This is a genomic window from Azonexus sp., from assembly GCF_041909095.1.
Classification (GTDB): domain Bacteria; phylum Pseudomonadota; class Gammaproteobacteria; order Burkholderiales; family Rhodocyclaceae; genus Azonexus.
Genome location: NZ_JAYREB010000006.1, coordinates 1 through 57,671, shown reverse-complemented (window position 1 = coordinate 57,671; position 57,671 = coordinate 1). Strand labels below are relative to the sequence as shown.

The following is a 57,671-nucleotide window of genomic DNA, read 5'->3' as shown; positions in this document are numbered from 1 at the left end:
CCGAAGGTGTCGTGGTAGAAGCCGTCGAGGACGTGCTTCTCCTTGGCACTCGTGCCCAGACGCTCGAAGAACTGATGCTGCGGCGCGTGATGGACGACCCAGTCGGCGCCGGAGACGAGGAGCTGGGTCGGCACGGTGATCGCCTGCGCGTCGGCGACGACGCGGTCGGCCGCCTCGTAGAGGGCGAGCAGGATGTTGACCGAGATCGGCCGCGAAATCTGCGGGTCGCTGTCGTAGGACGCCTGGCGCGCCGGATCGTGGGTCAGGAACTTCGACTTGACGTAGCTGTTGACGAAGAAATTGCCGCGCAGCGCGCGCAGCAGGCGCAGTCCGGGGCGGGCGAAGGGAACGTAGAGCTTGACCTTGAAGGCCGGCGAGGCGAGCACCAGGCAGCGCACGCGCGGCGCGTAGTCGTGGGCCCAGGTGCTGATCAGCACGGCGCCGACGCTCTGCGCCAGCACCGCCATGTCTTGCTCGGCCACGCCCCAGGTGTCGCGGATGTGTTCGATGAAGGTCTGCACGTCGCGCACCGATTGCCCGAAGCTCGGCGAATCACCGCGTGGCCCAGGCGAGTTGCCGTGGCCGCGGGCGTCCCAGGCGTAGAAGTCGAAATCGGGCAGGTCGAGTTCGTCGACCAGGTGCGCCATGCGCCCACCGTGTTCGTGGCCGCGGTGGAAGAGGACGACGGCGCCGCGACGTTGCGGCGCGACGGCGGGCCAGCGGCGGTAGAAGAGGGCGCTGCCGTCGCTGCAGGGGAAGTGGTGGTTTTCGGCGATTCGGGTCATGAGGTGATGGCGGCGATGCCGCTGCGGATGCGGTTGACGATGTTCAGCGCGATGCCGGCGGCAGCCAGCGGCATCAGCCAGAAAACGGCTGCCGGCAGGCTGCCGGCGAGGCCGAGCCAGAAGCCCAGGCAGCCGAACAGGAAGGCGCGGTCGCTCTTGCCGAGCGGGCCGTCGTACTGGCGCGGCGCGCCGACCATGGGGCCGAGCGCGCCGGCCATTTCGGAGAGTGCGGCAAGGAAGACGACGGCGCCGATGCTCGCCCAGCCGAACGGCGGGATGAGGACGAAAGGCAGGTAGAGCGCGGCGTCGGAGACGACGTCGCTCAGTTCGTTGAGGTAGGCGCCGAGCGGCGATTGCTGGCCGAACTCGCGGGCCAGCATGCCGTCCAGCGCGTTGAGCGCCATGCGCAGGAACATCCAGGCCGGCAGCAGCAGGAAGAGCTGCGGCGCGCTCGCACCGAACAGATAAAGAACGCCGCCGAGCAGCAGCGACAGCAGCATCGCCGCCACGGTCACGGCGTTGGCGGTGACGCCGAGTTTCGCCAGGTGGGTGGCGAGCGGGCGCAGCAGGTTCTGGAAGGCGGGTTTGAGCTGGTAAATCGAGATCATCGGAAGAGGTCCGGCTAGTGCGCCGGGATTGTACGTCAAAGGCATAGAACATTGGTTTATTGATAATCGGCCGTACTTCACCGCCAGCTGGGCATTGGTTAAGCTGCCGCTTTTGCCCGGATTTTTGCCCATGTCGCAGCCCGAACTTTTCTCCCGCCTGCAGCCGCTTGCCGTCTGGCGGCATTTCGCCACGCTCTGCGCGACGCCGCGCGCTTCCAAGGCCGAAGCCGCGCTGCGCGACCGGCTGCTGGCCTGGGCTGGCGAAAGATCGCTGGCGGCCAAGGTGGATCGCGCCGGCAACCTGATCCTGAAGAAGCCGGCGACGCCCGGCTGCGAAAACGTGCCGACTGTCGTCCTGCAGGCGCACCTGGACATGGTCTGCCAGAAGAACGCCGACAGCGCTCACGATTTTTCCCGCGACCCCATCGTCCCCGAACTGCGCGACGGCTGGCTGGTCGCCGGGCAGACGACGCTGGGCGCCGACAACGGCATCGGCGTGGCGCTGATCCTCGCTGCGCTGGAAGACGAAACGCTGCGCCACGGCCCGCTGGAGGCGCTGCTCACCGTCGACGAAGAGGCCGGCATGGGCGGCGCCCGCGGCCTCGAACCTGGGCAGATCGACGCGTCCTTGATGCTCAACCTCGATACCGAGGCCTGGGGTGAGTTCTACCTCGGTTGCGCCGGCGGGCTTGACGTCGATGTCCGGCGCGATGGCGAAGCGGAAGCGCTGCCGGCCGGCTGGACGGTGCGCCGGATTGCGCTGCGCGGCCTGCGCGGCGGTCATTCCGGCGTCGATATCCACGAGGAACGCGGCAACGCGATCAAGCTGCTGGTCGGCGTGCTGCACGACCTGGCCGGCGTCATGCCTTACCGGCTGGTCTCGCTGCACGGCGGTTCGGCGCGCAACGCGCTGCCGCGCGAAGCCTTCGCCGTGCTCGCCTTGCCTGACGCCGCTGGGCTCGATGCCTGGCTGGCGACGCAGCAGAGCGCGCTGCGCGAACTGCTGCGCGGCGTCGACGATGGTGTTGCTTTGAGTGCGGAAACGGCGGCAGCGGATTCCGTGATGGCCGGCGCGGAACAATTCACCTGGCTCGCCTCGCTGCACGCCGCGCCGCACGGCGTCAAACGCGTCAGCCGGCAGGTGGCGGGCGTTGTCGAAACCTCGAACAACCTCGGCATCGTCGAGCTGACGCCGGCTGCCGGCTACTGCAATTTCATGGTCCGCTCGCTGGTCGACCGCGCCGCCGACGCGCTCGCCGACGAGATCGTCAGCCTGTTCGCGCTGTCCGGCACCGCCGCCGAAAAATCCGGCCAGTACCCGGGCTGGCAGCCGAACCCGGATTCGGCGCTGCTGCGTACCTGCCAGACGGTGTTCAGGCGCGATTTCGGTGGCGAATCGAAGGTCCAGGTGATCCACGCCGGCCTCGAATGCGGGCTGATCGGCGCCCAATACCCGGGCCTCGACATCGTCTCCTTCGGGCCCACCATCCACGGCGCGCACGCGCCGGGCGAGCGGGTCGAGGTGGCGTCGGTGGCGCGCTGCTGGCAGTTGCTGCGGGCGATCCTCGGCGAAATCGCCGGCGCTTGAGCTCCGCTCGCCGGGCGCGGCCGGTTCAGCGGCCGCGGATCGCCTCGCGCCGGGCGAAGCCGAGCTTGGCCGAGCGTTCCATCTTCTGCGTGAAGGCCGGGAAGTCGAGGCCGAGGCGGGCGCGCAATTCCTTGGCGTGGTTGTGCAGCCAGCGCCAGCGCGGTTCGAAGTACTTTTCCTTGAACGCGTAGAGGATGTGGTTGCCGTCGTCGGGCACCGAGATGACGATCACCCGGTCGTCGAAAACGTGCATCACCTCGCCGATCAGCCCGGCGTAGGTCTCCTTGTCGCCGGCCAGGTTGACCACCAGCACGCCGTCACCGGAGAGTTTGGCGAAGGCGCTTTCGAAGAACTGGCGGTTGGCCAGTTCCGGCGCGTAGCCGCTGCGGTCGAAGGCGTCGACCAGCAGCGCGTCGATGCCCTTGTCGGCCTGCGCGATGAACTCGGCGCCGTCGCCCTCGACGATCTGCAGGCGTTCGTCGTCCGCCGGCACGAAGAAGGCGTCGCGCAGCGCGATCACGTCAGGGTCGAGTTCGACGGCGGTGATGTGCACGCCGGGCAGTCGGCGGTGGCAGAACTTGACGATCGAGCCGCCGCCCAGCCCGATCATCACGATGCGTTTCGGGCGCGGGTGGAAAAGCAGGAAGCCCATCATCTTCTGCGTGTAGCGCAGCGCCAGGTCGTGCGGTGTCTTCAGCGCCATCTCGCTTTGCATCAGGCGGACGTTGAAGTAGAGATAGCGCGACTTGCCGTCGTCGATGACGAAAGGCTTCGGGTAGCTTTCGTCGAGCAACTGGGCGCGGAGTTCGCCGGCCCGCGCCCAGGCAGGCTCGAGCATCATGACCGTGCCGGTTTCGATCTCGAACGGGCTGGGGATTTCGTAGAGTTTCAAACCCGCGTCTTAGTCCGGCAAGTCCGCCGCGTTGAGCATGAACACGTATTCGTCGCCGGCGGCGGTGTCGAGCCAGGTGAAGGGCAGGTCGGGGAAAGCGGCTTCGAGCGCGGCGCGGTTGTGGCCGATCTCGACGACGAGGATGCCGTCTTCGCTCAGGTGCTGTTTCGCTTCGGCAAGGATGATGCGCGTGAAGTCGAGGCCGTCGTCGCCGGAGCCGAGCGCCATTTCCGGCTCGTGCAGGTATTCCGGCGGCAGCGCATCGACGGCTTCAGCATTGACGTAGGGCGGGTTGGAGATGATCAGGTCGTAGCGTTTCCCCGCAAGCTTGGCGAAAGCGTTGGAATGGACCGGATGCACGCGCTCGCCCAGATGGTAGTCGGCGATGTTGCGTTCGGCGACGGCGAGCGCGTCTGTCGACAGGTCGACGGCATCAACCTGGGCGTTGGGGAAATTCAGCGCCAGCTTGATCGCCAGGCAGCCGGAGCCGGTGCACAGGTCGAGCGCATTTTCCACCGCCCACGGGTCGGCGACCCACGGCGCCAGTTGTTCGTCGAGCAGTTCGGCGATGAAGGAACGCGGCACGATGACGCGCTCGTCGACGTAGAAACGGTCCTCGCCCAGCCAGGCCTCGTTGGTCAGGTAGGCGGCGGGCAGGCGGTCCTGGCAGCGGCGGCTGTAGAGGTCGAGCAGGCGGACCCGCTCGTCCGGCAGCAGGCGCGCGTCAAGGAAGGGTTCGAGGCGGTCGAGCGGCAGGTGCAGCGTGTGCAGCGTCAGGTAAACCGCTTCGTCCCAGGCGTTGTCGCTGCCGTGGCCGAAGAATAGCTGGGCGGCGTTGAAGCGGCTGACCGCGTAGCGGATGAAGTCGCGGACGGTGATCAGTTCGTGCTGGGCGTGGGCGGTCATGCGAGGAGGATTTTTTCCAGGATGCGGCGGTAGATCGCCGAGAGTTGCGCCGGGGCGTCGACGGCGATGCATTCGTCGATCTTGTGGCTGGTCGCGTTGGACGGTCCGATTTCCAGCAACTGGCCGCAGATCGGCGCGATGAAGCGGCCGTCCGAGGTGCCGCCGGTGGTCGACAATTCGGTTTCGATGCCGCAAACGGCGCGGATCGCTTCGACCGCCGCGTCAGCCAGCGGGCCGCGGCCGGTGAGGAAGGGGCGGGCGCCGAGCGTCCACTTGATTTCGTATTCCAGCCCGTGTTGGTCGAGAATCGCGCACAGGCGCTGCTGCAGGCCTTCCGGCGTGCTGGCGGTGGAGAAGCGGAAGTTGAACTTGATCTCCAGTTGGCCGGGGATGACGTTGGTCGCGCCGGTGCCGCCGTGGATGTTGGAAATCTGCCAGGTCGTCGGCGGGAAGTATTCGTTGCCCTGATCCCACTCGGTCGCCGCCAGTTCGGCGATGGCCGGCGCCGCCTGGTGGATCGGGTTGCGGCCCTTTTCCGGGTAGGCGATGTGGCACTGGATGCCCTTGACGTTGAGCACGCCGGAGAGCGAGCCGCGACGCCCGTTCTTGATCATGTCGCCGAGCGTGTTGACCGAGGTCGGCTCGCCGATGATGCAGTAGTCGAGTTGTTCGCCACGCGCCTGCAGGGTTTCGGTGACGGCGACGGTGCCGTCGTTGGCGTCGCCTTCCTCGTCCGAGGTGAGCAGAAAGGCGAGCGAACCGGGATGCTCCGGGTGCGCCGCGACGAAGGCCTCGACGGCGGTGACGGCGGCGGCGACGCCGGTCTTCATGTCGGCGGCGCCGCGGCCATAGAGCTTGCCGTCACGGATTTCCGGGGCGAACGGTGGGCTGGTCCATTTTTCAAGCGGGCCGGTCGGTACGACGTCGGTGTGGCCTGCGAAGACGAACAGCGGCGCGCTAGTGCCACGGCGCGCCCAGAGGTTACGGGTGCCGTTGCGGTTCAGCCATTCGAGGGTGAAGCCGATGGCACCGAGATGGGCGCCGAGAATGTCCATGCAGCCGGCGTCGTCGGGCGTGACGGACGGGCACGCCATGATCCGGCGTGCCAGTTCGAGGGTGGGATCGGTCATCAGTGGGTTTCGTCTTCGTCAGCGAGACTGAGCTGGAATTCCTTGAACGAGGTACCGCCTTCGTTGGTGCTGTCGAATTCGAGGCTGATGTCGGGCTTCTTCTCTTCCTTGCCGGAGTTGTTATTGAACTCGGAGTTGTTGATCAGCCACGACAGGTTGGTCGGCGAATCGGCGTTGGCCAGGGCTTCGTCGAGGGTGATCGTGCCTTCGTGATAAAGGCGGAAGAGATCCTGCTCGAAGGTCTGCGATCCCGGTGCCAGCGTCTGCTCCATCGCGTCCTTGATGCCCTGGACTTCGCCGCGCTCGATCAGTTCGCTGATGTGGCGCGTGTTGAGCATGATTTCGCAGGTCGGCAGACGCTTGCCTTCCGGGCTGCGCACCAGGCGTTGCGAGACGATGGCGCGCAGGGAGACCGAGAGGTCGAGGAAGAGTGCCGGCCGGTTTTCCAGCGGGAAGAAGCTGATGATGCGGTTCAGTGCATGGTAGGAGTTGTTGGCGTGCAGTGTTGCCAGACAGAGGTGGCCGGTCTGGGCGTAGGAGATCGCCGCCTGCATGGTGTCACGGTCGCGGATTTCGCCGATCAGGATGCAGTCCGGTGCCTGGCGCATTGCGTTCTTCAGCGCAGAGCCCCAGTCGTGCGTGTCCATGCCGATTTCGCGCTGGTTGACGATCGACTTCTTGTGCTTGAACAGGAATTCGATCGGGTCCTCGACGGTCAGGATGTGGCCGGCGCGCGTCGAGTTGCGATGGTCGAGCATCGAGGCGATGGTCGTCGATTTGCCGGAGCCGGTGGCGCCGACGATCAGGATCAGGCCGCGCTTCTCCATGATCAGCTCGCCGAGCAGGGGCGGCATGCCGAGCGTGTCGAGCGCCGGGATGTTGCCGAGGATGAAGCGGACGACGATGCCGATCGAACCGCGCTGGCGGAACAGGTTGATGCGGAAATTGCCGACCTGCGGCACACCGAACGAGAGGTTCATCTCGTTGGTGGCCTCGAAGGTCTTGGCCTGATCCTCGTTCATCAGTTCATAGGCGATCTTCTCGATCATGTCGGGCAGCATGATCTGCTGGTTGACCGGCATGGTCGTACCCTGAATCTTGATGTGGATCGGCGTGCCGGCGGAAATGAAGATATCCGATGCCTGTTTTTCCGACATCAGCTGGAACAGTTTGTCGAGGATCATGGCAAGACCTCTTTCGCGAAAGGGTAGTTAGGCGCGCAACAGTTCGTTGATACTGGTCTTCGAGCGCGTCTGGGCGTCGACCTTCTTGACGATGATAGCCGCATACAGGCTGTAACGGCCATTATCCTTGGGCAGCGAGCCGGAAATCACGACCGAACCCGGCGGGATGCGGCCGTAGGTGATTTCGCCGGTTTCGCGGTCGTAGATCGGCGTGCTCTGGCCGATGTACACGCCCATCGAGATCACCGAGTTCTCGCCGACGACGACGCCTTCGACGACTTCCGAACGGGCGCCGATGAAGCAGTTGTCTTCGATGATGACCGGGCCGGCCTGGATTGGTTCGAGCACGCCGCCGATGCCGACGCCGCCGGAGAGGTGCACGTTCTTGCCGATCTGCGCGCAGCTACCCACCGTGGCCCAGGTGTCGACCATGGTGCCTTCATCGACGAAGGCGCCGATATTGACGAAGGAGGGCATCAGCACGACGTTCTTCGCGATGTGCGAACCCTTGCGCGCGAAGGCGCCGGGCACGACGCGGAAGCCGCCGGCCTTGAACTGTTCCTCGCTCCAGCCCTGGAACTTGGTGTCGACCTTGTCGTAGAAGCGCACGTCGCCGGCTTCCTGGACGCGGTTGTCGCGGGTGCGGAAGGAGAGCAGCACGGCCTTCTTGGCCCACTGGTTGACCACCCATTCGCCACCCACCTTTTCGGCGACGCGCAGCTTGCCGCTGTCCAGTTCATTGATAACGGCTTCGATGATAGCGATGGCTTCTGCAGACTGAGTAGTCAACTCGGCGCGCTTTTCCCAGAGTTCATCGATGCTGAATTGAAGTGCGATGCTCATTTGGCGGGTCTCTCTTGGTTACAGTTGTTGTGTGAATTGAACGATGCGGCGGCTGGCTTCCAGGCATTCCTCCAGGCCGGCGACCAGGGCGATGCGGACGAAGCCGGCACCCGGGTTGACGCCCTGGGAGTCACGGGCAAGGAAGCTGCCGGGCAGTACTACGACATTATAGTGTTCGAGCAGGCCGCGGGCGAATTCGGGATCGGCAATCGGCGTTTTTGCCCACAGGTAAAAACTTGCGTCCGGCATGCCGGTACCGAGCGCCGTAGCGATCAGCGGCGTGCAGGCGGCGAATTTCTCGCGGTACTGGTTGCGGTTCTCGAGCACGTGCGCCTCGTCGTTCCAGGCGGCGACCGAGGCGGCCTGCACCGGAGGTGCCATGGCGCAGCCGTGGTAGGTGCGGTAGAGCAGGAAAGCCTTGAGCAGTTTCGCGTCGCCGGCGACGAAACCGGAACGCATGCCCGGCACGTTAGAGCGCTTCGACAGGCTGGAGAACATCACCAGCCGGTCGAAATTGCGGCCGAGCAGTTTCGCCGCCTGCAGGCCGCCGATCGGCGGGTTGGCTTCGTCGAAATAAATTTCCGAATAGCATTCGTCGGAGGCGATGACGAAACCGTACTTGTCGGACAACGCGAACAGCGTCTTCCAGTCGTCAAGCGACAGCACCTTGCCGGTCGGGTTGCCCGGCGAACAGACGTAGAACAGTTGCACGCGCGCCCATTCTTCCGGCGTCAATTGCGCGTAGTCGAAGGCGAAGCCGTTTTCCGGCAGGTTGTTCAGGAAGCGCGGCTCGGCGCCGGCCAGGTAGGCCGCGCCTTCGTAGATCTGGTAGAACGGGTTGGGGCTGACGACGATCGGCTTGCCCTGGCTGGGGTCGATCAGGGCCTGGGCGAAGGAAAACAGCGCTTCGCGCGAGCCGTTGACCGGCAGGATTTCGCTTTCCGGATCGACCGTGATGCCGTAGCGCCGGGCACACCAGTTGCCGATCGCCTGACGCAGCGCCGGGATGCCCTGCGTCGTCGGGTAGTTGGCCAGGCCGCGCAGATTGGCATGCAGCGCGTCCATGATGAACTGTGGCGTCGCATGCTGCGGTTCGCCGATCGACAGCTTGATTTCACGGTACTGCGGATTGGGCGTGATGCCGGCGAACAAGGCGCGCAGCTTTTCAAAGGGGTAGGGCTGGAGTTGGGCGAGATGGGGATGCACGGGATGGGTTTTCGTGACTGCCAAAAGCGGCAATTATCGCTGAAATCGGCCAGGCTGGGACGTGCTCGCGCGCCGACAGCACGGCCGGATGACGGTGCTATCATACGGCCCCCGATGTGGCGGGCCATCCTGGCCACCGTTGAACGCGCATGCGCCTGACCAAACTCAAACTCGCCGGCTTCAAATCCTTCGTCGATCCCACTCAGGTTTCCTTACCTGGGCAGCTGGTCGGCGTCGTCGGGCCGAACGGTTGCGGCAAGTCCAACATCATGGACGCGGTGCGCTGGGTGTTGGGCGAATCGAAAGCTTCCGAACTGCGCGGCGAGTCGATGATGGACGTCATCTTCAACGGCTCGACCAACCGCAAGCCGGTGTCGCGTGCTTCCGTCGAACTGATCTTCGACAACTCGCTCGGTCGCGCCCTGGGCCAGTGGTCGCAGTACGCCGAGCTGTCGGTCAAGCGGGTGCTGACGCGCAGCGGCCAGTCGGATTACTTCATCAACAACCTGAAGGTCCGGCGCAAGGACATCACCGATCTTTTCCTTGGCACCGGGCTGGGGCCGCGCGCCTACGCCATCATCGGCCAGGGCATGATCTCGCGCATCATCGAGGCCAAGCCCGACGACCTGCGCGTCTTCCTCGAAGAAGCCGCCGGCGTCACCCGCTACAAGGAACGGCGCAAGGAAACGAACGGCCGGCTTGAGGATACGCGCGAAAACCTGCTGCGCGTCGAGGACATCCGCGAGGAACTCGGCCACCAGATCGCCAGGCTCGAATCGCAGGCCGAAGTGGCGCGGCGTTACCACGCGCTCAACGAACAACTGGTGCAGAAGCAGCAACTGCTGTGGTTGCTGAAGAAGCGCGAAGCCGAGGCCGAGCGCCAGCGGCTGGCGCTCGACGTCGAGCGGGCGAGCACCGAACTTGAGGCGCAGAGCGCCGCGCTGCGCGAGACCGAGGCCCGCGCCGAGGAAACCCGGGAAGCCCATTTCGCCGCCGGCGACGCGCTGCACAACGCGCAAAGCTCGATGTACGCGGCCAACGCCGAAGTCGCCCGGCTCGAAGCGGAAATCCGCCACCGCCGCGAATCGCGCAGCCAGCTCGAAGCGCGTCTGGTGCAACTGGAGGATGAGCTGGCCCGGTGGACGCAGAACGCCGAAAAACTCGCCGAGGACCGCGAGAAATGGGAAGAGCAGCAGGAAATCACCCGGCTGCGTGTCGAGGAAGCCGAGGAGCGCCTGCACGCCCAGATGAACCTGGCGCCGCAGGTCGAGGAGGACCACGCGCAGGCGCTCGACGAACTGCAGCGCCTCAAGACACGGACCGCCAACGGCGAGCAGAAGCTGGAAGTTGAGCTGACCAACAAGGCGCACGCCCAGCGCTCGCTGCAGGCCATCATCCAGCGCCGCGAGCGGCTGCGCGACGAAACCTTTGGCGAGGCGCCGGACGAACTCGAAGTCGCCGAGAAGGAAGAAGAACTCGAACTGCTGCGTGAGGAACTCGCCGGCGACCAGGAGCACCTGCAGCAACTGCAGGAGGAAATCCCGCAACTGGACGCCAGGCGCAAGGCGGTGCATGGCGAACTGCAGCGCCTCGAGCGCGAGCTCGCCGCCGGTCAGGCGCGCCGCGCCGCGCTCGAACAGATGCAGGCGAAGACCGCCGGCAGCGGCAAGCTGCCGGAATGGCTGGCTCGCCATGGGCTGGCCGAGGCAGCGGCGCTGTGGCAGCAGATCCATGTCGAGGCCGGCTGGGAAGAAGCGGTCGAGGCGGTGCTGCGCGAGCGGTTGTCGGCGATCGCCGGCGACGACCCGGCGAAGCTCGACGACTGGCTGCATGACCGGCCGCAGGCGCGGCTCTCGGTGATTCTCGGCGACGTCGCGGGCGAGCAGCCGGGCGCGGCAAACACCTTGCTTGCCCAGGTGCGCTGCGACGATTCGCGCATCCGCGCGGCGCTCGCCGACTGGCTGGGCAACGTCGCCACCGCGGAAACGCTGGCCGAGGCGCTGGCGCTGCGTGAGACGCTGGTGCCCGGGGCCGTCGTCGTCACCCGCGGTGGTGACCTGCTGACGCGCAGCAGCCTGACCTTCTTTGCGCCCGACCAGGGCGAGCACGGCCTGCTCGAACGCCAGCGCGAGATCGAAGCGCTCGCTGAGGGCATCGCGCTCGCCGAAGAGAAAGGTGAAACCCTGCGCGAGCAGGCGGCGCTGTTCGACGAGCAGTACGCCGACAAGCAGGAAGAAATCGACGAAACGCGCCAGTACGTCACCGACCGCCAGCAGCGCGTACACCACGTGCAACTGGAAGTGCTCAAGCTGACGCAGGCGCTGGCCCGCTACAACGAGCAGAAGGAACGCATCGCCGAGCAACTGGCCGAACTGGCCGAGGAAGAAGAGGGCGAGCGCGAGCGCGAAATGGCCGCCGACGAGCGGATCGAGGAAATCCGCGACGGCCTCAACCGCATCCGCGTCCTGGTCGCCGGCGCCCAGGCCCGGCTCGACGAGTGCGAACGCGCCGTGCGCGCCGAGCGCGAGAAGAACGCCGATTTCGACCGGGCACTGCGCGAGGCGCAGTTCTCGGCGCGCGAGGCCGAGAGCAAGCTGCAGGACATCTTCGCCCAGCAGGCGGTCGCCCAGCGCGAACTGAGCCGCATCGAGCGCGACCGCGCCGCCTGCGCCGAGCAGGTCGAAGCGGCGCCGGCCGACGTCATGGAAGAACAGTTGCAGCAGGCGCTGGCCGCCCGCCAACTGGCCGAGCAGGAACTGGCGGCCAAGCGCGACGCACTGGAAGCGGCGACCAACGCGCTGCGCGCGCTGGAAGAGCAGCGGCTGAAGATCGAGCAGGGGCTGGAGCCGCTGCGCGCGAAGATCGGCGACCTCAAGCTGAAGGAGCAGGCGGCGTCGCTCAATGCCGAGCAGTTCGCCATGCAATTGCTCGAAGCCGGCGCCGACGAGGCGGCGCTGCTGCCGCTGCTGGAAACCTTGGGCAATGCGGCACGGCCGTCGTCGCTGCAGGGCGAAATCACGCGCCTGGGCAACGCCATCGCCGAACTCGGCGCAGTTAACCTGGCGGCGTTGCAGGAGCTGGAGACAGCCAGCGAGCGCAAGGGCTACCTCGACATGCAGGCGGCCGACCTGACCGAGGCGATGGAAACGCTGGAAAGCGCCATCCGTCGCATCGACCGCGAAACCCGCGACCTGCTGCAGAGCACCTTCGACACGGTCAACAGCCATTTCGGCCAGTTGTTCCCGGAACTCTTCGGCGGTGGCCGCGCCGAACTGGTGATGACCGGCGAGGAAATCCTCGATGCCGGCGTCCAGGTGATCGCCCAGCCGCCGGGCAAGAAGAACTCGACCATCCACCTGCTCTCGGGTGGCGAGAAGGCCTTGACCGCGATTGCGCTGGTCTTCTCGATGTTCCAGTTGAACCCGGCGCCGTTCTGCCTGCTCGACGAAGTCGATGCGCCGCTCGACGACTCCAACACCGAGCGTTTCTGCAGCATGGTCAAGAAAATGTCAGGGGCAACGCAGTTCCTGTTCATTTCCCATAATAAAATCGCGATGGAAATGGCCGAGCAGCTGGTCGGCGTCACCATGCAGGAAAGCGGCGTCTCGCGCGTGGTGGAAGTGGATATCGAAGAAGCCTTGAAAATGAGGGATGCATGACCGAACTCCAACTGGGAATGATCGGCCTGAGCGCGACCGTCGTGGTCGGCGTGTACGCTTACAACAAATGGCAGGAATACCGGCACCGCAAGGTCGCCGAAGCGATGCTCCAGCCCGGCCAGGACGATGTCCTGCTCAATGGCGGTGCCCGTCCGGCCCGCCGCGAACGGCAGCCGGAGCGGGCGCCGGAAAAACCGGTGGAACGCATGGAACCGGCCTGTTCCGCTCCCGTAGCCCAGGAGCCGAGCCTGCACGAGCTGCCGGTGATCGACGACCCGGAACCGGTCATTGCGCCCGAGGATATGTCCGACAATTCGCCGGTGCAGGTGTTTGCGCCAGTGGCGGAAAGCGATTTGCCGCCGGTCTTTGCCGAGCCTGAGGATGAACCCGTCCCGGCGGCCCCGGTCGTTCAAAACCTTGCTGCGCCGGCGCCTGCCGAACGCGCGCCGGTGGAGATTCCGCATGTCGCCTTGCCGCCGGAACTCCTTGATCCGCGCATTGAACTGATCGTCGCCATGGAACTGGTCGAGCCGGTGTCGTCGCGGCAGATTCTGCTTTCGCAGCGTGACGTGCTGCGTCGTCTTGGCAAGCCCGTGCATTGGGTCGGCTTCGACGAAAGCCGGCGCAAGTGGCTGCCGCTGCACAGCGACGAAGACATCGCGGTGCGTCGCCTGCGCATCGGGCTGCCCCTGGTCAACCGGCTGGGGCCGGTGGCGGAGGGTGACCTCGCGCTGTTCAACGGCGCCATGCAGGCGCTCGCCGACGAACTGATGGCGGTGGCCGATCTGCCGTCGTCGCGCCCGCTCGACCAGGCGGCGGAGATCGATCGCTTCTGCGCTGCCGTCGACCTCGAGATCGGCCTCAATCTGGTCAGCCGCGGCATTCCCTTCCCGGGCACCAAGATCCGTGCCCTGGCCGAAGCCGCCGGCATGACGCTGGGCGTCGATGGCCTGTTCACCCGCTACGACGATGCCGGCCGCCCGCAGTTCAGCCTGCAGAACTACGAGAACACCCTGTTCTCCGGCGACAGCCTGCGCACCCTGACGACGCATGGCATCACCTTCCTGCTCGACGTGCCGCGCGTCGAGCACGGCGAAGCGGTGTTCGTGCAGATGGTCGCCCTGGCGCAGCGCTTTGCCGAGGTGCTGCAGGGCATGCTGGTCGACGACAACCGCAACCCGCTCGGCGAAAGCCAGCTCGATCACATCCGCCGCGAATTCATCGGCAAGCCGCAGGCGACGATGCGTTCCTTCGGCCTGGCTGCCGGCTCGCCGCAAGCCCTGCGCCTGTTCTCGTGATGCCGGCGCCGGAAATCACGGCGCGTGCCGCCTGGCTGCGCGCCGAACTGGAACGCCATAACCACGCCTACTACGTCCTCGACGCGCCGAGCATCCCGGACGCCGATTACGACGCACTGTTCCGCGAACTGCAGGCGCTGGAAGCCGAACATCCGGCGCTGGCGAGCGCCGATTCGCCGACCCGGCGCGTCGGTGGCAAGCCGCTGGCGCAGTTCGCGCCGGTGGTGCACGACGTCGCCATGCTGTCGATCCAGACCGAAACGGACACCGGTCCGAGCGGTGCGCTGAACTTTGACGCCCGCGTCCGCCGCGAGCTGGAACTGCCGGCTGCCGCCCCGGCGGTCGAGTACGCCGCTGAATTGAAGTTCGACGGTCTGGCGGTCAGCCTGCGCTACGAGAACGGCGTACTGGTGCGCGGCGCGACGCGTGGCGACGGCGCCACCGGCGAGGACGTCACCCAGAACCTGCGCACCATCGGCCAGATCCCGCTGCGTTTGCGGGGCGAGGCGCCGCCCTTGCTGGAAGTGCGCGGCGAGGTCTACATGCGCCGCGACGATCTCGAGAAATACAACACGGCAGCTGCGGCGCGCGGCGAAAAGACCCTGGTCAATCCGCGCAACGCCGCCGCCGGCAGCGTCCGCCAGCTCGACCCGGCGATCGCCGCCGGCCGGCCACTGAAGTTCTTCGCCTACGGCATCGGCGCGGTTGCCGGCTGGGATGAACCGCCAACCCATAGCGGCCTGCTCGACGCGCTTGCCACCTTTGGCCTGCCGGTCTGCGAACATCGCGCCGTGCTCGCCGGCGGCGAGGCACTGGCCGACTTCCATCGGCAAATTGCCGAATTGCGCGAGCGCCTGCCGTTCGACATCGACGGCGTGGTGTACAAGGTCAACGACCGCGAACTGCAGCGCCGCCTCGGCTTCCGCTCGCGCGAGCCGCGCTGGGCGGTGGCGCACAAGTATCCGCCGCAGGAGGCATCGACGGTGCTCGAGGCGATCGACATCCAGGTCGGCCGCACCGGCGCGCTGACGCCGGTGGCGCGTCTGCAGCCGGTGTTCGTTGGCGGCGTCACGGTGACCAACGCGACGCTGCACAACGCCGACGAGATCGAGCGCAAGGGCGGCATCTGCGTCGGCGACACGGTGATCGTGCGCCGTGCCGGCGACGTCATTCCGCAAATCGTTGGCATCGTCGCCGAACGGCGGCCGGTCGATGCCCGGCCCTTCGTCATGCCCGATGCCTGCCCGGTGTGCGGCGCGCACACGGTGCGCGAGCCGGGCGAAGCGGCGACCCGCTGTTCCGGCGGTTTTTCGTGCAGCGCCCAGCGCACCCAGGCGATCCTGCATTTCGCCGGCCGCCGCATGATGGACATCGAAGGCCTCGGCGACCGCTATGTCGAGCGTCTGGTCGAGTTTGGCTACATCCACGGCGTCGCCGACCTGTACCAGCTGACGCTGGGCGACCTGCTCGAGATGAAGCGGCGCGCCGACGAGAAGGACGGCGAGGCAAATCTCGGCAGCGAGCCGGATGCGCTGAAGGCTGGCCAGACGCCGACGCGCTGGGCCGAGAACCTGCTCGCCGGTATCGCCGCCAGCAAGACGCCGAAACTGGCGCGGCTGCTGTTCGCTCTGGGTATCCGTCACGTTGGCGAGAGTACCGCCAAGACCCTGGCCGACTGGCTGGGCAGTCTGGAACGCGTGCGCCGCGCGCCGGCGCCGTTGCTCGCCGTGCTGCCCGACATCGGTGCGACGGTGGCGGCGGCGATCGCCGATTTCTTCGCCGAGCAGCGCAACCTCGACGCCGTCGATGCCTTGCTCGGCGCTGGCGTCGCCCCGGCCGATGAGCATCCGCCGCATCCCGGCCTGGCCGAACGCCTGGCCTGGGCCGATATCTACACCGCGCTGGCGGTGCCCAAGCTGACCGCCAAGCGCGCCGGGCAACTGGCCACCGTCGCCGACGGCGCGGCGCTCGCCGACGGCAGCGTCGATGCCGCCGCGCTGTCGGTCGCCGGCCTGCCCGGCGAGGTGATCAGCGCCTTGTTCGCCTGGCTTGGCGAAAGCGGCAGGCGCGGCCTGCTCGCCGCCGTCGCCCGCCGTCGCCAGGAACTGCTCGACGCTTTGCCACAGGGCGCCGCGGCCGCCGTGCCGGCGCCGCTGGCGGGCAAGACCTTGGTGCTGACCGGCACCCTGCCGACCTTGAAACGCGACGACGCGAAGGCGATGATCGAAGCGGCCGGCGGCAAGGTTGCCGGGTCGGTGTCGAAAAAGACCGATTACGTCGTCGCCGGCGAGGAAGCCGGCAGCAAGCTCGACAAGGCGCGTGAACTGGGCGTCGCGGTGCTCGACGAGGCGGCTCTGCTCGAATTGCTGAACAAGGAAGAGTCATGAAGAAAATCGGAAAAGCCGTCTTTGGCTGCGGCCGCCATGCCAAAGCTTGCCTTAACGCCGGCTGTGCCGGCTTGGCCTGCGCTGAAAACGGTTTTCATGGGAGTATGAAATGAAGAAAGTCAGGAAAGCCGTTTTTCCGGTGGCTGGCCTGGGAACGCGTTTCCTGCCGGCGACCAAGGCCAGTCCCAAGGAAATGCTGCCGATCGTCGACAAACCGCTGATCCAGTACGCGGTCGAGGAAGCGGTCGCCGCCGGCATCACCGACATGATTTTCGTCACCGGCCGCTCGAAGCGGGCGATCGAGGATCATTTCGACAAGGCTTACGAACTGGAAACCGAACTGGAGATGCGCGGCAAGACGCAGATGCTGGCCTTCGTGCGCAACATGATCCCGAAGGACATCAACTGCATCTACATCCGCCAGCAGGAAGCGCTTGGTCTGGGGCACGCGGTGCTATGTGCGCGTCCGGTGATCGGCAAGGAGCCGTTCGCGGTGGTGCTGGCCGACGATCTGCTCGACGGCAGGACGCCGGTGCTCAAGCAGATGGTCGATGCCCATGACTATTACCGTTGTTCGGTGCTTGGCGTCCAGGATGTGCCGCGCGCCGATACCGCCAGTTACGGCATCGTCGATGCGCGCCCGGTGGCAGATCGCACCGAGCAGGTCAATGCCATCGTCGAGAAGCCGAAGCCCGACGTCGCGCCGTCCACGCTGGCCGTGGTCGGGCGTTACATCCTGACGCCGCGCATCTTCGATCATCTGGCACGGGCAAACCCGGGCGCCGGCGGCGAAATCCAGTTGACCGACGCCATTGCCTCGTTGCTCGACGAGGAGCAGGTCTTGGCCTACCGTTACGACGGCGTGCGCTACGATTGCGGCTCCAAACTGGGTTACCTGAAGGCGACGGTCGCTTTCGGCCGGCGCCACCCCGAGGTCGGCGCGGAATTCGCAGCCTATCTCGACGGCGAGCCGGGATGAGCGGCGCCAAGCTCGACAGTTTTCTCGACTACTGGGAAAACGAGGGCGAAGCGCTCGCCCGGCACGGCGACTACGACTGGATGGCGGCGCTGACACCGGGCCGGCGGGTGCTGGAAATCGGTTGCGGGCCGGGGTTTTCGACGCTGGCGCTGGCGCAGCGTGGCCTGCAGGTACTGGTCGTCGATGCCCAGCCTGGGTGCCTGGCGCTGGCCCGGCAACGCGTCGGCACACTGCCGCTGGCCGTGCTGGAGGCGGAAGTGACGGCGCTGAGCGCCGAACAGCGGGCGGTGATCGTCGACTTCGCGCCAGAGACCGTCGTCTGCTGGTTGATGGGCGCGCCGGCGGACGTCACCGGGGCGAGTGCCGGCGACGGCGGCAAGGCGGTCGTCGCCTACCGCGAGCGCGTGCATCGGGCGGTCGCCGAACTGGCGGCCGACCTGCCTTCGGTAAGCGCGCTGCATCTCGTCGACCGGACGGCGATTCCCTGGCAGGCCAAGGATATCGGCCGCGCCACGCTGCTCGGGTATCATCGCCAGAAAACATTGGCCGGCCTGCCTTTCCAGGCACAGCGCGAAGATGCGCTGTACCGCAAGCTGCAGGCTGCGGCCCCTTCCTTCAAACCGCATGCCGCCCTCAAGGGCGCCGTGCCCGTGCTGGCTTCGCTGCTGGCTTACCGGAGTTCCTGACATGCTGGCCATCATCGGCGGCAGCGGCCTGACGACGCTGTCCAATCTCGACGTTTCGCACCGCGAAGTGGTGCGCACCCCTTACGGCGAAGCTTCCGGCGCGCTGGTCTTTGGCCAGATCTGCGGCCGGCCAGCGGTCTTCCTGCCGCGCCACGGCTACGGCCACACCATTCCGCCGCACATGGTCAATTACCGCGCCAACCTGTGGGCCCTGCATCACCACCAGGTCAGCGGCATCATTTCCGTGGCCTCGGTCGGTAGCATCCGTCCCGACCTGCAGCCGGGCGACATCGTCCTGCCCGACCAGATCATCGACTACACCTGGGGCCGCAAATCCACCTTCTTCGACGGCGTCGGTGGCCCGGTGACGCACATCGACTTCACCGAACCCTACGATGCGGCACTCGCCCGGCGCATCGCCGACGCGGCGGCAGCCCTGGGTATCGCCATTGCCCTCGGCGGCGTCTACGCGGCGACGCAGGGGCCGCGTCTCGAGAGCGCGGCCGAGATCAACCGCCTGGAGCGCGACGGCGCTGACGTCGTCGGCATGACCGGGATGCCGGAAGCGGCGCTGGCCCGCGAACTGGGCGTTCCCTATGCGGCGATCAACGTCGTCGCCAACCACGCCGCCGGGCGCGGCAGCAGCGCCAACGGCATCCGTTTCGACAGCCTGGAGCATGTGCTGCAGGAGGCGATGGGCCGGGTCAAGGCGATCATCCAGGGGGTGGTCGGCTGCGAGGCGGCGTGCCCGCCGCTCGGCATGTCGGTGTGAGGCCCGCCGGGCTCACACCTTCAGGCGTTCCATCAGTTCGGTTTCGAGCCGGATGCGGCGCTTGGTGTCGGAGAGATCGCCGCCGCTGATCAGGAAGACGTCCTCGGCGCGCTCGCCGAGGGTGACGATCTTTGCCGTGTGCAGGTTGGCGCCGTGTTCGGCGAGCGTGCTGGCGACCGTGTATAGCAGACCGGGGCGGTCGGCAGCGGTCAGCGAGAGGATGAAGTGCTTGCCCTTCTCGTCGCCGCTGATGCTGACTTCCGGCTTGATCGGGAAGTGCCGGACCTGGCGCGAGAGGCGGCCGGCCGAGGGGATTTCCGGCGGCAGTTCGCGGGTCAGGCGGTCTTCCAGTTCGTGCTCGATGTAGTTGAGCATTTCCCGGTTGTGGTCGCGCCGCTCGACGTCGAGCAGGATGAAGCTGTCGAGCGCGTAGCCGTGCTCGGTGGTGTGGATCTTGGCGTCGACGATGCTGTACCCGGCGCGGGCGAAGAAGCCAACCAGGCGGGCGAACAGGTCGCGCTGGTCGCGGGTGTACACCATCACCTGCAGGCCGACGCCGTCCTGCCAGAGGCGGGCGCGGACGACCGGCCGGTTGTTGTGGATGCGGTAATGCAGCGAGCGCGTGTGCCAGGCGATTTCCTCGGCCGAGTGGCGCAGGAAATAGACAGTGTCGAGCTGCTTCCAGAGGCGCTCATGGACGGTGTCGGAGAGGGCGAAGAAACGCAGCAGGCGCATCGCTTCGGCCTGGCGGTCAGCGATGATGCCATGGCTGACCGGGGTTTCGTCCTGCGCCAGGTAGTGCAGCGTCAATTGGTAGAGGTCGGCGAGCAGCTTGCCTTTCCACTGGTTCCAGACCTTCGGGCTGGTGCCGCGGATATCGGCGTGGGTCAGCAGGTAGAGCGCCTGCAGGTGGCGTACATCGCCGACCAGCGCGGCAAAGCGGCCGATCACCTCGGGGTCGCTGAGGTCTTCCTTCTGGGCGATCTGCGACATGACCAGATGATGGCGGACCAGCCAGACCACCAGTTCGGTCTCGCTTTCCGTCAGGCCGTGGTTGTCGCAGAATTCGCGCGCATCGACGGTGCCTTTCTCCGAATGGTCGCCGCCGCGTCCCTTGGCGATATCGTGGAAGAGCGCGGCGATGTAGAGCAGCCAGGGTTGTTCGAATTCGTTGATGGTGCGCGAACAGAGCGGGTATTCGTGGGCGAACTCGCTCATCGTGAACCGGCGCAGGTTGCGCAAGACCTGCAGGATGTGCTGGTCGACGGTATAGACGTGGAACAGGTCGTGCTGCATCTGGCCGACGATGCGCCCGAAATTCGGCAGGTAGGCACCGAGGATGTCGAGCTGGTTCATGCGCCGGAATTCGTGGATGACGCCGCGCTCGGCCTGCAGCAGAGCGAGGAACATGGCGCGGTTGGCCGGGTCGGCGCGGAAGCCGTCGTCGATCCGCTCGCGCGCCAGCCACAGGGCGCGCAGGGTCGGGGCCGTCATGCCCTGCAGTTCGGAGTTCTCCTGCATGATGCGGAAGGCGTCGAAGATCAGGCCGGGCTGGCGCTCGAACAGCTTGTCATCACAAACGTCGAGCAGGTTGCCGACGATCTGGAAATTGGCGTCGTAAGCTTGCGGACGCTGCAGGTTTTCCGGGGCGAGCGCCGCGCCCATGTTCTGCAGGACGATGGTGTTGAGCAGCATCAGTCCCTTGGCGTTGCGGTAGTAGGCCTGCATCAGCTGTTCCGAGGCGCGCTTCGACTCGCTGTCCTGATAACCGTAACGGGCGGCGAGCGTGGACTGGTAGTCGAACAGCAGGCGGTCCTCGCGGCGGCGGGCGATGAAGTGCAGGCGGATGCGCAGGTGGCGCAGGAGGTCCTCGAACTGTTTGCCGAAGGCGACGCCTTCCTGCGACATGACGCCGCCCTTGCCCAGTTCGTCCCAGGTGTTGCCGAAACCGGCGGCCTTGGCGATCCAGAAGATCACCTGCAGGTCGCGCAGCCCGCCCGGCGATTCCTTGAGATTGGGCTCCAGGCTGTACGGCGTTTCGTTATGCCGCAGGTAGCGGTCCTGCTGTTCGAGCCGCTTGGCTTCGAAAAAGCCGAGCGGGTCGAGGTTGCCGAACAGGCGCTTGCGGAAGGTGGTGAACAGCTTGTCGTTGCCGGTCAGCAGGCGAGCTTCGAGCAGCGCGGTCTGGACGGTGATGTCGCGTGCCGCCTCGTTCAGGCATTCCGGAATGGTGCGTACGCTGTGGCCGATTTCCAGGCCGATGTCCCAGAAACTGCCGACCAGGCGCTCCAGTTTTTCCGCCGTGCTCGCGCTCGGCGCCTGCGGCAGCAGGATCAGCAGGTCGATGTCGGACGCCGGGTAAAGTTCGCCCCGGCCATAGCCACCGACGGCGGCGAGAGCGATCGAGCCGGGGAAGGCGAAGCTGTCCCAGAGGCGGCGCAGAATCTCGTCGACATCGGCGCAACGCTGCCTGAGCAGTGCCTCGGCATCGTTGTCGGATTCATAGGCGGCTTGCAGTGCGGCCTGGCGAGCCCTGACCTCGGTGCGCAGCGCCGCGATGTCGAGGCTCATCAGGCGATCCAGTCGGGTTTCGGCCGGCAGCCGGCCGACAGGGTGAGGATTTCGTAGCCGCTGTCGGTGACCAGCAGGGTGTGTTCCCATTGTGCCGACAGGCTGCGATCCTTGGTGACGATGGTCCAGCCGTCGGGCATCTCGCGGATCGCCGCCTTGCCGGCGTTGATCATCGGTTCGATGGTGAAGGTCATGCCGGGCTCCAGAACGATGCCGGTACCGGCCTTGCCGTAGTGCACCACCTGCGGGTCTTCGTGGAACTTGCTGCCGATGCCGTGGCCGCAGAACTCGCGGACCACCGAATAACCGTTTTTTTCGGCGTGTTTCTGGATGATTGCGCCGATGTCGCCGAGGCGGGCGCCGGGGCGGACCACCGAAATGCCCAGCCACATGCATTCAAAGGTGATTTCGCACAGGCGTCTGGCTTGGATCGAGCCGTCGCCGACGATGAACATGCGGCTGGTGTCGCCGTGGTAGCCGTCCTTGATCGTCGTGATGTCGAGATTGACGATATCGCCATTCTTCAGCACGCGGTCGCTGGGCACGCCGTGGCAGACCTGCTGGTTGATCGAGGTGCAAATCGACTTCGGGTAAGGGTCGTAGCCGGCCGGCGCGTAATTGAGCGGCGCCGGAATGCAGCCCTGGACATTGACCATGTAGTCGTGGCAGAGGCGGTCGAGCTCCTCGGTGGTGACGCCAGGCTTGACGAAAGCGTCGATGTAGTCGAGGACTTCTGCGGCCAGTCGGCCGGCGACGCGCATTTTTTCGATTTCCTCGGGCGTCTTCAGGGTGATGCTCATGGCTTTTCTGGGAGCTGGGGTAAAGGCGGAAGGATAAATGATGGTCCCTGTTTCGCAAAGCTGGCGCACTGGCAATGGCATACTTCCCGCTGTCGATGGAGGGAGTGGCGGATGAGCATCTTGTTGCTGGGCAAGGATGGTCAGTTGGGTTGGGAACTGCAACGCGCACTGGCGCCACTGGCGCCGCTGATCGCCTGCGGGCGCGGCGACTGCGATCTCGGCGATGCGGCGGCGTTGCGGGCATTGGTCGCCGCCACCCGGCCGGCGGTGATCGTCAATGCCGCGGCCTACACGGCGGTGGACAAGGCCGAAGCTGACGCCACCACGGCGCACGCGATCAATGCCGAGGCGCCGCGCGTCCTCGCCGAATGTGCTGTGGCAAGCGGCGCCCTGCTGATTCACTATTCGACCGATTACGTATATGACGGCAAAAAGTCCGCTCCGTATGTCGAAACCGATGCCGTGGCCCCGCAGAGCGTTTACGGGCGCAGCAAGCTGGCCGGTGAGGAAGGAATTCGCGCCAGCGGCGCCCGTTCATTGGTTTTTCGCACGAGTTGGGTCTTCGGCGAGCATGGCGGCAATTTCGTCCGCACCATCCTGCGCCTGGCGCGCGAGCGCGACAGCTTGTCGGTGGTCGACGACCAGATCGGTTCGCCGACGCCGGCGGCGCTGATTGCCGATGTCACGGCAGCGGCCCTGCTGCGCCTGGATCTCGGCCGCCGTCTGGGCGACGGCGAGACTCGCCTCTATCACCTGGCGGCGGCGAATCCGCTGAGCTGGTGCGGGTTTGCGCGGCGCATCGTCGAGCTGGCGGGCGGTCGTGCCGGTGGTCTGCGTTGCGCTGCGGATGCCATCCGCGCCATCAGCAGCGCCGAATACCCGACGCCGGTGCGGCGCCCGGCCAACTCCCGTCTCGACTGCAGCCGGCTGGCAGGCGATTTCGATCTGCATCTGCCGGACTGGCAACCCTATCTGCAACGGATGCTGGCGCAGATCGCTGCCAGATGACAATGGTGGCGTGACCGGCTTTTGGTTAGGCGAATTCGCTGCTATAATCCTGCGGTTTTTCCGGGTCTGTGGCCCGGAGAAAACGGCGGCGCGCACGGTGTGCGTCGTCAAATCCTCACATCCGCCGATTAAGGGTGTTCGTCAAATTCGAATAATGACGGGCGTTTGCGGCGGGTGGCGGTTCAACCCTTAAAGGAGTTTTGCAATGTCCGTTACCATGCGTGAAATGCTGGAAGCCGGTGTCCACTTCGGCCACCAGACCCGTTTCTGGTGCCCCAAGATGGCTCCGTACATCTTCGGCGCCCGCAACAAGATTCATATCGTCAACCTCGAAAAGACCCTGGCCAAGTACAACGAAGCCATGGCTTTCGTGAAGAAGCTGTCGGCCAACCGCGGCAACATCCTGTTTGTCGGTACCAAGCGTCAGGCCCGCGAAATCATCGCCGAAGAAGCGGCGCGCGCCGGCGCCCCGTGCGTTGATCAGCGCTGGCTGGGCGGCATGCTGACCAACTTCAAGACGGTCAAGACCTCGATCAAGCGCCTGAAGGACATGGAACTGGCCGTCGAAGCCGGCGACCTGGAAAAGATGTCGAAGAAGGAAGCGCTGACCTTCCGTCGCGAACTGGAAAAGCTGCAGAAGTCGATCGGTGGCATCAAGGAGATGGGCGGCCTGCCGGATGCCATCTTCGTCATCGACGTCGGCTACCACAAGATCGCCATCACCGAAGCCGAAAAGCTCGGCATCCCGGTCATCGGCGTGGTCGATACCAATCACTCCCCGGAAGGCGTCTCCTACGTCATCCCGGGTAACGACGACTCTTCCCGCGCCATCCAGCTCTACGCCCGTGGCGTTGCCGACGCGATCCTCGAAGGTCGCAGCCTGGCGATCCAGGAAGTGGTTGCCGGCGGCGACGACGAATTCGTCGAAGTCGAAGAAGCTGCCGAATAAATATCGGTGTAACGGCGGAGCCTCAGGCTCCGCCTGTCTCATAAGCTCAGGAGAAACAAGTATGGCGGCAATTACCGCAAGCATGGTCGCGGAACTGCGCGGCAAGACCGACGCCCCGATGATGGAATGCAAGAAGGCGCTGACCGAAGCCGACGGCGACATGGTCAAGGCTGAAGAAATCCTCCGCGTCAAGCTGGGCAACAAGGCCTCCAAGGCGGCGGCCCGCATCGCCGCGGAAGGCATCGTCGCGGTCAGCATCGCCGCTGACGGCAAGACCGGCGCCATCGTCGAAGTCAATTCGGAAACCGACTTCGTCGCCAAGAACGACGACTTCATCGCGCTCGCCAATGGCTGCGCCGTGCTGGTCGCCGAGCAGAACCCGGCCGATGTCGCCGCCCTGTCGGCGCTGCCGATGGGCGAGGGTAGCGTCGAATCGACCCGCGCTGCGCTGGTCGGCAAGATCGGCGAGAACATGACGATCCGCCGTTTCGTCCGCTGCGCCGCGCAAGGCAAGCTGGTTTCCTACATCCACGGTGGTGCCAAGGTTGGCGTGCTGGTCGATCTGGTTGGCGGCGACGAGCAACTCGGCAAGGACATCGCGATGCACATCGCCGCGTCCAAGCCGAAGTCGCTCGACGCCTCGGGCGTTTCCGCCGAACTGCTGGAAACCGAGCGCCGCGTTGCCATCGAGAAGGCGCGCGAAGCCGGGAAGCCGGAAGCGATGCTCGAGAAGATCGCCGAAGGTACGGTCCAGAAGTACCTGAAGGACGTGACCCTGCTCGGCCAGGTCTTCGTCAAGGCCGAAGACGGCAAGCAGACGATCGAACAACTGCTGAAGCAGAAGGGCGCTTCGGTCGCCAGCTTCACGCTGTTCATGGTCGGCGAGGGCATCGAGAAGAAGGTTGACGATTTCGCTGCCGAAGTCGCTGCCCAGGCCGCTGCCGCGGCTGCCAAGAAGTAATCTTCCGTAAGGAAAAGTCGATGACCACACCCAAATACAAGCGCATCCTCCTCAAGCTCTCCGGCGAGGCCCTGATGGGCAGCGACGCCTACGGTATCAATCCGAAGGTGATCGGCGAAATCTGCGGCGAGATCAAGGCGGTCGCTGACCTGGGTGTGGAAATCGGCGTCGTGATCGGCGGTGGCAACATCTTCCGCGGCATGGCCGGTACGGCCACCGGGATGGATAGGGCCACCGCGGATTACATGGGCATGCTGGCCACGGTGATGAACGCCATGGCGCTGTCCGACGCGATGCGTCAATGTGGCCTGAACGCCCGCGTGCAGTCGGCCCTGAATATCGAGCAGGTGGTTGAGCCTTACATCCGTGGCAAGGCCATCCGCTATCTCGAAGAAGGTAAGGTCGTGATTTTTGGTGCCGGTACCGGCAACCCCTTCTTTACCACCGATACCGCTGCCGCGCTGCGCGGGTCGGAAATCGGCGCCGAGATCGTCCTCAAGGCGACCAAGGTCGACGGCATCTACACCGCCGATCCGAAAAAGGATGCTTCGGCGACGCGCTACGACAAGATCAGCTTCAACGATGCGATCTCGCAAAATCTTGCGGTCATGGATGCCACGGCTTTCGCTCTGTGCCGCGACCAGAAACTGCCGATCAACGTCTTCTCCATTTTCAAGACTGGCGCACTCAAGCGCGTGGTCTGCGGTGAAAATGAGGGGACGCTGGTCTACTGCTGAGGGATAGAGAGATGATTGCCGAACTCAAGAAAACCGCCGAGTCGAAGATGCAGAAGTCGCTTGAGGCGCTCAAGAACGACCTGCTCAAGATTCGCACCGGCCGTGCCCACACCGGCCTGCTCGACCACGTCATGGTTGATTACTACGGTTCGCCGGTGCCGGTGAATCAGGTCGCCAACATCACCCTGGTCGATGCCCGTACCCTCGGCGTCCAGCCCTGGGAAAAGAACATGCTGCAGAAGGTCGAGAAGGCGATTCGCGATTCCGACCTCGGCCTCAATCCGGCCTCGCAGGGCGAGCTGATCCGCGTGCCGATGCCGGCGCTGACCGAAGAGCGGCGCAAGGAAATGATCAAGGTCGTCAAGCACGAAGGCGAGGGCGCCAAGGTGGCGATCCGCAACCTGCGTCGCGATGCCAATACCCATCTCAAGGACGCGCTGAAAAAGGGGGAAATCCCCGAGGACGCCGAGCGCAAGGCGCAGGATGATGTCCAGAAGCTGACTGACAAATACATCGCCGAAGTCGACAAGATGCTCGCCACCAAAGAGGCCGAGCTGATGCAGGTCTGAGACCCGCCCGGGATGGCGTTGTTTTCCAGTTCGACGCGGGATCTGCCGCAAAGCACCGTCGTGCCAAGGCACCTCGCGGTGATCATGGATGGTAACGGGCGCTGGGCCAAGAAGCGTTTCCTGCCCCGCGTCGCCGGCCACGTCAAGGGCGTGGAAGCCCTGCGCGAAGTGGTTCGTCACTGTCTGGGCAGGGGAATTCGCTATCTGACGGTATTTGCCTTTTCTTCGGAAAACTGGCGCCGGCCCCAGGATGAAGTCAGCCTGCTGATGCAGTTGTTCGTCAAGGCGCTGCAGCAGGAAGTTGATAGCATGAACCGCAACAACGTCCGCTTGCGCATCGTCGGCGAGTTGTCCCGGTTCGATCCCCTGTTGCAGTCCCTGGTCGTTGAGGCCGAAGCAAAAACGGCGACGAATACTGCGCTCGATCTGACGATCGCCGCCAACTATGGCGGGCGTTGGGACATCATGCAGGCGCTCAACCGCCTGGCCGTTGCCGACCCGTCGCGTGCCGGCGCCTGGGCTGAGGCCGATCTGGAGCCGCACCTGGCGATGCATTTCGCGCCCGAGCCGGATCTGTTCATCCGCACCGGCGGCGAGGAACGCATCAGCAATTTCCTGCTCTGGCAACTGGCCTACACCGAGTTCTATTTCACGCCGACCCTGTGGCCGGATTTCGATGCCGCCGAACTGGACAAGGCGATTGCTTCCTACCAGCAGCGCGAGCGTCGTTTCGGGCGGACCAGCGAGCAGTTGAACGGCGCCGGCAATGCTTAAGACGCGCGTGATCACGGCGCTGGTGCTGGTCAGCCTGCTGCTGCCCAGCATGTTTCTTCTGCCGCAGGCTGTCTGGGCCATCGTGATTGCCCTCTTCATCGGCGTTGGCGCCTGGGAATGGGGGGCGCTGCTGGGCTGGTCGGGGCGTGCCCGGATTGCGCTCGGCGCCGCTGTCGCCTTTTCCTGTACGGCGCTCGCCTGGATCGATCCGTCGGCCGTTGGCGCCGCCGGCTTGCAGCCGGGGCAGCCCTGGGTCTTCCTGCTCTATGGTGTTGCGGCGGTTTTCTGGCTGTTGCTGATTCCGTTCTGGCTGCGCGGCAAGTGGGCGCTGCAGGGGCTTGGCGGTTTGCTGGTCGGTGCGATCGTCCTGTTGCCGACCTGGCTGGCCATGGTCCAGTTACGTGCGGCCTCGCCGCTCTTGTTGTTGGCGGCGTTTGCCGTCGCCTGGGTGGCCGATATCGCCGCCTATTTTGCCGGTCGCCGTTTCGGGCGGCGCAAGCTGGCGCCGACGATCAGCCCGGGCAAGACCTGGGAAGGCGCAGCGGGTGCCGTGCTTGGCGTCCTCGTCTATGGGCTGTTGCTTGGCCATTATTTCCTGGAGGGCAGCGTTGCCCTGCCGCTCTGGGTGCTTGCCTTGCTGGCGGTGACCGCGGTCAGCATTGTTGGTGATCTGTTCGAATCCCTGCTCAAGCGCAAGGCCGGCATCAAGGACAGCAGCAATGTGCTGCCCGGGCATGGCGGCGTGCTTGATCGCATCGACAGCCTGACTTCGACGCTGCCGCTGATCGCGCTCGTCTGGTTGCTGGTAATCTACCGCGGATGACCCAGAACATCACCGTCCTCGGATCGACCGGTTCGATCGGCACCAGCACCCTCGACGTCATTCGTCGCCACCCCAGCCGCTACCGGGCTTTTGCGCTTTGTGCGCATACCCAAGTTGATGCCCTGTTTGAGCAATGTCGGGAATTCCGCCCGCTTTTCGCCGTCATGCGCGACGCGGCGCTGGCCGCCGAACTCGCCGGCCGTTGCCGCGATGCCGGCTTGCCCACCGAAGTCCGGCACGGGGTGGGTGCCCTGATTGAGCTGTCTTCCCTGCCGGAAGTCGACGCCGTGATGGCGGCGATCGTCGGTGCCGCCGGCCTGGCGCCGACGCTGGCGGCAGCTCGCGCCGGCAAGCGGGTGATGCTGGCGAACAAGGAAGTGCTGGTCATGGCTGGCGAACTCTTCATGCACGCCGTCCGCGAACACGGAGCGAGCCTGCTGCCGGTCGATAGCGAACACAACGCGATTTTCCAGGCGCTGCCCGTCGATTTCACGCGCGGCCTGGCGGCGGTCGGCGTCGAGCGCATCCTGCTCACCGCGTCCGGTGGTCCGTTCCGCAACGTGGCTCTGGCCGATCTTGGTGCCGTGACGCCGGAACAGGCCTGCGCCCATCCCAACTGGGTGATGGGGCGCAAGATTTCGGTCGATTCGGCGACCATGATGAACAAGGGGCTGGAAGTCATCGAAGCGCGCTGGCTGTTCGATGCGCCGCCGGCGATGATCCAGGTTGTCGTCCATCCGCAGAGCGTGATCCACTCCGCGGTCCAGTACGTCGATGGCTCGACGCTGGCTCAGCTCGGCAATCCCGACATGCGCACGCCGATCGCCTGTGCCATGGCCTGGCCAGAGCGTATCGCCGCCGGCGTCGCGCCACTCGACCTGTTCAAGGTCGGCCGGCTGGATTTCTTCGCCCCCGATTTCGAGCGTTTCCGTTGCCTGCAACTCGCCTACGATGCGCTGCACGAAGGCGGGACGGCGCCGGCCATCCTCAACGCGGCGAACGAGGTGGCGGTGGCCGCTTTCCTTGAGCGGCGCCTGTCCTTCCTCGGCATCGCCCGCCTCAACGAAGCCGTTCTCGCCGCCTTGCCGGCTGGTCCGGAGGGCAGCCTCGACGATGTCATCGCCGCCGATGCGCGGGCGCGCCAGCTGGCGGACGCCATGGTGGCCGACGGGCGTTTCGCATGAGTGATCTGCCGCTAACCCTGGCCGCCTTCGCGCTGGCCTTGGGCATCCTGATCGTCGTCCATGAATTCGGGCATTACATCGTCGCACGCTGGTGCGGCGTCAAGGTCTTGCGTTTCTCGATCGGTTTCGGCCCTGTTCTCTGGCAGCGGCGTCTCGGGCGCGATGCCACCGAGTGGGCGGTCAGCGCCCTGCCGCTGGGCGGCTACGTCAAGATGCTCGACGAGCGGGAAGGCGAGGTGGCGGTGGAAGAATTGCCGCGCGCCTTCAACCGGCAAGGCGTCGGTCGGCGCAGCCTGATCGTTGCCGCCGGTCCGCTGGCCAATTTCCTGCTCGCCATCGCCCTGTACTGGGCCGTCTTCCTGCACGGCACCAATGAACTGCTGCCCGTCCTCGGTGCGCCGGCCGCCTCGACCCCGGCCGCTGCGGCGGGCATTCGGGCTGGTGATCAGGTGGCGCGCATCGATGACGAGACGGTCGTCACCTGGGACGACTTCCGCTGGCAACTCCTGCAACTGGCCGCCGCGCGTTCCCAGGTTGCACTCGATGTCGTCGATGCCGACGGGGTCGCTCGCACCCGTCTTCTGGTGCTCGACGCCGTACGGGAAGAGGGCTGGGAGGGCGATCCGCTGGTGCATCTCGGCTTGCGCTTCTATCGTCCGGACCTGCCGGCGGTCATCGGCCGTCTGGTCGATGGCGGGCCCGCTGCTCGCGCCGGACTGCAGGCGGGCGACCGCGTGCTGGCGATCGACGGTCGTCCGCTCGCCAACTGGCAGGCGCTGGTGCTCGCCGTCCGCGACGCAGGCGGGCGCAGCCTGCGTTTCGACATCGAACGGCAGGGCGTCAGCTTGCAGCTTGCTGTCGTTCCCGACGAGGCCAGCGAAGGCGGTCAACGGATCGGCCGCATCGGCGTGGCAGTCGCGGAAACGGCGGAAAGCCGCCGCGAACTGCGCACCTTTGTCCGCTACAGCTTCATTGATGCCGGGCGTAAGGCGATCTTCGAGACCTGGGACAAGTCGGTTTTCAGTCTGCTCATGCTGGGTAAAATGCTGACTGGCGAGGTTTCCTGGAAAAACCTCTCGGGGCCGGTGACGATCGCCGATTACGCCGGGCAGACGGCGAAGCTCGGGATCGATTATTATGTCCGCTTCATGGCGCTGATCAGCATCAGCCTGGGGGTGCTCAACCTGCTGCCCGTCCCGGTGCTGGATGGCGGGCATTTGATGTATCATATGATCGAAGTCGTCAGGCGGAAGCCCCTCTCGGAGCGGGCAATGGCAATCGGACAACAGTTCGGACTCGCCATCTTGTTCAGCTTGATGGCTTTCGCATTTTTTAACGACTTGAATCGCCTGTTCGGCGGCTAACGATGAAAAAATCCCTGTTGCCAGCCTTGATTGCCGGTTTGTTTGCCATGCCCGCGCTGGCCTTTTCCCCCTTTGTGGTCAAGGACATCCGTGTCGAGGGCATTCAGCGTACCGAGGCGGGGACGGTCTTCAGTTATCTGCCGGTCAAGGTTGGCGAAACCTTCACCGACGAAAAGGCGGCGCAGGCGATCAAGTCGCTGTTTGCCACCGGTTTCTTCAAGGATGTGCGGATCGACGTCGAAGGCAACGTCATGGTGGTCGTGCTGCAGGAGCGGCCGGCGATTGCCTCGCTCGATTTCGTCGGCATGAAGGAATTCGAGAAGGACGCCATCATCAAGGCGCTGAAGGAAGTCGGCATCGCCACCGGCCGCATCTTCGACCGTTCGCTGCTCGACAAGGCGGAGCAGGAACTGAAGCGGCAATATCTGACCCGCGGCAAGTACGCTGCCCGGATCACGACGACGGTGACGCCGCTCGAGCGCAATCGGGTCGGCATCAATTTCGGCATCGTCGAAGGCGACGCCGCCAAGATTCGCCAGATCAACATCGTCGGTGCCAAGGCTTTCCCGGAAAAGGAACTGCAGTCGCTGTTCGAGCTGACGACGCCGGGCTGGCTGACCTGGTACACCAAGAACGACCAGTACTCGCGCCAGAAGCTCGCTGCCGATATCGAGAAGCTGCGTTCCTTCTATCTTGATCGCGGTTACATGGAATTCAACGTCGAGTCCACTCAGGTCTCGATCTCGCCCGACAAGCAGGACGTCTACATCACCCTCAACGTTGTCGAAGGCGAGCGCTACAAGGTTGCTTCGGTCAAGCTGGCCGGCGATTTCACGATTCCCGAGGCAGAACTGCGCAAACTGGTTCTGGTCCGTCCCGGTGATGTCTTCTCGCGGGAAAGACTCAACGACTCGACGAAGGCAATCATCGATCGGCTGGGTGCCGAAGGCTATGCCTTCGCCAACGTCAATGCGGCGCCCGAGATCAACCGGGAGAAGCACCTCGTCGATTTCACCGTCTTCGTCGATCCTGGCAAGCGGGTCTATGTGCGCCGCATCAACGTCACCGGCAACACCAAGACACGTGACGAGGTGGTGCGCCGCGAAATCCGGCAGATGGAAAGTGCTTGGTACGATGCGCAGAAGGTCCAGGCCTCGAAGGAACGCATCGATCGCCTCGGTTTCTTCACCGAAGTCGCGGTCGAGACGCCGCCGGTGCAGGGAACGACCGACCAGCTCGACGTCAATGTCAACGTCACCGAAAAGCCGACCGGCAACCTGATGCTCGGTCTCGGCACGTCCAGCGCCGACAAGGTGATCCTTTCCGGCTCGATTGCCCAGAACAATTTCATGGGTAGCGGCAACAACGTCGGTCTGCAGGTCAATACCTCGAAGTCCAATCGCGCCTATTCGGTTTCCTACACCAATCCCTATTTCACGCCGGATGGTGTCAGCCAGGGCTTCGATGTCTATCACCGGACGACCGACACCAGTTCCACCGATCTCGCGTACTACAAGTCAAAGTCCAGCGGTGGCGGCATTCGCTTCGGTTTCCCGATCGACGAGTATCAGTCCTTCTCTTTCGGTATTGCGGCGGACACGACGAGCATTGATGTCTTCGACAGCAGTCCGAACTACTACAAGAAGTACGTCAACGAGTTCGGCAAGACCAACATCTCGATCCCGCTGACCCTGAACTGGGCCAAGGACACGAAGAACAGCTTCTTCTTTCCGACCAAGGGCACCTATCAGCGTGCCAGCCTTGAAGTCGGTCTGCCCGGTGGTGACCTGACCTATTACCGCGCCAATTACCAGATCCAGCATTTCCTCCCCTTGTCGAAGCGCTTCACGCTGATGCTCAATGGTGACTTCGGTTATGCCCGAGGTTACGGCAACAAAGAACTGCCGTTCTTCAAGAATTACTACGCTGGCGGGGTAAACTCGGTGCGTGGTTTCAAGACCAGCACGCTGGGATCTGCCGGAACCCTCGATGGTGACGATCGGATTGGCGGCAACCGCAAGATTGTCGGCAATGCCGAGTTGCTCTGGTCCCTGCCGGGCTTCGAGAAAAGTGCGCGGGTTGGTCTGTTCTTTGATGCCGGTCAGGTGTACGCTTCGGGCGACAAGTTTGACCTTGGCGAGTTGCGTTATTCCACCGGGGTGACGGCGTCCTGGGTGTCGCCGATCGGACCGTTGAAATTCAGTGTCGGTACGCCGCTGAACAAGAAGGATGACGATGAAAAGGAAACCTTCCAGTTCCAGTTGGGTACCACTTTTTGATCCAGGAGTCTCATGTTGAAAGCCAGAACCTTTGCCGTCGCCTCCCTGATGTCCCTCTTGAGCGTGGGTGGGCTCGGTGCCGCCGAACTCAAGGTGGGTTATGTCGATACCCAGCGCATCTTCCGCGAGGCGCCGGCCGCCCAGAAGGCGGCCAAGAAGCTGGAAAGCGAATTCTCGCGGCGTGACCAGGAATTGCAGCGCATGGCCAAGCAGTTGCAGGGCCTGCAGGAATCGCTGGAAAAGAACGGCGTGGCCATGGGAGAGTCGGAGCGCCGCGCCAAGGAAAAGGAACTGGGCGATCTGTCGCGTGAGTTCCAGCGCCGCCAGCGCGAGTTCCGCGAAGACCTCAACCTGCGTCAGAACGAGGAAAACGCCGCAATCATCGAAAAGGCCAATCGTGCGATCAAGCAGATTGCCGATACCGACAAGTACGACCTGATCCTGCAGGACGTCGTCTGGGTCAGCCCGCGGCTCGATGTCACCGATCGCGTCATCAAGGCGCTGTCCGACGGCAAGTGATGCCGGATACCGCAGCCCATTCGCTGACGCTAGCCGAGATCGCCGCCCAACTGGGCGGCGACTTGCTTGGGGCGGGCGATATCCGCATTTTCCGCGTCGCCACGCTGGCGACGGCGGGTGAGGGCGAGATTGCCTTCCTGGCCAACCCGAAATACCGGGCGCAATTGCGTTCCTGTCGTGCCGCCGCAGTGATCCTGGGACCTGACGCGGCTGCAGATTTTGCCGGGCCGCGCATCGTCACTGGCAACCCCTATGCCTACTACGCGCGCGTTGCCTCCTTGCTCAATCCGTTGGCGGCCGGCTTTTCCGGCGTCCATGCCAGTGCGGTGGTCGATTCCGCCGTGCCGGCCAGCGTCGCCATCGGGCCGCTGGCCACCATCGGCCGCGGCGTGACCCTGGGCGAGGATGTCATCGTCCATGCCGGTTGCGTGATCGGCGACGGGGTCAGTATCGGCAGCGGCAGCGTGCTTTACCCCAATGTCACCGTCTACCACGGCTGCGTGCTGGGCGAGCGGGTCATCGTCCATTCCGGTACGGTGATCGGCGCTGACGGCTTTGGCTTTGCCCCCGAGGGCAAGCGCTGGATCAAGATTCCGCAGACCGGTGTCGTGCGCATCGGCAACGACGTCGAGATTGGCGCCAACACCACGATCGATCGTGGTGCGCTAGACGATACGGTGATCGGCGACGGCTGCAAGATCGATAATCTGGTGCAGATCGCCCACAACTGCCAGATCGGCGACAACAGCGTGCTCGCCGGTTGCGTCGGGATTGCCGGCAGTACCACTCTGGGCGAACACTGCGTCGTCGGTGGTGCCGGCATGATTTCCGGCCACCTCGAGCTGGCGGCGGGAACGACGGTTTCCGCAGGAACGCTGGTGATGAAAAGCATCAAGGAGGCGGGGCGCTATACCGGCGTCTTCCCGCTCGATACCCACGACGACTGGATACGCAACGCGGCGCACATCCGGCGCCTGTCGAAGCTGGCGGAGCGGGTTTCCGAGCTTGAGAGATTACTTAAAGAAAATAATATAAAGGATTGAAAAAATGGATATTCACCAGATTCTCGAGCACCTCCCGCACCGCTATCCCTTTCTGCTGGTCGATCGTGTCGTCGATCTCGTCCCGGGTAAGTCCATCCACGCCTACAAGAACGTCACCATCAACGAACCCTTTTTCGTCGGCCACTTTCCACACCATCCGGTGATGCCTGGCGTGCTGATCATGGAAGCGCTGGCCCAGGCGGCCGGCATCCTGTCGTTCAAGACCATGGAAGAAAAGCCGTCGCCGGATACCGTGTTCTACTTTGCCGGTATCGACGACGCCCGTTTCAAGCGCCCGGTGATGCCGGGCGACCGTCTCGATCTGCACGTCAAAATCGAGCGCCAGATGCGCGGCATCTGGAAGTATGTCGCCGAAGCCCGGGTCGACGGCCAGCTCGCTGCCTCGGCCAAGCTGATGTGCGCCAAGCGGGACCTCTGACATGATTCATCCGACCGCCATCGTCGATCCGGGCGCGCGCCTCGGCGCCAATGTCGAAATCGGTGCCTACTCGATCATCGGGCCGCATGTCGAGATCGGCGACAACAGCGTCGTCGGTCCGCACGTGGTGATCACCGGCCACACCCGCATCGGTTGCGACAACCGCATCTTCCAGTTCTGCTCGCTGGGCGAGGTGCCGCAGGACAAGAAATACGCCGGCGAGCCGACCCGTCTCGAGATCGGCGACCGCAACACGATCCGCGAGAGCTGCACCTTCAACGTCGGTACCGTCCAGGATGCCGGCGTCACCCGCATCGGTGACGACAACTGGATCATGGCCTACGTGCATATCGCGCACGACTGCCAGGTCGGCAACAAGTGCACCTTCGCCAACAACGCCTCGCTCGCCGGTCATGTCGTTGTCGGTGACTGGACCATTCTCGGCGGTTTCACCGGGGTGCATCAGTTCTGCCACATCGGCGCCCACGTCATGACCGCAGTCAGTTCCGTCATCCTGCAGGACGTTCCGCCCTACCTGATGGCTGCCGGCAACACTGCCCAGCCCTACGGCATCAACGTCGAAGGACTGAAACGGCGTGGTTTTGGACCGGACGCCATCATGGCGCTCAAGCGGGCCTACCGGACGATCTACAAATCCGGTTTGCTGCTCGAGGAAGCGAAGGCCAAGCTGGTCGATGAGGCCAGGACCAACCCTGAGCTGCAACTGTTCGTCGACTTCTTCGCGCAGTCCCGGCGGGGCATCATCCGCTGACATGACGGCCGTGCTCCGTATTGCACTGGTGGCCGGCGAGGCCTCCGGCGACCTTCTGGGCGCCCATCTGATCGCCGCGCTGAAGAGCCGCTTGCCTGATGCCGTCTTTTTCGGCATCGGCGGCCCGCGCATGCAGGGGCAGGGGATGGACTGCTGGTGGCCGATGGGCAAACTGTCGGTCATGGGCTACTGGGATGCGCTCAAGCACTACCGGGAAATCGCCGGCATCCGGCGCAAGCTGAAGAAGCGTCTGCTCGAGCAGCGGCCGGACATCTTCATCGGCATCGACGCGCCGGATTTCAACCTCGACCTCGAAGCGGGCCTCAAGTCAGCAGGCATTCCCACCATCCATTACGTCAGTCCGTCGATCTGGGCCTGGCGGGGCAAGCGGATCAGGAAGATCGGCCGGGCCGTGCGCCGGGTACTGGCGCTGTTTCCGATGGAGCCGCCGCTCTACCAGCAGGCGGGGATTCCCGTCAGCTACGTCGGTCACCCGTTGGCCGACAGCATTCCGCTGGAAACCAATCGCCAGGCAGTCCGTGAAAAGCTGGCGCTGCCGCGCGCCCTGCCGATCTTCGCGCTGCTGCCCGGTAGCCGCCAGGGCGAACTGGGTGCCATGGCCGACACCTTCGTGCAGACGGCGCGGCTGATTCGCGAACGCTACCAGCCCGATGCCGTCTTCGTCGTGCCGCTGGCCACCCGCGAAACCCGCTTGCAGTTCGAAGCTGCCATCCATCGCGGCCAGGCGGCGGACATTCCTTTCCGCCTGCTCTTCGGCCATGCCCAGGATGCCGTCGGCGCCGCCGACGTCGCCCTCGTCGCCAGCGGTACGGCGACCCTGGAAGCGGCGCTGATCAAGCGGCCGATGGTGATCACCTACAAGATCGCCAAGTTTTCCTACTGGCTGATGAAGCGCATGGCCTACCTGCCTTACGTCGGCCTGCCCAACGTTCTTTGCGGCCGCTTCGTGGTGCCGGAAATCCTGCAGGACGAGGCGACTCCGGAAAATCTCGCCGAAGCGCTGAACAAGCTTTACGAAGACGAGGAAGCGGCGACGGCGATCGAGGCGGCGTTTACCGACCTCCACCTGCAGTTGCGCCAGAACACCGCCGAGAAGGCGGCGCAGGCGGTGATCGAATGCCTGAACTGATCGTACCCGACGGTCTCGTCTGCGGCGTGGACGAAGCCGGGCGCGGACCGCTCGCCGGGCCGGTCGTCGCGGCGGCGGTGATCCTTGACCCGGCGCGGCCGATCGTCGGTCTCAACGATTCGAAAAAGCTCTCCGAGCGGCGGCGTGCGGCGCTGGCCATCGAAATCCGCGAGAAGGCGCTGGCCTGGGCGGTAGCCGAGGCCAGTGTCGAGGAAATCGACCGCCTCAACATCCTGCACGCCAGCCTGCTTGCCATGCAGCGCGCCGTCGCCGGGCTCGGTGTGGCGCCGGAGCGGGCGCTGATCGACGGCAACCGTTGCCCGCGCCTGCCGGTTCCCGCCGAAGCCGTGGTCAAGGGCGACGGCAAGATCGCCTCGATCGCCGCCGCGTCGATCCTCGCCAAGACCGTCCGCGACGCCGGCATGCTCGTCCTGCACGAGCAGTATCCGCACTATGGTTTCGACCGTCACATGGGCTATCCGACGCCGGCGCATTTCGCCGCCCTCGAAGCGCATGGCGCGTCGCCGGTGCATCGCCGGAGCTTCGCCCCGGTCGCCCGCCAGCTGTCGCTGCTGTGAAGCTGATCCAGTCGCGCGACAACGCCTACTACAAGCAGCTCAAGCGGCTCGCCGAATCCGGCCGCGAGCGCAGGAAGCGCGGCCGGACGCTGCTCGACGGCCTGCATCTGGCGCAGGCCTGGGAGGCGCAGCGCGGGCCGCTGAGCGAACTGGTGGTCGCCGAATCGGCGCTGGGCGGGGGCGAGGTCGCCGACTGGCTCGCTGGCCGCGATTGCACGGTGATCGGCGACGCCTTGATGCGCGAACTGGGCATCGTCGATACGCCGAGCGGCCTGCTGGCCGTCGTCGATACCCCGCAGCCGGCGGCTGCCGCCGATCCCGACGGTGATGCCGTTCTTCTCGACGGCGTCCAGGACCCCGGCAACCTCGGCAGCTTGTTGCGCAGCGCCGCCGCCGCCGGTGTCGGCCAGGTGCTGCTGGCGCCCGGCTGCGCCGCCGCCTGGTCGCCGAAAGTCCTGCGTGCCGGGCAGGGCGCGCATTTTGTCCTGAGCATCCACGAAGACCGGGACCTCGCCGATTTCATGACCGCTTACCGGGGAACGACGCTGGCGACCACGCTCGAGCGGGCCACTTCGCTCTATGCAGCGTCCTGGGCCGGGCCGCTCGCCTGGGTGTTCGGCGCCGAAGGACGGGGCGTCAGTCCGGCGCTGATCGAGCGTGCCGGACTGCGCATCCACATTCCGATGCCGGGCGCGGTCGAATCGCTCAACGTCGGTGCGGCAGCGGCGGTTTGCTTGTTTGAAATGGTGCGGCGACGTCTTGCATGAAGGCGTTTCGTTGGATGCGATGCGTTTCAGCGGTTACTATTGTGGCAACGCACAAAATTCGTTCTCTCGAGAAGACGGGTTTTGTTGCCGGCATGCGATACAAGAGAAAACTACATGAACAACGATAACATCGCGATCGTCGGGATCGCCTTCCGTTTCCCCGGAGACATGTCCAACGAGGCGGAATTCTGGCAGGCACTTGCCGGCCGCCGTGATCTGGTCACCGAAGTTCCCGCCAGCCGCTGGGCAACCGAACGGCTGCAGCATCCCCAGCGCAACGAGCCGGGCCGCAGCATCACTTTCGCCGCTGGCGTGCTTTCCCGGATCGACGAATTCGATGCCGCCTTCTTCGGCATTTCACCGCGCGAAGCGACCTGCCTCGACCCGCAGCAACGCCTGCTGCTCGAACTCGCCTGGGAGGCGATGGAAAACGCCGGCAACCCGCCCAGTCAGCTGGCCGGCAGCGATTGCGCGGTCTATGTCGGGATTTCGGGGATGGATTACGCCAACCGTTCGATGGACGACGTTGCCGTACTCAGCGCCCATTCGATGACCGGCAACACGTTGAGCATCGCTGCCAACCGGCTTTCCTACGTCTTCGACCTGCACGGGCCGTCGCTGGCGGTCGATACTGCCTGTTCCTCGTCGCTGGTCGCGCTGCACCACGCCTGCACCGCCCTGCGCACTGGCGAGGCCTCGCTGGCCCTGGCCGGTGGCGTCAGCATCCTGCTCCATCCGCATCCCTTCATCGGCTTCACCAAGGCGTCGATGCTCTCCGCCGGCGGTCGCTGCAAGACCTTCGACGCCAGCGGCGATGGTTATGTGCGCGGTGAGGGTGGCGGACTCCTGCTGCTCAAGCCCTTGTCCCGGGCGCTTGCCGACGGCGACCGGATTCATGCGGTGATCCGCGGTTCCGGCGTCAATGCCGACGGCAGCCGCAAGACCGGGCTGACCATTCCCAGCATCGACGGTCAGGTCGAACTGATGCGCCAGGTGCTGGCCCGCCACGAGCTCGACCCCGCTGCCGTCGATTACCTCGAAGCCCACGGCACCGGTACGGCGATCGGCGATCCGATCGAAACCGCCGCCATCGGCGCCGTCTATGGCCAGGCGCGGGCCGCCGACGATCCCCTGCCGATCGGTTCGGTGAAAACCAACGTCGGCCACCTCGAGCCGGCTTCCGGCATGGCCGGGCTGGTCAAGGCGCTGCTCGTCCTCAAGCACCGCGAAGTGCCGCCGTCGTTGCACCTGGAAAACCCCAACCCGAAGATCGACTTCGCCGGCTGGCACCTGCACGCGGTCAATGCGCCGTATTCGCTGGCCGACCGTGCTGCCCGCAAGCCGCTCATGGTCGGCGTCAACTCCTTCGGTTTCGGCGGTGCCAACGCGCATGTGCTGCTTGAGGAATACCGGCCGCCCGCCAGTGCTGACGCCGCACCGGCAACGGCCGGACTGCCGCTGGTCCTGTCCGCGCGCAGCGTGCCCGCCTTGCGTGCCATGGCGGCGGCCTACGCGGCGCGCCTCGCCGAACCAGTCGATATCTACGATCTCGCCTGGTGCGCCGCGCACCGCCGCGACTGGCTCGAACAGCGTCTGGCCGTGCGCGTCGATGACCGCCAGTCGGCGGCGCAGGCGCTGCTGAGCTACGCTGAAGGCGGTGAGGCCGGCGGTGTGGTCGAGGAAGCGCCCGCCGCTTCCGGCAAGCTTGCCTTCATCTACGCCGGCAACGGTTCGCAGTGGGTCGGCATGGGGCAGATGCTGCTGGCCGAAAGCCCGCGTTTCCGCCAACTGATCGAGGAGCTGGAAGCACCGGTCCTGGCCGGCTCGGGAATCTCGCTGCTCGGCGAACTGCAGGCTGCTGCCGCAGACGCGCGCATGGACGATACCGGCGTCGCGCAGCCGACGCTGTTCGCGCTGCAGTATGCGCTGACCATGTTGTTGCGCGAGCAGGGCATCGTTGCCGATTTCACTGCCGGTCACAGCGTTGGCGAAATCGCTGCCGCCTGGGCGGCCGGTGCCTTGAGCCGTGACGAGGCGGTGCGCGTCATCTGCGCGCGCAGCGCCGCCCAGGCCCTGACTCGCGGCGCCGGCCGGATGGCCGCCGTCGCCATCGGCGAGGAAAGCCTGCGTAGCCTGCTTGCCGAGCACGGCCTGGAAAGCATCGAGATCGCCGGCATCAACAGTCCGCAGAACCTCACCGTTTCCGGCCCACTCGCCGCGCTCGAACAACTGTCGCCGCTGCTGCGCGCGCGCGGCGCCGCCTTCCGCCTGCTCGAGCTCGACTATGCCTTCCACAGCGCGGCGATGGAGCCGACGCGTGAAATGCTGCTGGCGTCGCTGGCTGATTTCGCGCCGCAAGCGGCAGCTTCGCGCACCCAGTTCGTCTCGACGGTGACCGGCCAGGTCTGCGCCCAGCCGCTCGATGCCGCCTACTGGTGGGACAACGTCCGCCAGCCGGTGCGCTTCGCCGATGCCGTCGGTGCCATGGCAGCGGCCGGGGCCGGCATTTTTGTCGAGATTTCGCCCAACGCAATTCTCCAGCGTTACCTCAAGGAATGCCTGGCGGCGGCCAAGCTCCCGGGGCGCCTGCTGCCTTCGCTGCGCAAGAACGACGATGGCCTAGAGCGGGTCGAGGAACTTGTCTTGCGCCTGCAACTGCTCGGCGGCGTCGACCGTCTGGGCACGCTTTTCCCGGTCGCCGGACGTTTCGTCGAGCTGCCGTTCTATCCCTGGCAGCGCGAGCGCTACTGGCAGGAGCAGACTGCCGAGGGCTACCGGCTGATCGAGCGCGACCGGGTTCATCCGCTGCTCGGCTGGGCGCTCAAGGATGCGCCGGCGGCCTGGGAAAACCTGCTCGATCCGCGCGTCGATCTCTGGCTCAACGAGCACCGCGTCGGCGGTGCCGTCGTTCTGCCTGGCGCCGCCTACGTCGAGCTGGCGCTGGCCGCGTCGCAGCAGTTCTACGGCGGCGACAGCATCGAACTCGAACAGCTCGACATCATTTCGCCGGTGGTCTTCGACGAAGCCCATGGGCGCAGCATCCGCCTCGACCTTAACCCGCGCGACGGGAGCTTCCAGATCCGTAGCCGGCAACGCTTGAGCGACGACGAATGGTCGCTGCACGCCGCCGGCCGGCTGCTTGGCACGATGAGCGTGGCGCTGACGACGCGGCCGCTGGTCGCCATCGACCCGGCCATCGCCATTGATCACGACACCCACTACCGCCTGGCTGGCGAACTCGGTCTCGACTATGGCGGCGCCTTCCGTGGCCTGGCCAGTGCCAGCCACGACGACGTCCGCTTGAGCGGCGAGTTCGTCGCCGTTACCGATGCCGACGACTGGCTGCTGGCGCCAGCCAGACTCGACGTCTGCTTCCAGTCGCTGCTCGATTTCCATCGGCAGGAGATCGAATCCGGCAACGGCGTACCGCTGTTGCCGGTCAAGGTTGGTCGCCTGCAATTGCGGCTTGGTGCCGGGCCGGTCGTCGCTTTCCGCACCCAGCTGCGCAAGCGCAGCCTGCGCTCGGTGCTCGCCGATTTCGAACTGTTCGACGCTGTCGGCCAGTGTGTCGCCCGTCTCGCCGGCTGCCGCTTCCGCGCGGCGGCGTTGCGCCGGGAAGGGCGGACGGCACCGGCGGCCTGGGAAATCGTCCCGACCCTGGTGGCGCATCCGTCGGCGACGCGCCAGGCGGCCTTCGCCAGCGGCACCGACTGGCCGGCAATTCTCGATCAGGCACTGCTCGCCCAGGAATCTCGCCTGCAGCGCCAGTCGGCGATCGGCGAAGCCTTGCCGCTGCTCGATGCGCTGGTCACCGCCTATGCCTTGCAGGCGATGGCCGGGCTGCTGCATGACGCGCCGGAAAGCGCCGGGCATTTCCTGGCCGGCGAGGGCTTTGCCAGCGAGGCGCAGCAGGCGCTGTTTGCCTGGACGCGCAGCCTGCTGGAAAGCCAGGAGCTGCTGCAGGTCAATGACGGCGTTCCCGAACTCGATGCCGACGCCTTGCCGGCGCCAGCCGAAATCTGGCGCACCCTGCTCGCCGAGTACCCGGACAGCCTGGGCGAACTGATCCTGGTTGCCGCTGCCGGCAGCCGGCTTGCCGACGTCCTGGCCGGGCGCAGCGACGCCGCCGCGCTTGCCGCGGCGCTCGCGCGCAGCCCGCAATGGGAAACCCTGCACGACGATTCGCTGAGCTATCTGGCGGCTCGCGTCGCCTGCGAAACACTGGTCGTTGAGGCGATGCGCCAACGCGACCCGACGCGCCGCCTGCGCGTTCTGGAAATCGCCGCCGGCGTGACGACGATTCCGCGCCAGATCGCCAGCACCATCGACGCCAACAGCATCGACTACTGGATTGCCCAGGCCGATCCCGAAATCCGCGACCGCCTCAGCCGCGATTACCAGGAGCACGACTGGGTGCAGGTCGCTGCGCTCGACGCCGAGGCCGTGCGCCTCGACGCCGCCGCCCTGCAGGGCGGGGATTTCGACCTCATCCTGCTGCGTCATGGGCTGTCGGCCAGTACCAATCCACGCGCGCTCTTGGGCATGCTGCAGGGCGTGCTGGCCGAAGGCGGCCTGCTTGTCGTCGGCGAACGCGCCAGCGATCCGGCGGGCAGCCTCCTTGCCGCCGGTCGCTCGCTGCCCGGCGCCGCCGCCTGGCAGGCGCTGCTCGAAGGCAGTGGTTTCGCCAATTGCCAGCTCTGGTACGAACCGGCTGCCGCCGACCTCGCCGCTGGCAGTTACCTGCTGCTGGCCGAGGGCGGCGCGCGCGCTGTCGAGCCGATGCCGGAAGCGCCACCCGCCGTTGCCGAATCCTGGCTGCTGCTCGCCGCCGAGCCGGCTGCCGCCGGCGTTGCCGCGTTGCAGGCTGCCCTGGCCGCCAGCGGCAGGACCGTGGAAATTGCCAGCGAACTGCCGGCCACCGCCAGCCCGGCGCACCTCGTCTGGCTGCCGGCCGCTGTCTCGGCCGACGATACGGAACCGACGCTGGCCTTCTTCGAACTGGTCCATCAGCTTGCCGCGCTTAGCCCGGTGCCGCAGCTGCACCTGCTGCTCGGCGGCGGAGCACCGGTCGACGGGCTGGCCGACGAACTGCCGCTGCAGCCGGCGCTGGCCGCCGTCTGGGGGCTGGCGCGCGTGGTCATGAACGAGATGCCCGGACTCACGCTGCAACTGATCGACTGCCCGCTGACTGGCGATGTCGCCGCGCTGTGCGCCGAACTGACGCAGCCCGATGGCGAAAGCGAGATCGTCCTGCGTCCGGCGGGGCGCCAGGTGCTGCGCATGCGCGCGACGCAGGTCGCTGCGCCGCCGGCTGCTGCCGAAAGTGAATCCCGCTACCGCCTCGATTTCCGCGTTCCCGGCCAGTTGCGCAACCTGCTCTGGCTGCAGACGCCGGCCGCGACGCTCGGCGCCAGGGAGATTGAAGTCCGCCCGCGGGCGACCGGCCTCAATTTCCGCGACATCATGTACGTCATGGGTCTCCTGCCCGACGAGGCGGTCGAGCACGGCTTCGCCGGCGCCAGCCTGGGGCTGGAATTTGCCGGCGTGGTCAGCCGGGTCGGCAGCGAAGTCACCGGCTTCAGGCCCGGCGATCCGGTGATGGGTTTTGGTTCCGCCTGCTTCGCCAGCCATGTCATCACCCGCGAAGATGCGCTGATGCCGATTCCCGACGGCTGGTCCTTCGCCGCCGCGGCGACGGTGCCGACCGTCTTCTTCACCGTTTATTACGCGCTCCACGAACTGGCTTGCCTGCAGCCCGGCGAACGCGTGCTGATCCACGGCGCCGCTGGCGGCGTCGGCATCGCCGCCGTACAACTGGCCCGCCATCTCGGCGCAGAAGTTTTCGCCACTGCCGGCAGCGACGAGAAGCGCCTCTTCGTCGAGCTGCTCGGCGCCGATCACGTGCTCGATTCGCGTAGCCTGGCCTTCGCCGAGGACATCCTGGCGCTGACCGGCGGCGAGGGCGTCGATGTCGTCCTCAACTCGCTGGCCGGCGAGGCGATCCGCCGCAACCTGCAGATCCTGCGTCCCTTCGGTCGCTTCCTCGAACTGGGCAAGCGCGATTTCTTCGAGAACACGCCGATCGGTCTGCGTCCGTTCAAGGACAACATCAGCTATTTCGGCATCGACGCCGACCAGTTGCTGATTGCCAAGCCGGCGCTCGCCGCCCGCCTGTTCGGTGAAGTCATGGCATTGTTCCGTGACGGCGTGCTGACGCCGCTGCCGGCGCGCGTCTTCCCGGCTGAACAGGTGGTCGACGCCTTCCGCTACATGCAGCAGGCGCGGCAGATCGGCAAGGTCGTCGTTTCCTTCGAGGACGCGCGGGTCGATGCCCAGCCGTTGTTCGCGCAGCGCCACGTAGCGCACTTCGATACTGCCGGCACTTACCTCTTGACCGGCGGCGTCGGCGGCTTCGGTCTCGAAACCGCCCGCTGGCTGGCCCGCCATGGCGCGGGGCAACTCGTCCTGGTCAGCCGGCGCGGCGCCGAAACGCCCGGAGCCGAGGCCGTTTGCCAGGAGCTCGAAGCGCTTGGCGCCCGCGTCCGCATCGTCGCTTGCGATGTCGCCGACCGTGCTGCGGTGACGCAATTGCTCGCCGGCCTGGCTGACCTGCCGCCGCTGAAGGGGATCTTTCACGCGGCGATGGTGATCGACGACGCACTGCTCGGCAACCTCGACGCCCAGCGCGTCGCCCGCGTTCTCGAACCGAAGATCAAGGGCGCCTGGCACCTGCACGAACTGACGCGCGACTGTCCGCTCGAGCATTTCGTCCTCTACTCGTCGATCACCACCAGCATCGGCAACCCGGGGCAGGCTTCCTACGTCGCCGCCAACACCTGGCTCGAAGCGCTGGCCGTGCTGCGTCGCCAGAGCGGCCTGCCGGCGACCTGCGTCGGCTGGGGGCCGATCGGCGATGCCGGTTACCTGACCCGCAATCAGGCGGTCAAGGACAGCCTCGCCAGCCGTCTCGGTGCGGCGCCGCTGGCGGTGGAAACGGCGCTTGCCATGCTCGGCGAAGTGCTAGTTGCCGGCAGCCCGAATCTGGCGCTGGCCGATTTCCACTGGCCGACGCTGGCGCGCCTCTTGCCGTCCAGTCACAGCCCGCGTTTCGCCGCGCTCTGGCGCAACGGCGACGAAGCGGCGAGCGGTCCGGAGAACCTCGAGGACTTCCGCAGCCTGATCGAAGGCAAGTCGCCGGATGAGGTCAGGCAACTGGTGCGTTCGCTGGTCACCCAGGAAGTCGCGCAGACGCTGGCGATCAACCCCGAGCGCATCGACGCCGGCCGTTCGTTGCACGATCTCGGCCTCGATTCGCTGATGGGCGTCGAACTCGCCCTCGGCCTGGAAAAGCGCTTCGGCGTCCAGGTGCCGGCGATGATGCTGAACGAGGGGCCGACCGTGGACCGCGTCACCGACCGTATCGTCGAGCGTCTCGGCGGCGGTGGAGAAGCGACGGACCTGGCCAGCACGGCAGCCGGCATGGCGGCGCAGCATGCGGCGGATGTCGCACCGGAAATGATCGCCGCACTGGTCGCCGACATCCGCAAGGAAAACTGAGCCTGAAGCCGGCGCGGCGGGAAATCCCCGTGCCGGTGATTGGCTGGAAGCGGCTGAATTATCCGTTTATCATGGCGCGTGATATCCATATGGAATTACGCGATGAACGATTTTTCCCTGCTGCACCATGGCGCCACCTCGGGTGTCACCGGCTCCTGCCATGAACTCCGGGCGGCTGATGGGAGCGCGCTGCTTGTTGATTGCGGCCTATTTCAGGGGGCCGAAGAAACGGCGGACAGCGCCTCAATCCGCCAGCCGGCGATCGATTTTCCGATTGCCGGCGTACATGCCCTGGTGATCACCCATGTGCATGTCGATCACGTCGGCAGACTGCCCTGGTTGCTGGCTGCCGGGTTCGACGGGCCGATCCTGTGCAGCGAAGCCTCGGCGGAACTGTTGCCGTTGGTCCTGGAAGATGCCATGAAGGTCGGTATCACCCCCGACCAGAGCCTGATCGAAAGGCTCGTCGCCCGTGTCCGGCAGCAGCTGGTCGCGCTGCCCTACAAGCAATGGCATGCGCCGGCGCCGGGCTGGCAGGTCAAGCTGCATCCGGCGGGTCATATCCTCGGTTCCGCCTACGTCGAAGTCCGGCTGTCCGGTGCGCTTGCCGCCAGCGCAAGCAGTGGCGACTGGCGCATCGTCTTTTCCGGCGATCTCGGCGCTCCCCATACCGCCTTGCTGCCGGCGCCGCGTCCGCCCTGGCGGGCCGATCTGCTGGTCCTTGAAAGCACCTATGGCGATCGTCTGCACCAAGGGCGGTCCGCACGTCGCCGGCTGCTCAGGCAGGTGATCGAACGCGCCCTGCGCAACCGCGGCACGGTGATGATTCCCGCCTTCAGCGTTGGACGCAGCCAGGAAATCCTCTACGATCTGGAAAGCATCATTGCCAGCCAGGCGCGGCAGGCGGATGCCGAAGTCGACTGGTCGGCGCTCGAAATCATCGTAGATTCACCGCTGGCGGCGCGCCTGACCGCCGCCCATGTCCGTCTGCGCCATCTCTGGGATGCCGAAGCCCGGCGCCGCGTCGAGCAGGGGCGTCATCCGCTGGCCTTCGAGCAGCTCTATACCGTCGATAGCCATGCCGAACACCGGCAGACCGTCGACTACCTGAGCCGCAGCGGCCGTCCCGCCGTCGTCATCGCCGCCGGCGGCATGTGTGCCGGCGGGCGGATCGTCAATTACCTCAAGGCGATGATCGGCGATCCCCGGCACGACATCGTCCTCGTCGGCTACCAGGCCGCCGGTACGCCGGGGCGGGCCATCCAGGATTTCGGACCGCGCGGCGGCTATGTCGATCTCGATGGCAGCCGCCACACCATCCGCGCCGCCGTGCACACCCTCAGCGGCTATTCCGCCCACGCCGATCAGGATGGCCTTTGCGCCTTCGTCAAGCGCATGCGTCATCCACCACGGCAGATTCGTCTGGTGCATGGCGAGGCGAAGGCCAAGCAGGCCCTGGGCGACCGCCTGCGCCAGATCCTGCCGGATGCGGAAATCTGCATTCCCGATGGCCTTGGCGCCGGCTGCTCGGCGTGACGTTTGCGTGGTCCTGTTTGTAAAATACTGTTAACATGCATGCCGACGCTATAAATCGCGAAGGCAAGGCAGAGACCGGGCGGTGTGTCTGGCTTTAGAAAAAGAGACTAAAAAATGGCAAAAGGATTGATTCTGGCGGCGGGCCAGGGGACGCGCGTGCGTCCATTGACCAAGTTCGTGCCCAAACCGATGGTGCCGATCCTCGGCAAGCCGGTCATGGAGTACCTGATCGAGCATCTCGAGCGTTACGGGATATGCGACATCATGGTCAACGTGGCATTCAATCACTACAAGATCGAAAACTACTTTGGCGATGGCCGGCGCTGGGGGGTTAACCTCGGTTACTCGTTCGAAGGGGCCCGCGATCACGGGGAAATCGTCCCCAAGGCCATGGGTTCGGCCGGCGGCATGCGCAAGATTCAGGATTTCGGCGGTTTCTTCGACGAAACGACGCTGGTCATCTGCGGCGATGCCCTGGTCGATCTCGATATCGGTGCCGCGCTGCATGAACACAAGGTCAAGGGCGCGCTGGCCTCCGTGGTGACGCTGGAAGTGCCGCTGGAAGATGTACCGAATTACGGCGTGGTGGTTACCGATGATGATGGACGGGTGCTGTCCTTCCAGGAAAAACCGAAGCCGGAGGAGGCGAGGTCGCGGCTGGCCAGCACCGGCATCTACATTTTCGAGCCGGCAGTGCTCGAGCTGATTCCCCAAGGCGTTCCCTTCGACATCGGCAGCGAGCTGTTCCCGCTACTGGTCGAGAAAGGCTTGCCCTTCTACGCCCAGAAGCGTTTTTTCAACTGGATCGACATCGGCCGTCTCAACGACTACTGGGAAGTCTCGCAGCGCGTGCTGCGCGGCGAAGTGGCACAGATGGACATGCCCGGTAAAGAAGTCGAGCCGGGGGTCTGGGTCGGTCTCAATACCTCGATTGCCTGGGAAAGTTCGAAGCTGGTCGGGCCGATCCACATCGGCTCCAACGTACGCATCGATCCCGGGGTGTCGATCATCGGCCCGGCGTGGATCGGCCACGGTAGCCACATCCGTTCCGGAACGCGGATCGAACGCTGCATCATCTTCGAATACACGCGCATCGGCGACGCCCAGAGCCTGCGCGAGATGATCGTCTCGCCGCAATACTGCGTCGGCCGCGATGGCGTTGCACACTACCTGGGCGAGGACGATTCGCCTTACCGCTGGGGAGATGCGCGCGGTTGATTGCTGTCTGCTGCCGGCGGACCTGAGGTTTCGCTGGCAAGGCCATCAGCATGGCTTTTGTGATATCTTCTTCGCGCCGTGTTTTTGTGCGGTGCAATATCCAAACAGGATTCGCACCGGATGCAGTATTTCTGATAATTGGTCGCGGGGATGAGTGCGATTTGGCTCCTTTCCGACTGACAGCGGTTCGAATTTGAGTGTGTCAGTGGCTTCTCGCGTTTAACGAGGGGCGCGGTGAGAGATTGAAAGGTGCGATTGGCATGTGTGGCATTGTTGTTGCTGCGGCGGTTAGAAACATCATTCCCGTACTCGTCGAAGGTTTGAAAAGGCTAGAGTATCGAGGTTACGATTCCGCAGGACTGGCATTTGTTGGCGCGCAGTCAATCGAACGGGTCCGTTCCGTAGGGCGGGTGGCAGAACTGGAAGGTGCAACCAGCGGGCTCAGTGCCGGTACCGGAATCGCGCATACTCGCTGGGCGACACACGGTGCTCCATCGGAGCGCAACGCTCACCCACATGTCTCGGGTCACATTGCCGTTGTGCACAACGGCATCATTGAAAACTACGAGAGCTTGCGCGAGGAACTCGGTGCTCAGGGTTACCTGTTTACTTCGGATACCGACACCGAAAGCATTGCGCATCTGATCGAGTCGATCATGCGGAGCGAGCCAGACCTGTTCACAGCCGTCCAAATGGCCTGCAAGCGTCTGGTTGGTGCTTACGCCATCGGAGTGATTGACCAGCGTTGTCCGGATCGAACCGTCGTCGCGCGCGAAGGCTCACCGCTGCTTCTTGGCGTGACCGAGGACGGTAATTTTGCGGCATCTGATGCCTCCGCCCTGTTGCAGGTAACACGCAACATGATCTACCTGGAAAATGGCGATGTCGCGGAATTGACCCCCAGGTCCATCCGCATCGTCGGCGCCGACGGCTGCGCGGTGAATCGTCCGGTGTCGGTATCCGCCTTGTCGGCGGCAGCGGTGGAACTCGGTTCCTATCAGCATTTCATGCAGAAGGAGATTTTCGAACAGCCCGAGGCTTTGGCCAATACGCTCGAAATGATCGGCGGAAGCCGGAGTGTCCAGCCCGGAATATTTGGTGCGTCAGCCGTGGAATTCCTGGGGGAGGTCGATTCTGTCCTCATCCTTGCCTGCGGGACCAGCAGCCATTCCGGATTGACCGCACGCTACTGGCTGGAGGGGATCGCTGGCATACCTTGTTCTGTGGAGATTGCCAGCGAGTACCGTTACCGCTTGTCTGTCCCCAATCCTCGGCAGCTGGTCGTCGCCATTTCACAGTCCGGGGAGACGGCAGATACCCTGGCGGCGTTGCAATATGCGAAAAGTCGTGGGCACGACAAGACGCTGGCAATCTGCAATGTCCCGGAGTCGGCGATTGTTCGCGAATGTGCGATGCGTTTCGTGACGCGGGCAGGGCCTGAGATCGGCGTGGCGTCAACCAAGGCGTTTACTACCCAACTGGTTGCCCTGTTCGTTCTTACTCTGGTTCTGGCCAAACTTCGGGGGCGGTTGAGCGAGGCGGACGAAACCCGTTACCTTGAGGAGTTACGTCATCTGCCGGTTGCCGTTGGCAAGGTTCTGGCACTGGAACCTGAAATTGCCGGCTGGGCACAGAATTTTGCCAATAAGGGCGACGCCTTGTTCCTGGGGCGCGGTCGTCACTATCCGATTGCCCTGGAGGGGGCGCTCAAACTCAAGGAAATCTCCTACATCCATGCCGAAGCTTATCCTGCAGGAGAACTCAAGCATGGTCCGCTGGCGCTGGTCGATTCGGAGATGCCGGTGATTTCCGTCGCGCCCAACGATGAATTGCTGGAAAAACTGAAATCCAACCTGCAGGAAGTCAGGGCGCGGGGGGGCGAGTTGTACGTTTTTGCCGACGCAGATTCGGAAATTCAGGAAAGTCCGGGGGTGCATATTCTTCAGTTGCCGGAACATTACGGGCAGCTTTCACCGGTGCTTCACATCGTTCCATTACAATTACTTTCTTACCACGCGGCGCTGGTCAAGGGAACGGATGTCGATAAGCCACGCAATCTTGCCAAAAGCGTTACAGTTGAATAATTGTTTGCGGAGCAACTGAGCGCATGACCAAGCCAAATCTCGGACTCGTTGGCCAGGCCAGGGAGCAGCTCATCCGCAAGTTCCGCGATCGCCGGGGGGCGGGTGACGACACCCCTGGTACGCAGATTCCCGGGGCTGCGGCGCTCAGGATTCCCGAAGAATTCTGCCGCTTCGACAAATATCCGGATTACGAGAAGATCCTTCTGCAGCAAGCGGGCGCCCGTAAACTCGGGGTCGACAATCCCTTCTTCAAGTCGCACGACGGTCTGGCCGGCGCCACGTCGCAGATTGGCGGCAAGACGTACATCAATTTCTCCAGCTACAACTATCTGGGATTGTCTGGCGATGCGCGGGTTAATCAGGCCTGTCGCGACGCCCTCGAGCGCTACGGTACATCCCCTTCGGCCAGCCGACTGGTAGCGGGAGAGCGTCCCGTTCAGCGCGATCTCGAACTGGCGCTGGCTGCCGTCTATGGGGTGGAGGATTGCCTGGTATTCGTCAGCGGGCATGCCACCAACGTCACCACCATCGCCACCTTGTTCGGGCCCAAGGATCTCGTCGTTCACGACAGCCTCAGCCACAACAGCATCTTCGAAGGGATCAAGCTCTCCGGTGCCACGCGGCGCGCTTTCAAGCACAACGATCCAGCATCGCTGGAAGCCATCCTGGCCGAGATCCGCGGCAATTTCGAACGCGTGCTGATCGTCATCGAAGGGCTTTACAGCATGGATGGCGATATCCCGGACCTGCCGCGCTTCATCGACATCAAGAACCGCTACAGGGCTTTCCTGATGGTTGACGAGGCGCATGCCCTCGGCGTGCTGGGGCAAACCGGCAAGGGCCTGCACGAGCATTTCGGGGTGGCAGGCAGCGCCGTCGATATCTGGATGGGAACCCTCAGCAAGTCGCTGGCCAGTTGTGGCGGCTATATTGCCGGGAACAAGGCGCTCGTCGAGATACTCAAGTATTCGGCGCCGGGTTTCGTCTATAGCGTTGGTTTGCCGCCGGTGATGGCTGCGGCTGCGCGGACCGCACTGGATATTCTGGAGCGCGAACCGGAACGGGTGACCCGCCTGCGTGAGATGGGCAAATACTTTCTTGACACGGCGCGTGCCGCCGGTATCGATACCGGCTATTCGCAAGGCTATTGCGTGACCCCCGCCATCATCGGTTCTTCGCTCAAGTCGGTACAACGCTCGAGCAAGCTGTTTGCCAGTGGGGTCAATGTCCAGCCGATCATCTACCCGGCAGTCGAGGAACGCGCTGCCCGATTGCGTTTCTTCATCTGTTGCCAGCACACGCAGTCGCACATCGACACGGCGATTCGCCTGCTCACGGATTGAACCCCATGGCCGAACCTTATCGCTCCTCACTCAGCATCACCTTCTCGGTCTGGCGGGCGCTTTTCCTGCGGGAGGCGCTGACGCGGATCAGTGGTGGCCGGGGGCGCTGGTTCTGGATTGTTGCTGAACCGCTGGCGCACATGGCGTTTCTGGCCTTTGTTTTTGCTGAAATACGCCACAGAGTTATTGCCGGGATAGATCCATATATTTGGATTGTTGTTGGATTATCGGCGTTTTTTATTTTTCGGCGTTCCGCAGTGCAGAGCATGTGGGCGATTGATGATAATCAGGCGATGTTTGTTTACCGACAGGTTCGCCCCGTCGATACAGTCTTTGTCCGCGCCGCGCTAGATGGTTTCTTGAACCTGTTGATCGGTTTGGTGGCCTTGGGTATTTTGGTGATGCTTCACCATGATGTTGTTCCGGAACAACCGCTGCTGGTTTTTTCTGGTGTTTTTGGAATATGGTTGCTGGGGTTGGGGTTTGGTTTGATTGCCTCGGTGCCAATCGTTCTGGTTCAGGAGACTAGTGTTTTCCTGAATTTTCTCATGCTGCCACTTTACCTGGCTTCAGGGGTGATTTTTCCGGTGGCGATGATTCCTCACCCGTATGCTCAATGGTTGGCATATAACCCCTTGGTGCATGCGCTTGAAACAATTCGCTTGGGTTTTTCTTCGAGTTACCATGTAATTCAAGGCCTCGATATGTCTTATGTTTATCTGTGGGCTTTGGTGTCGATATTTTTCGGTCTTGTACTGCAATTACGTTTTGCTGAACGAGTGGTTGCTCAATGATCCTGGTTGACAACGTTTACAAGCGCTACCTGACGGATCACGGTCCTGGCCCATGGATTCTTCGCGGGGTTAGCCTGAATATTCCAAAAAATGTCAGTGTGGGGCTGATTGGCCAGAATGGCGCCGGCAAGTCGACGCTTTTGCGCTTGATTGGCGGTAGCGATACACCTAATCGCGGCAGAATCGTACGAAACTGTAGGGTGTCTTGGCCCATGGGCCTGGTTGGTGGCCTGCATCTTGACCTGACTGGGCGCCAAAATGCCAAGTTCGTATGCCGTATTTTTGGCCATGATAAAGATATGGAGGAGAAGATTTCCTTCATTCAGGATTTTGCCGAAATTGGAAGGTACTTTGATGAACCGGTTCAAACTTATTCATCAGGTATGCGTTCTCGACTCAAGTTCGGGATTTCTTTGGCGTTTGAATTTGATGTCTATATATCAGATGAGGTTACCTCCGCTGGCGACAGGTCATTCAAGGCGAAGGCGTCAGCCGCATTTAGAAACCTTATGGAAAAACGCAGTTTGATCATGGTTTCTCACAGTGATGGGACTTTGCGCGAATTCTGTCAGGCAGGAATCTGGCTGCATCAGGGACAGGCTCACTGGTTTGATGATCTTGAAGAGGCCCTCCGGAATTATCACGAAAGTATCAAGTCATGATTGAAAAGCTGAAGGAAAATCCCCGGGTCAGGCGTATTCGTGCCTTGATCGACCGCATCAGCGAGGCGCTCGGGCCGGAAGTATTGCTCGAAAAGACCTTCGTTGTGGCGACGACCCTGATCGTTCTGGCGGCAATCTACTGGGGGATCATTGCCTCTGATCGCTATGTGTCGCAGGCCTCCGTAGAAATTAGCCGTACCGACATGGTTGGCGCAGCCAACGTCGATTTCGGGGCACTACTGACTGGTGTTGGCGGCAACAAGCAGGATCAGCTGATGCTGCGCGAATATCTGCGCTCCATCGACATGCTGAAGAAACTCGATGAGAAACTTGATCTACGCAAGCATTACAGCGATTCAGCGCGGGATTTTTTGACGCGCATGTGGGGCAAGGATACCGAGCTGGAAATGTTCCACGAACATTACCTTTCCCGGACCAGTATCGAGCTGGATGAATATTCCGGTCTGCTGTCGATCAAGGTCCAGGCCTACACGCCGGAGATGGCCAAGGCGATCGCTGATCTGCTGGTTGCCGAGGGCGAGCGTTACATGAACGAACTGGGGCACGCGGTAGCGCGTGACCAGGTGCGCTTCCTGGAAAAGCAGGTGGAGGAGATGGGGCAGCGGGCCATTGCGGCGCGTCGCGAACTGGTGGCTTATCAGAACGCCAAGGGCATCCTTTCGCCGCAAGCGATGGCAGAAACCTTGCAGACGACGGTGAGCCGGCTCGAAGCACAACTGACGGATCTCAAGGCAAGGCGTGCCGCGATGCTCGGTTACCTGAGCCCGCAGGCGCCGGGTATCGTTGATCTCAATCTGCAGATACAGGCCATTGAAAAGCAGATCGTGCAGGAACAGGGGCGACTGACATCGCCCAATGCAAAAACGCTCAACGTCATGCTGGAAGAGTACCAGCGCCTGGAGATGGCGGCCAAATTCGCCGAGGATGTTTACAAGTCGGCGCTTACCGCGCTGGAAAAAGGGCGGATCGAGTCGATGCGCACGCTGAAGAAGGTTGCCGTCCTGCAATCGCCGTCCCTGCCTGATTATCCGCTGCAGCCACGGCGCCTCTACAACATCGTCGCATTTGCCCTGACCATCCTGCTGATCGCGGGGATCGTGCATCTGCTGGCAGCCATCATTCGGGATCATAGGGATTGATCGTCATGCAAAAATCGATTCGAACCGGCTTGCTCATCGCGGGCCTCCTTTTCGCCGGACTCAACGCGGCAACCGGACAAACGCAGGATTCGACGGCGCGCGCTTCCAGTTTTCTGCTGCAACCGCAGTCTCCGGGGGGCGAGAAGCCGGTCAAAAAGGATAGCGCGCCCGCCGTCAAGCCGCTGGACAACCCGCCGCCACCGCTGGCTGTCACCGCCAATCCGAACCATGAAGTCTTTGGGGGTAATCTTTTTACCGGAACCTTTTCCAAGCAGAGTCCGGGACGCTTCAATCCTGACTATGCGCTGATGATCGGCGACCAGATCCAGCTCCGCCTCTGGGGGGGGTACGAATTCGACGGCGTGCTCGAAGTCGATGCCCAGGGCAATGTCTTCATCCCGCAAGTTGGCCCGGTCAAGGTGCTCGGCGTGACCAACAAGAATCTGCAAACCAAGGTCGAAGCGGCGACCAAGCGGATTTTCCGGGCCAATGTCGGTTGCTACGCCAGTCTGGCAGCGCCGCAGCCGGTGCGGGTCTTTGTTGGGGGCAACGTCAATCGGCCTGGCCTGTACGATGGCACCAGCATGGACAGCTTGCTTTCCTATCTGGATCGCGCCGGCGGCATTGACCTTGAGCGGGGCTCCTTCCTCAACGTGGTTGTCAAGCGCGGCGATCTGGAGCGGGCAAAAATCAATCTCTATAATTTTTTGCTGGAAGGGCGCATGCCGCTGATCCAGTTGGCGGAAGGTGACGTCATCTTCGTCCAGCCGCGCCAATCGACGGTCAAGGTCAGCGGGCTGGTGAGCAACGAGCGACGTTTCGAGTTCTCCGCCGAGACGCGGACCGTGGCAGACCTGGCACGCATTGCCAAGCCCAAGCCGGAGGCGACGCACGTGCGCGTGGTGCGCAATACCGGGGAAGTGCTCAATACCGAATATTATCCTCTGGACAAGGCGGCCGGCGTTGTCCTGCAAAATGGCGATGCCCTGGTCTTCACTGCCGACAAGAAGCCGGGCACGATCACGGTGCGTGTCGAGGGCGAACACCAGAGCCCGCAGGAATATGTTTTGCCCTATGGTGCCAAGTTTGGTGAATTGATCGGGCGCATTGAATTCACCGACAACGCGGATCGCGACAACTTGCAGCTGGTTCGACTCAGCGTCAAGGAACGGCAGCGGGAAATGCTGCAGGCGGCGCTGAGAAACCTCGAAACCTCGGTGCTGACTGCAAGATCCTCGACCAACGAAGAATCCCGCCTGCGCAAGGACGAAGCCGAGTTGATGCTGCAATGGGTGGAGCGAGCCAAGTACCTGGAGCCTCGTGGTCAGGTGATCGTGGCCCGGTCGGAAGATCGCGACAGTCTGCTGCTGGAAAACGGGGACGTCATCCGGGTGCCGAAGAACGACGGTCTGGTCCTGGTCAGCGGCGAAGTGGTATTCCCGAACGCGGTCGCCCATGACGCGAATTTCTCGCTCGACGATTACATCAAGGCCTCCGGGGGCTTTTCGCAAAGCGCCGACACCTCGCGCGTGATCATCGCCCATCGTGACGGCAGCTTCGAGGATACCGAGGGCGATCGCGCGTTCTGGTCCAGCGGGCCAAAGCTGCGCGCTGGCGACCAGATCCTGGTGCTGCCGAAGGTGGAAAGCAAGAGTGTTGAAATTGCCCGTGGCATCAGTCAGGTCATCTACCAGATTGCTGTCGTCGCCAAGGTTGCGTTCGGCCTATGAGGACGCCGGCCAGGGTTCTGGTCGTTTTCGGCACCCGGCCGGAAGCGATCAAACTGGCGCCGCTGGTTTGCCAGCTTAGGGGGTGTGCCGACCTCGCGGTCAAGGTTTGCGTGACGGCCCAGCACCGGGAGATGCTCGACCAGGTGCTGGGCCTGTTCGGGATTACGCCCGATTACGACCTCGATCTGATGCAGCCGAATCAGGGTCTTGCTGCTTTGTCGGCGATGGCAATGCAGGGGCTGGACCAGGTGCTCGCCGAATTCCAGCCTGACCTGTTGATCGTCCAGGGCGATACGACAACCACGCTGGTCGCGGCCCTGGCCGCGTATTACCGGCGGGTACCGGTATTTCATGTTGAAGCCGGCTTGCGTACCGACGATCTTCTCGCCCCCTGGCCGGAAGAAGGGAACCGGCGCATGGTGACCCGGCTGGCGGCCAGGCATTTCGCTGCGACGCCGGCGGCCCGCGACAACCTGCTGGGTGAAGGTGTTCCGGAATCCGACATCCGCCTTACCGGCAATACCGTCATCGACGCTCTGGTCTGGGTGCAGCAGTATCTGAGCGATACGCCTGTGTTGCAGCAGAAGTTGGGCGAGCGTTTTCCCTTTCTGGCTGGCGGCCGGCGTATGGTTCTGGTCACCGCGCATCGCCGTGAAAACTTCGGCGAGGGCTTTCAGCGGATTGGCCAGGCAATTGCCGAGCTTGCGGCACGTTATCCGGCAGTGGATTTCGTGTTTCCGGTCCATCCCAATCCCAACGTTCAGGAACCGGTTCGCCACTGGTTGGCGCATCTGCCCAACGTGGCGCTGCTGCAACCCCTTGAATATCAGGAATTCGTCTTTCTGATGGGGCAGGCTTACCTGATTCTGACCGATTCCGGCGGGGTGCAGGAAGAGGCACCTTTCCTGGGCAAGCCGGTGTTGTTGATGCGCGATTGCACCGAGCGTCCGGAGGCGGTGGCTGCCGGGAGCTCTCGCCTTGTCGGTACGGACAGGCATAAGATTGTGACAAGCGTTGTCGAGTTGCTCGAAGACCCGGCGCGTTATTCAGTCATGGCCAGGAAGCGCGAGCTCTATGGGGATGGGTGCGCGAGCGCGCGCATCGTCGGAGAAATCCGCGCCTTCCTTGGTTTGCAAGCAGCACAGGAGATGATTCATGCATAGTCGCTGGCGCGACAGGAAAGTTTGCATGGTGGGGCTGGGCTACATCGGCCTGCCCACCGCCGCGGTTCTCGCGTCACGCGGGATAGTGGTGCATGGGGTTGATACCAATCCGCAGATCGTCGAAGCGGTCAATGGCGGTTGTGTGCGCATCGTCGAACCTGACCTCGACATGCTGGTCAGCGCCGCCGTCGCTCAGGGAAAGCTCAGTGCGTCG

The 57,671-nt window shown here is 64.2% G+C and carries 44 protein-coding genes and 1 pseudogene (1 of these 45 running past the window's edge); 35 read left to right on the top strand and 10 right to left on the bottom strand.

Annotation, left to right across the window (positions count from 1 at the left end; all coding sequences use genetic code 11):
* Together ACE3OV_RS12420 and ACE3OV_RS12415 are read right to left on the bottom strand one after the other, a co-directional pair.
* Positions 1 to 785: the 5' portion of a bifunctional alpha/beta hydrolase/class I SAM-dependent methyltransferase gene (locus ACE3OV_RS12420; RefSeq protein WP_374327512.1), read on the bottom strand. The gene continues 967 nt to the left of window position 1, outside the view; 785 of the gene's 1,752 nt are visible here — the first part of the coding sequence; the start codon lies at positions 783 to 785; the stop codon falls past the left edge of the window.
* Positions 782 to 1,393, bottom strand: coding sequence for a CDP-alcohol phosphatidyltransferase family protein (locus tag ACE3OV_RS12415; protein WP_374327511.1), 612 nt, complete (start codon positions 1,391 to 1,393; stop codon positions 782 to 784). Before ACE3OV_RS12415 ends, ACE3OV_RS12420 begins: the two co-directional genes overlap by 4 nt.
* A gap of 130 nt (positions 1,394 to 1,523) precedes the next feature.
* Here ACE3OV_RS12415 and ACE3OV_RS12410 point away from each other — a divergent pair, with 130 nt between their 5' ends.
* A complete protein-coding gene (locus ACE3OV_RS12410; RefSeq protein WP_374327510.1) occupies positions 1,524 to 2,981 on the top strand; it encodes an aminoacyl-histidine dipeptidase in 1,458 nt (485 codons plus the stop codon).
* Positions 2,982 to 3,006: 25 nt separating this feature from the next.
* Here ACE3OV_RS12410 and ACE3OV_RS12405 read toward each other — a convergent pair whose 3' ends face one another.
* Genes ACE3OV_RS12405 through dapC form a run of 6 tightly spaced genes read right to left on the bottom strand, consistent with a single transcriptional unit; the run spans position 3,007 to position 9,142 of the window.
* Positions 3,007 to 3,873, bottom strand: a complete 867-nt coding sequence (locus tag ACE3OV_RS12405) for a spermidine synthase-like protein (RefSeq protein WP_374327509.1) — start codon at positions 3,871 to 3,873, stop codon at positions 3,007 to 3,009.
* A gap of 9 nt (positions 3,874 to 3,882) precedes the next feature.
* The gene (prmB, locus tag ACE3OV_RS12400; RefSeq protein ID WP_374327507.1) at positions 3,883 to 4,779 is read right to left on the bottom strand and encodes a 50S ribosomal protein L3 N(5)-glutamine methyltransferase; all 897 of its coding nucleotides are present in this window, start codon (positions 4,777 to 4,779) and stop codon (positions 3,883 to 3,885) included.
* Positions 4,776 to 5,909 (bottom strand): succinyl-diaminopimelate desuccinylase, encoded by a 1,134-nt coding sequence (dapE, locus tag ACE3OV_RS12395; RefSeq protein ID WP_374327505.1) that lies wholly within the window; start codon positions 5,907 to 5,909, stop codon positions 4,776 to 4,778. The genes prmB and dapE overlap by 4 nt, the downstream gene beginning before the upstream one ends.
* Entirely contained in the window at positions 5,909 to 7,093 is a 1,185-nt protein-coding gene (locus ACE3OV_RS12390) for a PilT/PilU family type 4a pilus ATPase (protein ID WP_374327503.1), read from the bottom strand. The genes dapE and ACE3OV_RS12390 overlap by 1 nt, the downstream gene beginning before the upstream one ends.
* A 27-nt stretch (positions 7,094 to 7,120) precedes the next feature.
* Positions 7,121 to 7,936 (bottom strand): 2,3,4,5-tetrahydropyridine-2,6-dicarboxylate N-succinyltransferase, encoded by an 816-nt coding sequence (gene dapD, locus ACE3OV_RS12385; protein ID WP_374327502.1) that lies wholly within the window; start codon positions 7,934 to 7,936, stop codon positions 7,121 to 7,123.
* Between the two features lie 18 nt (positions 7,937 to 7,954).
* Positions 7,955 to 9,142, bottom strand: a complete 1,188-nt coding sequence (dapC, locus tag ACE3OV_RS12380; RefSeq protein WP_374327501.1) for a succinyldiaminopimelate transaminase — start codon at positions 9,140 to 9,142, stop codon at positions 7,955 to 7,957.
* A 149-nt stretch (positions 9,143 to 9,291) separates the two neighbouring features.
* Between dapC and smc the strand changes: the two genes are divergently transcribed.
* From smc to ACE3OV_RS12350, 6 genes are all read left to right on the top strand, one after another.
* Positions 9,292 to 12,801, top strand: coding sequence for a chromosome segregation protein SMC (smc, locus tag ACE3OV_RS12375; RefSeq protein ID WP_374327500.1), 3,510 nt, complete (start codon positions 9,292 to 9,294; stop codon positions 12,799 to 12,801).
* On the top strand, positions 12,798 to 14,099 hold the full coding sequence (locus tag ACE3OV_RS12370) for a cell division protein ZipA C-terminal FtsZ-binding domain-containing protein (protein WP_374327499.1): 1,302 nt from the start codon (positions 12,798 to 12,800) through the stop codon (positions 14,097 to 14,099). The genes smc and ACE3OV_RS12370 overlap by 4 nt, the downstream gene beginning before the upstream one ends.
* Complete coding sequence (gene ligA, locus ACE3OV_RS12365) at positions 14,099 to 16,486, top strand: NAD-dependent DNA ligase LigA (protein WP_374327498.1); 2,388 nt, start codon at positions 14,099 to 14,101, stop codon at positions 16,484 to 16,486. The genes ACE3OV_RS12370 and ligA overlap by 1 nt, the downstream gene beginning before the upstream one ends.
* Before the next feature lie 109 nt (positions 16,487 to 16,595).
* Entirely contained in the window at positions 16,596 to 17,465 is an 870-nt protein-coding gene (galU, locus tag ACE3OV_RS12360) for a UTP--glucose-1-phosphate uridylyltransferase GalU (protein ID WP_374327497.1), read from the top strand.
* Positions 17,462 to 18,151, top strand: coding sequence for a class I SAM-dependent methyltransferase (locus ACE3OV_RS12355; RefSeq protein WP_374327496.1), 690 nt, complete (start codon positions 17,462 to 17,464; stop codon positions 18,149 to 18,151). Before galU ends, ACE3OV_RS12355 begins: the two co-directional genes overlap by 4 nt.
* 1 nt (position 18,152) lies before the next feature.
* A complete protein-coding gene (locus ACE3OV_RS12350) occupies positions 18,153 to 18,923 on the top strand; it encodes an S-methyl-5'-thioinosine phosphorylase (RefSeq protein ID WP_374327495.1) in 771 nt (256 codons plus the stop codon).
* 12 nt (positions 18,924 to 18,935) lie between these two features.
* Here ACE3OV_RS12350 and ACE3OV_RS12345 read toward each other — a convergent pair whose 3' ends face one another.
* Together ACE3OV_RS12345 and map are read right to left on the bottom strand one after the other, a co-directional pair.
* Positions 18,936 to 21,494 carry a [protein-PII] uridylyltransferase gene (locus ACE3OV_RS12345; protein ID WP_374327492.1) on the bottom strand — a complete coding sequence of 853 codons (2,559 nt, stop codon included), beginning with the start codon at positions 21,492 to 21,494 and terminating at the stop codon, positions 18,936 to 18,938.
* The gene (gene map, locus ACE3OV_RS12340) at positions 21,494 to 22,294 is read right to left on the bottom strand and encodes a type I methionyl aminopeptidase (protein WP_374327490.1); all 801 of its coding nucleotides are present in this window, start codon (positions 22,292 to 22,294) and stop codon (positions 21,494 to 21,496) included. The genes ACE3OV_RS12345 and map overlap by 1 nt, the downstream gene beginning before the upstream one ends.
* A 111-nt stretch (positions 22,295 to 22,405) precedes the next feature.
* On the opposite strand from map, the gene rfbD reads away from it, so the two are divergent.
* The 28 genes and pseudogenes from rfbD to ACE3OV_RS12200 form a co-directional block, all read left to right on the top strand.
* Complete coding sequence (gene rfbD, locus ACE3OV_RS12335) at positions 22,406 to 23,302, top strand: dTDP-4-dehydrorhamnose reductase (protein ID WP_374327489.1); 897 nt, start codon at positions 22,406 to 22,408, stop codon at positions 23,300 to 23,302.
* Positions 23,303 to 23,507: 205 nt separating this feature from the next.
* Positions 23,508 to 24,251: a 30S ribosomal protein S2 gene (gene rpsB, locus ACE3OV_RS12330; protein ID WP_374327488.1), complete on the top strand. Its 744-nt coding sequence runs from the start codon at positions 23,508 to 23,510 to the stop codon at positions 24,249 to 24,251.
* A gap of 61 nt (positions 24,252 to 24,312) precedes the next feature.
* Positions 24,313 to 25,212: a translation elongation factor Ts gene (gene tsf / locus ACE3OV_RS12325; RefSeq protein WP_374327487.1), complete on the top strand. Its 900-nt coding sequence runs from the start codon at positions 24,313 to 24,315 to the stop codon at positions 25,210 to 25,212.
* Positions 25,213 to 25,232: 20 nt separating this feature from the next.
* Entirely contained in the window at positions 25,233 to 25,949 is a 717-nt protein-coding gene (gene pyrH, locus ACE3OV_RS12320; protein WP_374327486.1) for a UMP kinase, read from the top strand.
* A gap of 11 nt (positions 25,950 to 25,960) precedes the next feature.
* Entirely contained in the window at positions 25,961 to 26,518 is a 558-nt protein-coding gene (gene frr / locus ACE3OV_RS12315) for a ribosome recycling factor (protein WP_374327485.1), read from the top strand.
* A gap of 12 nt (positions 26,519 to 26,530) precedes the next feature.
* Positions 26,531 to 27,292, top strand: coding sequence for a polyprenyl diphosphate synthase (uppS, locus tag ACE3OV_RS12310; protein WP_374327483.1), 762 nt, complete (start codon positions 26,531 to 26,533; stop codon positions 27,290 to 27,292).
* Positions 27,285 to 28,115, top strand: coding sequence for a phosphatidate cytidylyltransferase (locus ACE3OV_RS12305; RefSeq protein WP_374327482.1), 831 nt, complete (start codon positions 27,285 to 27,287; stop codon positions 28,113 to 28,115). Before uppS ends, ACE3OV_RS12305 begins: the two co-directional genes overlap by 8 nt.
* Positions 28,112 to 29,299, top strand: coding sequence for a 1-deoxy-D-xylulose-5-phosphate reductoisomerase (gene ispC / locus ACE3OV_RS12300; protein WP_374327481.1), 1,188 nt, complete (start codon positions 28,112 to 28,114; stop codon positions 29,297 to 29,299). Before ACE3OV_RS12305 ends, ispC begins: the two co-directional genes overlap by 4 nt.
* Positions 29,296 to 30,663, top strand: a complete 1,368-nt coding sequence (gene rseP, locus ACE3OV_RS12295) for an RIP metalloprotease RseP (protein ID WP_374327480.1) — start codon at positions 29,296 to 29,298, stop codon at positions 30,661 to 30,663. Before ispC ends, rseP begins: the two co-directional genes overlap by 4 nt.
* A gap of 2 nt (positions 30,664 to 30,665) precedes the next feature.
* A complete protein-coding gene (gene bamA / locus ACE3OV_RS12290; RefSeq protein ID WP_374327478.1) occupies positions 30,666 to 32,942 on the top strand; it encodes an outer membrane protein assembly factor BamA in 2,277 nt (758 codons plus the stop codon).
* 12 nt (positions 32,943 to 32,954) lie between these two features.
* Complete coding sequence (locus tag ACE3OV_RS12285; RefSeq protein WP_374327476.1) at positions 32,955 to 33,461, top strand: OmpH family outer membrane protein; 507 nt, start codon at positions 32,955 to 32,957, stop codon at positions 33,459 to 33,461.
* Entirely contained in the window at positions 33,461 to 34,504 is a 1,044-nt protein-coding gene (lpxD, locus tag ACE3OV_RS12280) for a UDP-3-O-(3-hydroxymyristoyl)glucosamine N-acyltransferase (protein WP_374327474.1), read from the top strand. The genes ACE3OV_RS12285 and lpxD overlap by 1 nt, the downstream gene beginning before the upstream one ends.
* Positions 34,505 to 34,508: 4 nt before the next feature.
* Positions 34,509 to 34,943 carry a 3-hydroxyacyl-ACP dehydratase FabZ gene (fabZ, locus tag ACE3OV_RS12275; protein ID WP_374327472.1) on the top strand — a complete coding sequence of 145 codons (435 nt, stop codon included), beginning with the start codon at positions 34,509 to 34,511 and terminating at the stop codon, positions 34,941 to 34,943.
* A gap of 1 nt (position 34,944) precedes the next feature.
* Positions 34,945 to 35,715 carry an acyl-ACP--UDP-N-acetylglucosamine O-acyltransferase gene (gene lpxA, locus ACE3OV_RS12270; RefSeq protein ID WP_374327471.1) on the top strand — a complete coding sequence of 257 codons (771 nt, stop codon included), beginning with the start codon at positions 34,945 to 34,947 and terminating at the stop codon, positions 35,713 to 35,715.
* Between the two features lies 1 nt (position 35,716).
* Positions 35,717 to 36,865 (top strand): lipid-A-disaccharide synthase, encoded by a 1,149-nt coding sequence (gene lpxB / locus ACE3OV_RS12265; RefSeq protein ID WP_374327470.1) that lies wholly within the window; start codon positions 35,717 to 35,719, stop codon positions 36,863 to 36,865.
* Complete coding sequence (gene rnhB, locus ACE3OV_RS12260) at positions 36,853 to 37,443, top strand: ribonuclease HII (protein WP_374327469.1); 591 nt, start codon at positions 36,853 to 36,855, stop codon at positions 37,441 to 37,443. The genes lpxB and rnhB overlap by 13 nt, the downstream gene beginning before the upstream one ends.
* Complete coding sequence (locus tag ACE3OV_RS12255; protein WP_374327468.1) at positions 37,440 to 38,210, top strand: TrmH family RNA methyltransferase; 771 nt, start codon at positions 37,440 to 37,442, stop codon at positions 38,208 to 38,210. Before rnhB ends, ACE3OV_RS12255 begins: the two co-directional genes overlap by 4 nt.
* 114 nt (positions 38,211 to 38,324) lie before the next feature.
* Positions 38,325 to 45,767: an SDR family NAD(P)-dependent oxidoreductase gene (locus ACE3OV_RS12250; protein ID WP_374327466.1), complete on the top strand. Its 7,443-nt coding sequence runs from the start codon at positions 38,325 to 38,327 to the stop codon at positions 45,765 to 45,767.
* A gap of 102 nt (positions 45,768 to 45,869) precedes the next feature.
* Positions 45,870 to 47,303 carry an MBL fold metallo-hydrolase RNA specificity domain-containing protein gene (locus ACE3OV_RS12245; protein ID WP_374327465.1) on the top strand — a complete coding sequence of 478 codons (1,434 nt, stop codon included), beginning with the start codon at positions 45,870 to 45,872 and terminating at the stop codon, positions 47,301 to 47,303.
* Between the two features lie 114 nt (positions 47,304 to 47,417).
* Positions 47,418 to 48,521: a sugar phosphate nucleotidyltransferase gene (locus tag ACE3OV_RS12240; protein WP_374327463.1), complete on the top strand. Its 1,104-nt coding sequence runs from the start codon at positions 47,418 to 47,420 to the stop codon at positions 48,519 to 48,521.
* Positions 48,522 to 48,781: 260 nt separating this feature from the next.
* Positions 48,782 to 50,605 (top strand): glutamine--fructose-6-phosphate transaminase (isomerizing), encoded by a 1,824-nt coding sequence (glmS, locus tag ACE3OV_RS12235; protein WP_374327462.1) that lies wholly within the window; start codon positions 48,782 to 48,784, stop codon positions 50,603 to 50,605.
* A 23-nt stretch (positions 50,606 to 50,628) separates the two neighbouring features.
* Positions 50,629 to 51,948 (top strand): aminotransferase class I/II-fold pyridoxal phosphate-dependent enzyme, encoded by a 1,320-nt coding sequence (locus tag ACE3OV_RS12230; RefSeq protein ID WP_374327461.1) that lies wholly within the window; start codon positions 50,629 to 50,631, stop codon positions 51,946 to 51,948.
* A 5-nt stretch (positions 51,949 to 51,953) separates the two neighbouring features.
* Entirely contained in the window at positions 51,954 to 52,742 is a 789-nt protein-coding gene (locus ACE3OV_RS12225) for an ABC transporter permease (protein ID WP_374327460.1), read from the top strand.
* Positions 52,739 to 53,404, top strand: coding sequence for an ABC transporter ATP-binding protein (locus ACE3OV_RS12220; RefSeq protein ID WP_374327459.1), 666 nt, complete (start codon positions 52,739 to 52,741; stop codon positions 53,402 to 53,404). Before ACE3OV_RS12225 ends, ACE3OV_RS12220 begins: the two co-directional genes overlap by 4 nt.
* Positions 53,401 to 54,564, top strand: coding sequence for a hypothetical protein (locus ACE3OV_RS12215; RefSeq protein WP_374327458.1), 1,164 nt, complete (start codon positions 53,401 to 53,403; stop codon positions 54,562 to 54,564). The genes ACE3OV_RS12220 and ACE3OV_RS12215 overlap by 4 nt, the downstream gene beginning before the upstream one ends.
* 5 nt (positions 54,565 to 54,569) lie before the next feature.
* Positions 54,570 to 56,294, top strand: coding sequence for a polysaccharide biosynthesis/export family protein (locus ACE3OV_RS12210; protein ID WP_374327457.1), 1,725 nt, complete (start codon positions 54,570 to 54,572; stop codon positions 56,292 to 56,294).
* Positions 56,291 to 57,457, top strand: a complete 1,167-nt coding sequence (gene wecB / locus ACE3OV_RS12205) for a non-hydrolyzing UDP-N-acetylglucosamine 2-epimerase (RefSeq protein ID WP_374327455.1) — start codon at positions 56,291 to 56,293, stop codon at positions 57,455 to 57,457. The genes ACE3OV_RS12210 and wecB overlap by 4 nt, the downstream gene beginning before the upstream one ends.
* Positions 57,450 to 57,671, top strand: a pseudogene (locus ACE3OV_RS12200) (UDP-N-acetyl-D-mannosamine dehydrogenase); the annotation flags it as partial. The gene wecB and the pseudogene ACE3OV_RS12200, both read left to right, overlap by 8 nt.

What these genes read in the sequence shown, in the direction of transcription:
- ACE3OV_RS12415 (WP_374327511.1), bottom strand. Translation starts at nt 1,393, where the DNA reads ATGATCTCGATTTACCAGCTCAAACCCGCCTTCCAGAACCTGCTGCGC.
- ACE3OV_RS12410 (WP_374327510.1), top strand. Translation starts at nt 1,524, where the DNA reads ATGTCGCAGCCCGAACTTTTCTCCCGCCTGCAGCCGCTTGCCGTCTGG.
- prmB (WP_374327507.1), bottom strand. Translation starts at nt 4,779, where the DNA reads ATGACCGCCCACGCCCAGCACGAACTGATCACCGTCCGCGACTTCATC.
- dapE (WP_374327505.1), bottom strand. Translation starts at nt 5,909, where the DNA reads ATGACCGATCCCACCCTCGAACTGGCACGCCGGATCATGGCGTGCCCG.
- ACE3OV_RS12390 (WP_374327503.1), bottom strand. Translation starts at nt 7,093, where the DNA reads ATGATCCTCGACAAACTGTTCCAGCTGATGTCGGAAAAACAGGCATCG.
- dapD (WP_374327502.1), bottom strand. Translation starts at nt 7,936, where the DNA reads ATGAGCATCGCACTTCAATTCAGCATCGATGAACTCTGGGAAAAGCGC.
- smc (WP_374327500.1), top strand. Translation starts at nt 9,292, where the DNA reads ATGCGCCTGACCAAACTCAAACTCGCCGGCTTCAAATCCTTCGTCGAT.
- ACE3OV_RS12370 (WP_374327499.1), top strand. Translation starts at nt 12,798, where the DNA reads ATGACCGAACTCCAACTGGGAATGATCGGCCTGAGCGCGACCGTCGTG.
- ligA (WP_374327498.1), top strand. Translation starts at nt 14,099, where the DNA reads ATGCCGGCGCCGGAAATCACGGCGCGTGCCGCCTGGCTGCGCGCCGAA.
- galU (WP_374327497.1), top strand. Translation starts at nt 16,596, where the DNA reads ATGAAGAAAGTCAGGAAAGCCGTTTTTCCGGTGGCTGGCCTGGGAACG.
- ACE3OV_RS12355 (WP_374327496.1), top strand. Translation starts at nt 17,462, where the DNA reads ATGAGCGGCGCCAAGCTCGACAGTTTTCTCGACTACTGGGAAAACGAG.
- ACE3OV_RS12350 (WP_374327495.1), top strand. Translation starts at nt 18,153, where the DNA reads ATGCTGGCCATCATCGGCGGCAGCGGCCTGACGACGCTGTCCAATCTC.
- ACE3OV_RS12345 (WP_374327492.1), bottom strand. Translation starts at nt 21,494, where the DNA reads ATGAGCCTCGACATCGCGGCGCTGCGCACCGAGGTCAGGGCTCGCCAG.
- map (WP_374327490.1), bottom strand. Translation starts at nt 22,294, where the DNA reads ATGAGCATCACCCTGAAGACGCCCGAGGAAATCGAAAAAATGCGCGTC.
- rfbD (WP_374327489.1), top strand. Translation starts at nt 22,406, where the DNA reads ATGAGCATCTTGTTGCTGGGCAAGGATGGTCAGTTGGGTTGGGAACTG.
- rpsB (WP_374327488.1), top strand. Translation starts at nt 23,508, where the DNA reads ATGTCCGTTACCATGCGTGAAATGCTGGAAGCCGGTGTCCACTTCGGC.
- tsf (WP_374327487.1), top strand. Translation starts at nt 24,313, where the DNA reads ATGGCGGCAATTACCGCAAGCATGGTCGCGGAACTGCGCGGCAAGACC.
- pyrH (WP_374327486.1), top strand. Translation starts at nt 25,233, where the DNA reads ATGACCACACCCAAATACAAGCGCATCCTCCTCAAGCTCTCCGGCGAG.
- frr (WP_374327485.1), top strand. Translation starts at nt 25,961, where the DNA reads ATGATTGCCGAACTCAAGAAAACCGCCGAGTCGAAGATGCAGAAGTCG.
- uppS (WP_374327483.1), top strand. Translation starts at nt 26,531, where the DNA reads ATGGCGTTGTTTTCCAGTTCGACGCGGGATCTGCCGCAAAGCACCGTC.
- ACE3OV_RS12305 (WP_374327482.1), top strand. Translation starts at nt 27,285, where the DNA reads ATGCTTAAGACGCGCGTGATCACGGCGCTGGTGCTGGTCAGCCTGCTG.
- ispC (WP_374327481.1), top strand. Translation starts at nt 28,112, where the DNA reads ATGACCCAGAACATCACCGTCCTCGGATCGACCGGTTCGATCGGCACC.
- rseP (WP_374327480.1), top strand. Translation starts at nt 29,296, where the DNA reads ATGAGTGATCTGCCGCTAACCCTGGCCGCCTTCGCGCTGGCCTTGGGC.
- bamA (WP_374327478.1), top strand. Translation starts at nt 30,666, where the DNA reads ATGAAAAAATCCCTGTTGCCAGCCTTGATTGCCGGTTTGTTTGCCATG.
- ACE3OV_RS12285 (WP_374327476.1), top strand. Translation starts at nt 32,955, where the DNA reads ATGTTGAAAGCCAGAACCTTTGCCGTCGCCTCCCTGATGTCCCTCTTG.
- lpxD (WP_374327474.1), top strand. Translation starts at nt 33,461, where the DNA reads ATGCCGGATACCGCAGCCCATTCGCTGACGCTAGCCGAGATCGCCGCC.
- fabZ (WP_374327472.1), top strand. Translation starts at nt 34,509, where the DNA reads ATGGATATTCACCAGATTCTCGAGCACCTCCCGCACCGCTATCCCTTT.
- lpxA (WP_374327471.1), top strand. Translation starts at nt 34,945, where the DNA reads ATGATTCATCCGACCGCCATCGTCGATCCGGGCGCGCGCCTCGGCGCC.
- lpxB (WP_374327470.1), top strand. Translation starts at nt 35,717, where the DNA reads ATGACGGCCGTGCTCCGTATTGCACTGGTGGCCGGCGAGGCCTCCGGC.
- rnhB (WP_374327469.1), top strand. Translation starts at nt 36,853, where the DNA reads ATGCCTGAACTGATCGTACCCGACGGTCTCGTCTGCGGCGTGGACGAA.
- ACE3OV_RS12250 (WP_374327466.1), top strand. Translation starts at nt 38,325, where the DNA reads ATGAACAACGATAACATCGCGATCGTCGGGATCGCCTTCCGTTTCCCC.
- ACE3OV_RS12245 (WP_374327465.1), top strand. Translation starts at nt 45,870, where the DNA reads ATGAACGATTTTTCCCTGCTGCACCATGGCGCCACCTCGGGTGTCACC.
- ACE3OV_RS12240 (WP_374327463.1), top strand. Translation starts at nt 47,418, where the DNA reads ATGGCAAAAGGATTGATTCTGGCGGCGGGCCAGGGGACGCGCGTGCGT.
- glmS (WP_374327462.1), top strand. Translation starts at nt 48,782, where the DNA reads ATGTGTGGCATTGTTGTTGCTGCGGCGGTTAGAAACATCATTCCCGTA.
- ACE3OV_RS12230 (WP_374327461.1), top strand. Translation starts at nt 50,629, where the DNA reads ATGACCAAGCCAAATCTCGGACTCGTTGGCCAGGCCAGGGAGCAGCTC.
- ACE3OV_RS12225 (WP_374327460.1), top strand. Translation starts at nt 51,954, where the DNA reads ATGGCCGAACCTTATCGCTCCTCACTCAGCATCACCTTCTCGGTCTGG.
- ACE3OV_RS12220 (WP_374327459.1), top strand. Translation starts at nt 52,739, where the DNA reads ATGATCCTGGTTGACAACGTTTACAAGCGCTACCTGACGGATCACGGT.
- ACE3OV_RS12215 (WP_374327458.1), top strand. Translation starts at nt 53,401, where the DNA reads ATGATTGAAAAGCTGAAGGAAAATCCCCGGGTCAGGCGTATTCGTGCC.
- ACE3OV_RS12210 (WP_374327457.1), top strand. Translation starts at nt 54,570, where the DNA reads ATGCAAAAATCGATTCGAACCGGCTTGCTCATCGCGGGCCTCCTTTTC.
- wecB (WP_374327455.1), top strand. Translation starts at nt 56,291, where the DNA reads ATGAGGACGCCGGCCAGGGTTCTGGTCGTTTTCGGCACCCGGCCGGAA.